A 53,009-nucleotide genomic window follows, 5' to 3' on the forward strand; every position below is an offset into this window, starting at 1 on the left:
GGATTGTTGTAAATTTCATCAGGGAAATCGTATTGATCAATACGCCCTGAGTTCATCACCGCAATACGGTCGGCCAAACTCATCGCTTCCACTTGGTCATGGGTCACATACACAGTGGTGGTTTTAGACGCTTCTAATACCGATTTTAGCTCAGCACGCATTTGCAAACGCAACAAGGCATCCAAGTTGGACAAGGGTTCATCCATCAAGAGAACATCTGGTTCAACAGCCAGCGCACGGGCTACAGCCACACGTTGGCGTTGACCACCAGAGAGCTGACCAGAGTAACGCTTTAACAAATGATCAATGTGCATCAAGGCTGCGGTACGCTCTACATTCTCTTTGATCTTTTTCTCTGGGGCTTTTTTCATGCGCAAGCCAAAAGCAATGTTTTCAAACACCGTCATATGTGGGAAAACAGCGTAGTTTTGAAACACCATGGCCACATTACGCTCTCTTGGCGGTAAATGTGACACAACACGATCACCAATTTTAATCGTACCGCTGTCTTGTGTTTCTAACCCAGCAATGATGCGCAACAAAGTGGACTTACCACACCCTGAAGGCCCCAATAGAACAGTAAATTCTTGGTCTTTAATATCGAGTGACACAGATTTAAGTATGTCTGCATCACCAAAGGATTTTTTAATGTTTTCTACGGTAATAGTGGTCATAACAAGTTCCTAAAAATAAATATCAATGTGAAGAAAAAACCTCGGACTTAACGGTTCGCAATCCCCCACATACTGAATAGATATTTTCTAACAACGAATAAAAATAGGATGGCTGGCAATATCAAAATCAAGCCACCAGCAAACTTCACTTCTACCGGAGAAGTAGAAAGGCTTTGCACCAAAAAGGCCGTCAATGTTTGGTTGTTTACGGTGAGCACCGCGGCAGCAAACACTTCGTTCCACGAAATAACAAAGGCAAACACAGCAGACGCAGTAAGACCTGGCAAGGCTAATGGCATCACAACTTTCATGAACGCCTGCCAGCGATTACAACCAAGTACCCAGGCTGCTTCTTCTAACTCAACAGGAATACCAAGGAACAAGCTGGAGGTAATCAACACAGAGAAAGGCAAAGCCAAGGCCGTGTGCACCAAAGACAAGCCAAACAAAGAATCGTCCAGACCAACATTGATGAAAATCACCGCCAATGGCAGCGCCAACAACGGCATTGGAAACGCTCGTGTTAACAAGATCAACATTCTGAAGGTTTCTTTGCCTCGAAAATCAAAGCGCGCTAACGCGTAGCCTGCTGGCGTCCCTAGACCAATCGCTATCACCATGGTGAACAAGGCCGCGATTAAAGAGTTTTTCAACGCCCCTAGCACACCGTAGTAATTCACGAAAAAGTGCAGGCTTTCCATGTCAAATGCAGGCCAGAAGTTCTTAGGAAAGCCATTAATGACGTCCGCTGAACTCAAGGAGTTGACCACTAATAAATAGATGGGGAACAGAATCCAAGACACAAGAAACGCCACACTGCTCAAAAATAACCAGCGCCACATTTTCTTCTTTCTGTTCACCTCTCGGACTTCTTTTTCCAAGATTTCATCGTAACTTAAATCGCTCATATTCTAGCCCCTTTAGGAACACGCAACACTCTTAGATAAAACAGCGTAAAGACAATAGAAAGGGCTAGGATAACCACGGCATAGGCAGACGCTGCGCCGGCATCTTGGTAATTAAAGGCCCAATTAAAGGTTTCTCCCATTAATACAGGCATATTGGAGCCCCCTAACAGCATGACAACAGCAAACACTTCGAACGCCAATAAGGTTCGTAGGATCAGTGCTGTTTGCAAACTTGGACGTAACAAAGGCAATGTCACCTTCCACAAACGAACCCACGAATTCGCGCCAAAAATTTCAGCGGCTTCGTAGTATTCTTTCGGAATAAGACCGATACCGGACACCAAAATAACCAAAAGAATCGCCGTCGCACGCCAGATTTCGGCCACCACAACAGCGGTGAAAATAATGATAGGGTTTTGATAGTTCAACCAACTTTCTGGCTGATCAATGACACCAATCGAGAACAAGAAACTGTTTAAGAAACCGTTTTGATCCAAAATCGCCAACCAGATAATACCGGCAGCAAGATCCGACACACCCAAAGGAATGGTCAAAATATACAAAACAGTGTCACGACCTTTCTTCATTTTCGAAATCATCAATGACATACCGACCGCCATGCACAACTGCACAGGGACAACCACCAAGGCAAGCAGCAAGGTGTTTTTCAAAGAGGGAAGAAAATTATAGTCAGTAAAGATATTTTCAAAGTTGCTTAAACCAACATGACCATCTGACGAAGTGAAGGCCTGAACGAACACTTCAATGAATGGATATACGAAAAAAATCAATAAAAACAATACGCTTGGCGCAATTAAAACATAAGGGTAATATTTTTTATTCATAACAAATCCTGATTTCTTTTAAATAATTTCATAGCTGGTCTGCAACAGCCTAGAGGCAGACCAGAAAGCGAGAAATCAGTTAATTGGACAAGGGCCATCACTCGCTTTATCGGGCGCCCAGCAAGGTGCTTTGGCTCGATTAATCAGCGTTCTCAGCCTTTTTGCCTGACGATTAAGTACTTTGTCGATGTCCGCATTACGCAGAATGATTTGCTGGAAGGTGTCTTGGTAAACTTTATTGAATTGCCCACTCAAGTTCCCAAGTCCTACCGGTAAAATCGACGGCAATGCATCTGGCGCATTAGCTTGAAGCGCAATGGCTTTGCCCGCGATACGAACATTGGCAGGAAGATCCTCTGGCAGAGCCACATCTACAACCGGATAAAAGCCTGTGGCTTTCAAGGTTTTTACTTGAATATCAGGACGAGACAAGTATTTGATTAAGCTGACAGACGCCGCTCGGTCTGGCGTGTTCTTAGGAATGGCTAGGCCTGCAATAACCGGCATAAAACCTCGACCGTATTTTCCTGCAGGTGCGGGAAACGCAACAAAGTCATTTGGTTTTTGATCAAATGCCCCTTTAAGACGAGCCGTATGATCAAAAGCAACCCATACTTCGCCAGTTAACAAAGGCTCTTGCATCAAGTTATACGCGGTGGAACGAGGGTTAACATTCTTCCAAAGGCTACGAAAATAAGCCCACATTTCTTGCGCGTCTTTACCACGAAAATCAGTCACCACGGAGTGGGTGAACGAAGGGTAAAGGTAACCTTGAATAAAGCGGTGCATTAGGCCTTTCTCACCAGCTGGGAAACCAAGCTTCGGACTGCCTGTCGCTTTGGTAAGGTTGATGGCCCATTGCGCCAGTTGGTCATAGGTTAAAGCATTGATGTTGGCGCCTTTAGGCAAATAAGGCAGTGCCTTTTTGTTCGCCGCCATAATGTAGGTAGCTTGCATCCAAGGGATGTATTTTTGATGGTCTGTACCCAGCTTACCCAGCTTGGTAATGGCCGTGTTGGCGCTGACCTTAGGCAGTTGAGCCAGTACATCATCAACAGGGTCTAACGCGTCCTGAATCTGAGGGAACTGACCATGCAATGCCCCTAATACACCCAGTGTCACTGAGTTGGTACGAGACTCTGCTTGTATCCGAGAAAAAAACGGGCCAGCTTCTTGTGGAAGAAATTTAACATTTCCATCATAGTCGATTAACACGTCATTTCGCATTGCGTCCGCTTCTTTGAGCGGGTTCGCTTGAGTTGAATAAAAGACAACCTCACTCGCCGAAGCGATAGAGGACCCTAATAATATTGGTAATATTATTTTTTTTAACATACATTTTTCCTCTTTTTTATTCTTATATTAAGTCTAGTTTCTTTATCAAAAACTTAGCTAATATTTTTATTTTCACTCGTTTGACGCTCTATCAGCTCATAGTTAATTAGCTTATTTCTGGGCACGGTGAGATGGCCATTCATCTCAGCTTGTAAGATAGAAATAATGGCATTGCTATGATCTTCAAAAGACGACTTTAGCGTTGAAATAGTTGGATCACCCAAAGTGGATACCGGCAGGTCATCGCAACCAATTACATTGATGTCTGCACATGGGTCGATGCCTAGCTCTTTGGCGGCTTTCACGACTTCATGGGCAATAACATCGGAAGCACAGATAAAGCCAGTTGGTGCGTTCTGGCTTTTCAGTAATTCCAAGGAGAGGCGGTGCGGAATGTTATCGGACACCTCCGTCACGAACACATCAGGCGTTAAACCTGCTTTGTTCATGGCGTTCATATAACCTTCCAGACGCAGATCAGAGGTGTACATCCGTTCTGGAAGGTTCATTAAAACAATCTTTTTATGGCCTTTATCAATCAAGCTCTGAGTCGCAAACTCAAACCCTGAAATGGCATCTGTATCTATCCAATTATGCTTTTCAGAGCTTAAGGTCCGTCCGTGAGTCACAAACGGCACCTTGTTCTCCAACAACAAGTTCACCCGTGCATCGTCTTTTCTGGTACGCATCACAACAAAAGCGTCCACCCGTTGGCTATCAATAAATCGCTGATAGGTTGACAGCTCTTCTTCACCTTCTGGGGCATAAGAAACGATTAAGTCTAAGTTGGGATTGTGGGTATGCAGGGAACGACCGAAATGCAGTAGGAAGTGACTTAAGAAGTGATCTCTCATGTCGCCGTAGGAAACGGGCAACAAGATGCCAATAGCATCACTTTTCCCCGTCACGAGCCGACGAGCCGCTAGGTTGGGAACATAGCCAAGGGTAGCCACCGCCTCTTCAACTTGACGGCGAGTATTCGGACTTACATCGTCATAGCCAGACAAAGCTCGGGATACTGTGGTCACCGATATATTCAAATATTCTGCTATGGATTTCAGTGTCGGTTTTTTTTTCATCAATTTATTCGTTTTTATTATGCGCATGTGAAGGCCTATCAATGATGACCCGAAACGATTTGGATAAATATAAACCAAAACGTTTCGGGTCTTCAATTGTTTTTTCTTTTTATTGACTATAGAAGGCCAAAAAGCGCGATGTCCTCTGGGTTTTAAGCAACAGAACAGGAAGAAAACAAGAGGATAAACAGGGGGGATCATTCAGAAGCGGCCTGCACAGCCAGCAGAAACAAGATCGCACTATGTGCCAGTTATGACCCATAGTGCGATGCAAAAACACAACTCAATAGAAGAACAATCGTGCGAAGGCGAAGCTACAACATTTTGCCCGCTGCTTTGATTTTAATGTGCACCATATTGCCTTTGAGATAACTCAACGGAATCTCACTTCTCTCTATGATAGAGACGCTTTGTGGGCATGAGCCGGCCTCTATCGCAATCGCCTTGGCTTCTTCTTCCAATCGTGCAATCTCAGTGGCGCGCTTCGTAGGCTCGATAGAAACAATTCGGTCGAGCTGCCCTGAAATTTCACCGAGCGCCACGCCAATCGCATTTGCGACTTCAAAATGCTCAGGCCGCACCACTCGGCTCGCCCCCTCAAAATGATCAGGGAGCAAAGCGCTGCCACCACCCACCAAGATAACCGGCACCTTTTCCGCTGAGGTTTTCATTTTATCAATGGCGTCTTCCACCGTTACCAGCATTTTTGCGTAAATTTTGCGTGCTTTTTGCGGGTCCAGATCAATCGATCCTTGCTGCTGCGCACCTGACCAAGTCATGACATCAAGCGCCAGCGCCACGTCTGTCAAAGTCAGTACTTCACCGCCAAAACTCAGAGCCTTTTCGGTAATTTGGTGGCCCACACTTTCTGGTCCAAGTACCGGTTCACCCTCTTCAAAATTCACTCGAGTACCCCCACCGATGGCAATAGCAAGAATGTCAGGCATGCGAAAATTCGTTCTCACCTCCCCCAACGACACAGAAAGGCTCGACTCTCTTGGATAGCCGTGCATTAACACACCGATATCAGACGTAGTACCGCCCACATCCACCACAATAGCGTCTGTCAGCTTGGTTAAATGGCTGGCACCACGAATCGAATTCGTCGGCCCACAGGCTACGGTTAATATTGGGTATTTAAGCGCAAATTCTTTGGACATCAAGGTGCCATCATTCTGACCAAAATACGGCGTAACCTGGATTCCATGCTTATCGAGCGCTTGGCAAAAACCATTTACAAAGCGTTTTGCCGTGCCTTGCAATGCCGCATTTAAGATGGTCGCGTTTTCGCGCTCTAAGATCCCCAAACTGCCTACTTTATGGGAAAGAGAAATGTCCATATCCGGCATTTCTTCTGACACCCAGTTGGCCACGGTCAACTCCTGCTCACCATTGACTGGCGAGAAAACGCCGCACACCGCGATAGCGTCGACATGTCCTCTCATTTTGGCGCAAATATCTCGAATTTCGGCTTCGTTTATTTCAGCAATCTTCTGGCCATCGTACTCATAACCGCCATGGGCTTCGTAAAAATGTTCACCCAATAAATCCTTCCAAGATTGGCTCCAGCCGCTAAGGGGTGGAATCGCGCTACCGCTGGGCAAGGCCAAGCGAATCATGCCCACCCTGTCCAGACCGCGTTTTTCAACAATGGCATTCGTACACTGTGTGGTTCCCAGCATCGCGTGCTTAATTTGCGCGCCCGTTATGCCAGCACCTGTTAGCAAGGCCGCTACGGCATTATCAATGCCAGTGGAGATATCAAGCGTGGTAGAGACTTTTACTTTCGCCACACAATTAAGCGAATTATCCAGCAGAACGCCATCCGTATTGGTGCCGCCAACGTCTATGCCTAGTCGGTAATTAATGGTCATTTTTGTGCTCCTTCAAGGCGAATTTTTTGTGCAAGAACATCAATAGGTGTATAGCTGACGTGGTAACCAAAGTAACCAGGACCGACCACTTCAATGCCTTTTGGCGTGCGCCACTTTTCATCACAAGGGTAAGCAATCAAATCGACTCGTTGACCATAACGAAGTTGATCTGTGGTAATCGGATGGCCTGTTTCATAATCCAATATGGAGATCAAATCTGGCGTGCTGGCCAATAAATTTTCATCGTTAATATCCGCAGCAGATCTGCCTTTGTGCGCCAATAGCAATTCGTTTTGAAAGTGCACACAAACACTGCCGGCTTCCTGAGTTGATGGACTTTTTAGCGGTTCAATGACCACATTCCCAGTCACAAAACCACCGCCAGTATTACGCTCAATATCGGTGATTTTTCCACTAATAACCCGATGACCGCCCACAATATCAAGCACAGCTTGCGTTGCATTTTGGCCGGTTTCATTGGCTTCTCGAATTGCTTTACCAATCTTGATCGATTTGGTTAAAGTGCCACCCAACGCACTTTGCTTTAAATTAACGCCCAACATGGGGTAATCGCATATGGCCGCAGAGCCGCCCATTTTTTCAGTAATGGCACGAGCAAAATGCTCAGCCCAAAGTCCATCGATAGGCTGTAATGTCACCACATTGCCTTTCTCATCGGCCAATGTGTTTGGCGCAGAAGGCAAATCATCCAAGTAAAAAGTGACCATTTGTGACTCAGGGAAAGCCCGCCCCATGGCATCACAGTCAATCACAGGAATGCCTTTGCTGGCCGCCACTAAAATAGGGATCAATGAATTGCCACCCCCAATTTCAATAGGAAAAGTCGCCGCTATGCTGCCTCCCATTTCTTTTTCCATCGCCTCGAAGGCCACTAACATTTGATTTTGTGAGTTTAATTTCTCAATCGCTACCGTTGGCGCGCCAATCATAGACGAAGGCACTACAACCCAATCGTCTTCAACACTGTCTAACGAAATCAATTCAACCGGCTGGGCCGCATTAGCAATCGCCACTTTGGCCATTAATGAACCACTGTAAGGGTCCCCGCCACCACCGGTACCCAATACGGTAGCGCCAATCGCGATGTCATCAATCATTTGATCATTAATAATCATGGACGGTTTTCCTTTCTTAATTCAGTTGGTTGTCTTAGTTCTGCGGGTTTTCTTAAATTAGAAAATGTCATTAACACTATGTAAGCGACAAGAGAGGCCAAGATGCCATCAACAGCAGAAATGCTAGTAATAGAGAAAAGACCTAAAAACTCAGTGGCGGTGCAGGCGCTAACCACACACCCAAAAAACCATGAGATAAGCCCTTTTAGTAACCAATTAGGCGCAGTTTGCGTGCGTTCAAAGCTCATCACGCTACGGTCTAAAAAGTAATATTGCGCGAGATACACACCCGCCGAAGGTGCAATCACGACGCCTAACAAGGTTAAAAATGAAGTGAAATACTCAATCATGCCCAATTGCGCTATCACCACGCCAATGGCCGTCATTACCACCACAAGAATCGGACGTGGAACATTCGGAAAGACCACGGATAACCCGAGGGAGCCAGACACCAGATTGCTGCTGTTGGTGGTCCATTGCGCAAACACAATAATAAAAATAGCGGCAACACCCAGACCCAAGCCAAAGAACACATCCACCAAGCTGGTTGAGCCTGTCATGCGCAAAAGCAAGATTGCCACCACCAAGGTGGCACTGTTACCAAACAAGAAGCCAAAGCCTGCGCCTAAGATGGCGTCTTTACGGGTTTTGGCATAACGAGAAATATCAGGGGCGGCAACCGCGGCAAGAATCCAAATGGACATAACATAAGAAATCGCCTGCCCCATAGAAAGCGGAGAACGGATAGGTTCTTCAACAACGCTGCTGTGACTCGACGCCATATAAAGGCCGACGGTAATCAGGGTCACCATTAAAGGCACTGAATATGCACTCAGTTTACCCAATGCACGAACGCCATAAATCGCGGTGATCATCATGAGCAAGGCGCCAAAGATCAACGCACTTAAGTTCGAAATAACAATGCCGTATTTATCCAGAGAAGCGACTAATATGTGTGCAAAAAAATCCGTCTGAAACGCAAACCAGCCAACCAAAGAAATACCATTAATGGCCCCCAGCGCCTTACCACCATAACGCCCAAACACAGTACTGCTCATTAACGAGGTCGACACCGACGATTGAAAACCAATGTTGGCACACAGCATGGCAAGGAGCGCCAGAATCGAAGAGCCAATAAAGGTCGCCAGAAGTGCGTTGTAGACACTCAGCCCCTGACTCAATAGCGCACCAAGAAACAGCCCTGACACATCAATGCCGATGGCCAGCCAGATCAAACTAATGACATACCATGACCTCTTGGCATTCAGAGGAACGGGCTCTAATTCAAAATCGTCAATTTTCTGTTTATTGTGTGTATTTTTCATCTTACGCCCCTGAATTGTTCATAAATAAAGCAAATAAAAACTAACAGCTTGTCACATTTGAATAAATGAATATTATTGAATGCAAACATTTGAAAAAAGAGATGTAAATTCGAGATGATCAATAATGCTGGCAAACTGGACAAACGAGATTTACGTCGACTCGAGCTATTCTGCGAAATTGTCGAACAAAATGGCATCAGTAATGCCACCCATAGCACAGGGCTTAGCCAACCGGTTTTAAGCAATCAATTAATAGAACTAGAAAAGAGCCTAGGAATAAAACTGTGTCAGCGTGGACGAAGTGGTTTTGAGTTAACCAGTGAAGGACACACGGTGTACCGTTATGCGAATGAGCTTAGTTCAGTATTGAGCGACTTCTCTTTCAAACTGAAAGGTGTTCGATCCACCCTAACCGGCCATGTTCGAGTGGGTGTATTGGACAATACCATCACCCTTGAAGACAACATCATTCCGCAAGCAATCGAGAATTTTTACCAACTAAGCGACAGCGTCGACATCTCATTAGAAGTCGGTGATTATACTTTTTTAAACGAAAAACTCTCTAAAAACCAATTAGATATGATGATAGTTGTACTAAGCGATTACAACACTAGCCATTTTGCCCATGTCGAACCTTTGTTTTATGAGCAAAGCCAGCTATTCGCCAGAAAGGACGTGGCGGCCAAAATCATCCGTAATCACTATTCACTGGCAGGGCAACGTATAAACATCGGCGGCTATTCGGCCAAAATAATGAAAGAAATATTGCAGGTGGATCAATATGACGACATGAAATTAATCGACGGTTGGAATGTGGAATCGGGCGTAATATTAACCATGGCGGGGACGCATCTTAGCTTTTTACCTACTCACTTGATCGACAATAACCGCCATCAAAAAGACTTAGTTGCTCTGAACCCAAGCCAATGGCAATTTAGCAGTGAATTTTCATTGGTGCTCAAAAGTCATCAGGACACACTCACACCAGCGGCGCAGGCTTTTTACCAGTGCTTACTGGCACTTTCGCCGTTACGGTGATAAATACGGCGCCTGTGCCGTCCAAAAATAACCAAGCCAAATACGTCATTCAACTTGGTTATCCTAGGATCACGGCTATTCCGTAAGCGCCCTTTATTTCATCAGCATCTTACCCATTTGCCAATGTCTTAAAGGCTTGATATTGCGATAGAAACACCTTGCCACTTAGATGCTGTAAAAAACCACTAAATTCTAGACTGTCCATTACCGGTCCTTTCACTTCAGACAAAGACAATGAAATATTAGCCGCCTGCAGCTCTGTGTTTAGCGATTCCAGCATTTCTAATGCACTAAAATCAATATCATTGACCGCACTGCACTGGATCACCACATGAGTGATGGCAGGACGCTGGTTAATCGACTCTAAAATCGAGTCTTCAAGAAACGCGGCATTGACAAAAAATAAGCTCTCATCAGGCCGTAAACAAAGTAAATTAGCGGCGGTTTTGACGTCATAGCGTTTTACGTTGCGAAAATGTTCAGAGCCTTCAATCAAGCCCACTTCCGCCACATGCGGCCGAGAAGTCCGCGATAAATGCAACAAGACAGATAAACCAACGCCAGAAGCCACGCCCACTTCCACACCAAATAAAAGGGTAATCACGACAGTGGCCAACACCGCATAAAAATCACTGCGTGAAAAAAACCACGTCTTTTTCAATATAGAAAAATCGATTAAAGTCATCACCGCCACAATAATAGTGGCGGCAAGCGTCGCCTTAGGCAAAAAGAACAACACAGGAGTCAGCACCAAAGAGGCGATCATGATGCCAATGGCCGTCATCACTCCTGCCAACTGAGTCACGGCGCCCGCATCAAAATTCACCACTGAACGAGAGAAGCCCCCTGTCACAGGAAAACCGCCCGACAAACCGGAGGCAATATTGGCCGCGCCTAAACCAATCAGCTCTTGGTTCGGTTGTACCTTTTCTCGTCGCTTTGCGCCTAAGGTTTTGCCCACAGAAATGGATTCCACATAGCCAATAACAGAAATCATCAACGCTGGTAACGCCAAACTTTTCACCAACTCTATAGACGGCAGCGACAACCCGAAGTGCGGTAAGCCCGCTGGAATGTCTCCTGTAATGGCCACGCCATAAGCCTGTAAGTCGAACACATAAACCAATGCCAAACTGGCCAACACGCCTAGGATGGGCGCGGTTTTTGCTAAAGATGCCGCGTTGCTTTCTGGCACTTTAATCAGCATCAAACTGCGCTTTGCATAACGCCTCGCCAGCAACAAAAATGCCACAACCGAGACGCCCACCGCACACGTCATGGCATTAAACTGGCCAATATTGCCTGCCATGCTCAGCAATTGTGTCACCACATTGTCGCCATGAGCCTGAACACCAAAGATATGCTTGAGCTGGCTCAAGGCAATGATGATCCCTGAGGCTGAAATAAAGCCAGAGATCACCGAATGGGAAAGCAAATTGGTGATCATGCCTAGTTTCATCACCCCCATCGCCAGCAAGATGACGCCTGATAACAAAGCCAAGGTAATGGCGCCAGTCAAATAACTTGCCGTCCCCTGCTCTGCTATCGCAGCCAATGAGGTGGCTGTCATCAAAGACGCCACCGCCACCGGCCCTACGGATAACGACGTACTGGTGCCAAAGAGCGCGTAAAGCACCAAGGGCAAAATACTCGAATACAAACCAACTTCCGGCGGCACGCCAGCCAACATGGCATAAGCCAAAGACTGAGGAATCAACAACATGGTCACAATAAAGGCCGCCGTAGCATCTTGGCCAAATTGCACTCGATTGTAGCTTTTCAACCAAGAAACGGCGGGGAAAACGCGTTCAACTATCATGCTGAGCTCTCATTATTTGCGCATTGTTGGCTTAACGAACCATTCATACCCTTTCAACATGCCGTGCCAATAAAACGGCGGCAATAGGTCTTCTTTTAATATCCAGGCTAACCGTGTCGGCTTGGTGCCCTTGTTAAGCCAGCTTGGAAAGGTTGGCATGACCACACCACCATAACCAAATTCTGCCAATACAATTTTGCCGCGCTCAACGGTTAATGGACACGAACCATAACCGTCGTAAATTGCCTTAATCGGGCGACCTTCGAGCACATCAAAAATATTTTGGGCGACAACCGGCGCTTGTTTGCGAGCAGCCGCCATGGTTTTCGCATTTGGTGTATTGGCCACATCGCCCAATGACCACACATTGTCAAAGGTCGTATGCTGCAATGTTTCTTTGTCCACATCGACCCAACCGGCATCATCAACCAATGCACTGCTGCGAATGAAATCTGGCGCGCATTGCGGTGGGCAAACATGCAGCATATCAAACTCTTTTTCGATCATAACAGGTTGATCGTTTTCATCTTTTGCGGAAAAATACGCCACTTGATTCGGTCCATCCACCTTCACCAAGTTATGAGTGAAATGCGTATTTACCTGATATTTTTCCAGATACGCATTCAACGCTGGTACGTAATCTGGAACACCAAATATGACGCCTCCTGCGTTATAAAAGGACACTTCTATCTCATCCAGTGCCCCTTGTTTTAACCAATGATCGCAAGACAAATACATGGCTTTTTGTGGCGCACCGGCACACTTAATTGGCATTGGTGGTTGAGTAAAAATCGCCTTGCCTCCTTTTAGCGTCTTAGCCAGCTCCCAAGTGTAAGGCGCCAGATCATATCGGTAGTTAGACGTCACGCCATTGCGCCCTAGCGCTTCTGGCAAGCCTTCGATCGCCGCCCAATCTAATTTTAGACCCGAGGCCACCACCAATTGCTGATAAGCAATCACTTGACCGTCTTCAAGCGTGACTTGGTTATCACTAGGTTGAAAAGTTTTGACTGACGTTTTCATCCATGCAACACCTTTGGGCATCACATCCGCCATGTTTCTACGGGTCTTTTCCGCTTTAAACACGCCGCCGCCCACTAATGTCCAACCCGGTTGATAAAAGTGGTCTGTCGCAGGATCAATCAAACAAATACGCACGCTGGGTTTACGCTTTAATAAGCTTGCCGCGGTTGAGATTCCGGCCGTCCCCGCACCAACAATCACCACATCGAATTCTTTGACTTTGTCATGGGCTTTTGAAATCACTTCGCTTTGATTGGCCGCTTCCCAAATTAGGGTAGAACGGTTCCCTGTGCGGCAAAAAGCATGAACGTTATCCGCTTCTTTAAGCGCGGCCTTGAACGCCGCCACATCGGTGGCCTGCATTTGGCCACCAGCAAATGGAATATGCAGCGCTTTGATGTGGTTTTTTTCTGCTCGTGCGGCTATCTCAGCAAAGGCTAACTGCCCTTCTTCTTCATTATCTGGTCGGTTGCCAATGATCAGGGTGACGCCGGATTCGGCCAAGCGATCCACATCCTCTAAGCTGATTTGCTCAGACATTGAGTAATGGCGAGTTATTTGTTTGCGTATCATAGTGATCTCTCGATATTTCTATTAAGTCATTGTTATTAAAATATTTTTTATAATCATGTTGTGAATAAGTGAGCTACTTAAAGGCATTCAATGGGATTTTTAGATAGGCCAAACCATTATCCTCAGGCTCTGGCATGTGCCCAGCGCGCATATTAATTTGCAATGAAGGTAGAATAAGTCGCGGCATATCGAGGGTTTTATCTCGTGTTTCACGCAAATCAACAAAAACCGATTTGCTGATGTCTTTGCGCACATGAATATTGCTTTCACGCTGAGCTTTAACCGTCGTTTGGTACTCTAACTCTCGACCGTTTGGGCAATAGTCATGGCACATAAAAATGCGATAATCGTCAGGCAAGGCCAATATTTTTTGGATGGAGTCGAACAAGGTCGCCGCATCGCCGCCAGGAAAATCGGCACGCGCCGTACCAGCATCAGGCATAAACAAGGTGTCACCAACGAAAACAGCGTCTCCTAAGGCATGAGTAAAGCATGCTGGGGTATGACCCGGTGTGTGCATTGCCACACAAGGCATGGCGCCTACTTGATAGTGCTCACCATCTTGAAATAAATAATCAAATTGTGAGCCATCATGCTTAAAACCAGCGCCTTCATTAAAGACAGTGGCAAAGGTGTCTTGCACTGTGGTGATCTGTTGGCCAATACCAATTTTCCCACCCAGTTTGTCTTGTAAATACGGTGCGGCTGAAAGGTGATCGGCATGAACATGGGTTTCAATAAGCCATTCAACGCTCAGCTTATGCCCTTTGACATACTCTATAATTTCATCCGCACCGCTATAAGAGGTACTACCGGAGGCGTAATCAAAATCTAAAACACTATCAATAATGGCGCAGCTTACTGAGCTAGGGTCCTTAACGACATACGAAAATGTATTGGAGTTTTTGTCAAAAAAAGCAGCGACCTTGGGCGTTATCACGGAATGAGTCATGATCTGTTTCCCCTATTTAATCAATTGGTAACCGAAAGTCGGTTGATTATTTATATAGAGCAGAAACCGTGCCAACATCAAAAACAAACCTAACCAACTGATTTATATCAATAAAATACAATTCTGATTCGGCTTTCTTTGACTAATCTCACCCGCTTTGCCATATTTGACGCTAACCTTGCCAAATATGACACTGCCTTTATGACTATCATTGCTTCTGACCGTTTGCCTTATGGCGCTCTTTCAAACATGTTGGAGGGCTACGACTGCCCCGCCATTCTTGTCTCTGTGGATTATCAGATCCTTGCGACTAACGAGTACTATCGACAAGAATTTGGAGAAGTCTCATTTGCGAAAAAACCTCGTTGCTTTGAAGTGTCCCACGGCTACTCAGTTCCCTGCGATGAAGCGGGAGAAGATTGCCCTCTATCCGCCGTACAACAAACGGGGCACAAAGAGCGAGTGCTTCACATCCACCAAACGCCTCGAGGAAAAGAACATGTGGATGTCGAGATGCTGCCAATACATGACCACCAAGGTGAGCTGCTTTTCTTTGTTGAATTATTACGCGCTGTCGCCGTTGCTAGCGCAGAAAACATCACAAGCGCCCTGGTTGGCTCCAGTAAAAAATTCAATCAAATGCTTGAGAAGATTACCCGTGTAAGTCACAGCGAAGCCTCTGTTTTGCTGCTGGGTGAATCAGGCAGCGGTAAAGAACTGGTTGCCCACGCCATTCATCAAGGCAGTCAACGCTCCAACAATCCTTTGGTTACACTGGAGTGCGCAGGACTGACCGACTCCTTATTTGAAAGCGAGCTATTTGGTCATGTAAAAGGCGCCTTTACCGGTGCCAACAACCATCGTACTGGCTTAGTAGAACAGGCAAATGGTGGCACCTTGTTCCTTGATGAAATAGGGGATGTTCCGCTCTCTATGCAAGTGAAATTATTGCGGCTAATTGAAACGGGCTCCTTTCGGCCAGTTGGCTCATCAACCGTTAAGCACAGCCATTTTAGGCTCGTCTGCGCAACACATAAAAACCTGATAAACATGGTCAAAACAGGTGAATTCCGCCAAGACCTCTATTACCGAATTAATGTGTTCCCCGTTTATGTGCCGTCATTGCGTGAACGACAAGACGATTTGCCCTTGCTCATATCGACGTTATTGGCCCGTATTAGCGAAGGAAAGGAATATCACCTAACGGACTCGGCACTGCAAACTCTGAAACGATATAATTTTCCTGGCAATATTCGAGAGCTAAGAAACATACTTAACCGCGCCATCATTTTGACCGACACCAACCTCATCGAACGGCGCACAATTGAAGAGTGCTTAAACATAGACCACGAGCTTCACCAGCACAGCGAGCATTTGCTGTTGCCTCACCCATCCCCCCAAGCCAGCATAATGTCTGCAACGAAAGCAGAATGGCCAGACTTAAAAACAGCGGAAAAACATTACTTGGCAGAGTTAATGGTTCGCCATCATCATGACAAAGAAAAGGTGGCGGCGGTGGCAGGCATTAGTCTACGCTCACTCTATCGAAAACTTGAGTCGTGATAGTTTTCTTAAATAAAGCCAATAGTTCGATAGTGGTTGCAAGCAATATTAGAAAGATCTAATGTTATTTCATCAAGTCACGCACTTGACGGCAAAGAATTAAATTGCATAACGCAATAGGCCAAACCTCAGTCACCTGAATAGGCTGCTGAATAAACGAGACTCAAAGGAGAATAGTGATGTCCTTACGCATTAACGATACCGTTCCAAATTTAGAACTCGAAACAGATCAAGGCACCTTTAAGCTTCACGATTGGATTGGTGACAGCTGGGCCATTTTATTCAGCCACCCAAAAGATTTTACGCCTGTGTGTACGACAGAGTTTGGCGCCGTGTCTCAATTGTCTGCTGAATGGGAAAAACGCGGTACTAAAGTAATTGGCTTGTCTGTTGATGGCGTGGCAGAACACAAAGAATGGAAAAAAGACATTGAGTCTTTTTCTGGTGCCAAAGCCAGCTTTCCGATCATCGCAGATGAATCCTTAACGGTGTCAAAAGCGCTTGATATGCTACCAGCCGATGCTTACTTGCCCGATGGTCGCACCGCGGCAAACTCAGCCAGCGTACGCGTGGTGTTTATCATTAGTCCAGATAAAAAGTTGCAATTATCCATGACTTACCCAATGTCTGTGGGTCGTAATTTTGCCGAAGTGTTGCGTGCACTGGATGCTCTACAAGCGAGCTATGGCGTACCGATTGCCATGCCAGCCAACTGGACCGTTGGAGAAGATGTTATCGTGGCTCTGTCCTTAAATGACGAACAGGCCAAAGAAAAATTCGGCGAAGTAAACGCGGTACTGCCTTACCTTCGTATGGCGAAAATGCCCTCTTAGTCTCAAAAACTAAGACGCAATTCACCAAACGCTACGAAAACCAGATCAGTTGCCTGCTCTGGTTTTTTTATTCTCAACACCCCTCTTTGAAATTTAATGTCTCTCACTAAAGCGCACAATAACAAAACAAAACCCAACACCAAAATGGGGCAAGCCCCCCTCTCACAGCAAACGCACCCTGCCTCTGGCCTAGCGCGGCTACCTAAAAACTCTATTTTAGTGCAGCGACGTAAAATACAAATGGTATTAATCAAATTTATGCGCATCATTAAATATAAAAAATTGTAGATTCACAAAATTTAAGCAATTGTGTAGTTGACATAACAAATATTACACAAAGGGTAAATTATGAGAAACTCCATCAAAAGTTCACTACTCACTTTCAGTGCAATTTCTATCGCACTGGCCGCAAACCAAACCTTAGCATTGGAAATCAAACTGGCGGACGTATTGCCAGAGTCCCATAGCTGGAATGTGGCAGCAAAAGGATTTGCCGAAGACGTTAAAAATCAAACCAACAGCCGCGTTACTATCAAGCTCTACCCGAGTGGCCAATTAGGCAATGAAAACACCCTAGTTGAAGGCCTGCAAATTGGCAGCATTCAAGCCGGTATCATTGGCTGTGGTTCATTCCAGCCGGTTGAACCAAAATTTGGTATTTCAGAACTCCCTTATGCTTGGCCGGATCGTCAAGCCGCTTATGCTGCCTATGACGGCAAGCTTGGTGATCGCTTAGAAAACCTTGCTCTCAAGCACAATATTAAAATCGTGTCTTGGTGGGAAAATGGCTTTCGTCATATCACCAATAATCGAGCACCGATTAACACGCCTAACGACCTAGATGGCTTAAAAATCCGCGTTACCCCAGACAAGATGCGACTCGATGCCTTTATTGGCTTAGGCGCCAGCCCTGCACCTCTTGCATTTGGTGAGCTGTATTCCGCTCTTCAACAGGGCGTATTCGATGCTCAAGAAAATCCACTGGCTATTATTTACTCCTCCTCTTTCTATGAAGTCCAAAAGTACGTTTCATTAACTGGCCACGTTTGGTCTCCTGCTTGTTTGGCTTTTTCCCAATACACTTGGAAGCGTATGTCTGATGAAGATCAGGTAACGGTGCAGAAACTAGCCGATAAATGGCGTGATAAACAGCGAGTTATGACCCAGAACGACGACTCCAAATTGATTAAGAAACTAGAAGATCAAGGCATGGTTATTAATACGGTAAATACTGCGCCTTTTGCCGCCGCGGTTGCCCCTGTTTGGAAGAAATACGAACCCATTCTAGGCAAGGACATGATCGACTTAGTCAAACAATACGCCGCAGCAGAACAAACATCTGGAGAGTAAAAAATGCTGCGCCTTTTAATCAAACTTAACCTTTATCTTTCCGCTGTCGGGGTGGCCATTATGGCCTCCCTGATCGCCTGGATCGTTTTTATGCGCTTCTTTGCTGGCGTCACACCGCACTGGGCAGAGGAGCTTCCTCAGTTCCTATTAATTTGGGTCGCTATGACGGGGGCTGTTTGGTGCAGTAAAAACAACTCTCACCTGTCGGCTGGCATTTTGGCTCTGTGGCTAAAAAACCAAAAAATAACCCGACTACTTCACCGTCTGGTAGATGTGCTGATTATTGCGGCGATGGTCTTATTAACCAAATCGGGCTGGGATCTTACCTTGCTGACGATAAATCAACACACCCCTGCAATGCAGTGGCCAGTCGGACTGCTGTATCTCAGTGTGCCTGTGAGCTGTACTTTTATTGGCCTTGTTCACATTGCAACCTTATGTGCAAGTTGGAGATCTTCCCATGAGTAGTGGCGCTTTATCACTATTAGCAATTTTTGCTGTCTGTTTAATTATTGACGTACCTATCCTATTTAGCCTGCTCATTGCGGCTTTAGGGTACTTATTATTTTTTGATGCGGCGCCCATGATGGTCGCAGCACAACAATATGTGGCTGGCATGCATAGCTTCACATTGCTGGCGATTCCTCTGTTTGTTTTTGCTGCCCAGCTGATGAACCGAGCAGGGCTCACGGTCCGCATTATTAATTTATGCATGGCGATCGTTGGGAACAAACCAGGTGGCTTAGCCGTGGTTGCCGTGCTGGCTTGTATGCTCTTTGGCGCCTTATCAGGCTCTGGAGTGGCGGACGTTGTCGCCATCGGCAGTATGCTATTACCTGCGATGAAAAAAGAAGGCTACGCCCCTGGTTTCAGCGCGGCCTTGGTCGGCACGTCAAGTTCGTTAGGGACGGTTATTCCCCCTAGTATCGTGATGATCATTTATGGCACCACGGCCAATGCGTCCATCGGCAAACTTTTTATGGGCGGTATTATTCCTGGAATACTATTGGCAACAGGGCTCATTATTGTTGCTGTGTATTTATCCAAGAAAAACGGCTGGTCTGGCGGTAAACGCTTTTCCAGAATGGAGCAACTGATCGCATTACGTGATGCTATTCCAGCGCTTATCGTGCCGGTATTGATAATCGGTGGTATTAGACTGGGGATTTTCACACCAACCGAAGCCGCCATTTCTGCCATTGTTTATGCATTGATTTTGGGCTTTTTCATTTACCGTTGCTTGGATCTAAACGCGCTATGGGATTCACTAAAGGAAACCGCAGAAACCAGCGCGGCCATTTTGTTGATTATCGCTGCGGCGGGGTTATTCGCTTGGTGTTTAAGTTATGAAGCGGTTCCTCAAGCGGTTGCTGCATTAATAGCGGATCTAACAAGCAGTAAATACAGTGTTTTACTTTTATTGATGGCTGTCATATTAGTTCTTGGTACTTTCATGGAAAGTATTGCCATCATTATTATTATCACACCGATTGTTTTACCTTTATTACAAACCTACAACATCGATCTAATACATTTTGGTGTTTTATTAACCATAAACCTCGCCATTGGGGCAAACACACCACCGCTTGGTATTGATCTAATGGCCTCTTGTCGCATTGCAGGAATAAAAACATCTGAGGCATTCCGTCCATTATTATTAATGCTAGCGTCTATGGTCATGGTACTTATATTATTAATCTTTGTGCCTGAAATTGTTCTCTACCTACCGAATTTAATGGAGTAACGCATGACTATTTCAAGCTCAAACACCATTGATTCTTGGCTGTTTATTGCAGGGGATGACCTTGATGCGATTGAAAAGGCGGCCAAAGCGTCGCCAACCGTCATCGTCATCGATTTGGAAGAGTTCACCGCAAAAGAAAACAAAATTCTTGCTTGTGAGCAATTCCAACAAGCGGTGACTCTCTGCCAACAAAACGAGGTCGCTTGTGCCATTCGCATCGACGCGTTATCAAATGGAGGGGCCGAACAACTCTTGTTGCTCGGCCACACCAAGCCTTATGCTCTCTTTCTTCCACAAGTAGAAACATCCGAACAATTGTTGCTACTCACTGACGCAATGACGCAGTGCGGCTTGGCAAATACTCCTATTGTGCCCACCATCGAAAGCCATGCTGGGATAACAAATCTCGAGGCGATCATGTCTTGCCCTGCGAACATCTTGGCAGCTTTGCTAGGCACTGGGGATTTATCGACATCCTTGGGGTTATCAAAAGAGCCAATGAGAATGGAAATGATGAGACCTCAGCGCGAAACCTTTCTAGCGACTTGTTTACAACATTCTATTATCGCCATTGATGGGCCTTGGCCTGATTTAACCGAAAGTCAAAAAAACAAATCTGACTATGAAAAAGATTTGGCTTTCTCTTATCAATCAGGTTTTCGCTCAAAGTGCATAATAGACAGAAAGCAAATACCTAAATTAGAAACTTAGAAAGACTTCTAAAAAGACACAAAACAAAACACCAATACATTTTCACTCTTTAAATTCAATTAATGAGAGAAGGGACTCGTGCGTTTTAAATTCACATAAAATCGAATTATACGCCCTATTAAATTTGCAAAATTGACGAACAGGCAAGTAAAGATAAATATGATGCAGATGATTTTTATCACGCCTTATTCATTATTTAAATGCTGATTTTACAACGATGACCTTTATCTCTGTGTTTGGACTCAAGCACGAATTAAAAAATTCTGGAGAAAGCCATGTCTCATGCAACACAAGATAAACAAACACAAGTACGCAACGGCGGACAAATTCTAGTTGAGCAACTTAAAATGCAAGGTGCACGACGCATTTTTATGGTCGCTGGCGAAAGCTACCTACCCTGCATCGATGCATTTAATGAGCACACAGACAGCATCCAAGCCGTCACTTGTCGTCAAGAAAGTGGCGCAGCTTATATGGCAGAAGCCTACGGCAAGCTTACCGGTGAACCTGGAATCTGCTTTGTTACCCGTGGTCCAGGGGCAACAAATGCATCGGTTGGTGTGCATACCGCGTATCAAGATTCTACGCCATTAATTTTATTTGTTGGCCAAGTAGGCAATGACTTTGTCGAACGCGAAGCCTTCCAAGAAATCGACTACCGCCGCATGTTCGGCGAAATGACTAAGTGGGTGGCGCAAATCGACTCTATCGACCGCATCCCAGAATACGTTACTCGTGCTTGGAATGTAGCCACCAGCGGCAGACCTGGCCCTGTTGTTTTAGCCCTACCTGAAGACGTCTTGTGGGATCAATCTGTTGTGGCCAATGTCGCCCCGATGGCGCCACTACAAAGCTATGTAAATTCACAGCAAATGCAGGATTTACAAACACGCTTAGAGGCGGCTGAACGTCCTTTTCTTTTGATTGGCGGCAGCGGTTGGAGCACCACAGCCACAGCACAAGTGGCTGAGTTTGCGAAACGATTCGACCTACCCGTTGGCGTCGCATGGCGCCGCTTAGAATGTTATGACCAGCACGACGAGCAATTTGTCGGCCATGTTGGCTGGTCGATGACAGAAGAATTGCGTCAACAATTGAAAAACAGCGACCTCATCCTTGCCGTTGGAACCCGCATTGGCGAAGCCAGCAGTGAAGGCTATTCATGGATCGAATCGCCTCAACCAAAGCAAACCTTTATTCATGTTTACCCTGACCCTGAAGAATTGGGCCGAGTGTATCGCCCAGACCTTGCTATTAATGCCAGTGTGTGCGGTTTTGCCTCTATGCTCGCGGAGCTAACACCCACTCAAGCTGCTCGTTGGGCAAGTCTACGTCAGCAAGCACGCCAAGCCTATCTGGCGTCGTTAACCCCGCTTAGTTCCCCTGGTTCGTTAAGCCTCGACAAGGTTTCTTGCACAGTCAATGAAGTATTAGGCGGGCGTGGCTGTGTGACGGTGGGTGCCGGTAACTATGCACTTTATCCCCATCGTTACATGCAATTCTCTGGTCATGGTAGCTCTCTAGCCTCCACTGTCGGCACCATGGGCTACGGTTTGCCTGCCGCCATCAGTTATAAATTTGAATACCCAAATGAGCCGTCTATCTGCTACGCCGGTGATGGTTGCTTTCAAATGAATTTACAAGAGTTGGCTGTGGCGATGCAGTACAAGTTGGGCATTGTCATCTTGGTGTTCAACAACGGTATGTGGGGGACGATTCGTGCCCACCAAGAAAGAGAGTTCCCTGGTCGTGAAATTGCCCTCACTTTCGCCAACCCTGAGTTTTCTCATCTGATTGAAGCCTACGGAGGCAAAGGTGCCATAGTCACGAAAGACACTGAGTTTGAACAGGCTTTCCGTGATGCGCTGTCTTTTGCTGAAACAGAAAAGCTGCCCGCCATTATTGAGCTCAGATACGACTCAAATGGCATTGCACCAGGCCAATTGCTTAGCTCAATACGTGAGCAAGCGCTGAGCGATCAAGCTAAGTCAACTAACGCTTAACCCTAATTTAACGATTGAAAGAGAGAACAACGATGACGCAATCTCCTATGAAAGTGAATGGCTCTCGCCTATGGCAATCTTTAATGGATCTCGCAAAAATTGGCGCAACACCTCTAGGTGGCAACTGTCGACTGGCGCTAACTGACGAAGACAAAGCTGGGCGCGACTTAGTAATCCGCTGGTTCCGTGACGAAGGCATGAGCATTCGAATTGATCAAATTGGCAATATTTTTGCCCGTCGCGAAGGTCGCCAAGCGGACTTAGCCCCTGTTATGTGTGGCAGCCACATTGACACCCAACCGACTGGGGGGCGATTTGATGGTAACTATGGTGTCTTAGCGGGATTAGAAGTCATTCGAACCCTTAACGAGCAAAAAATCACCACAGATCACCCTATTGATGTCGCCATCTGGACAAACGAAGAAGGGTCACGTTTCGTCCCTGTGATGATGGGTTCTGGTGTATTTTCCAACACCTTAACACTCGAAGAAGCCTTATCGGCTCAAGACAAAGCCGGCATGAGTGTACGCGACGAGCTAAAACGCATTAATTACGCGGGCAGTGAAGCGGTTGGCGGTTACGATGTAAAAGCCTATTTTGAAGCTCACATTGAACAAGGCCCTGTACTCGACACCGAAAACCTACCGGTTGGCGTGGTGACAGGTGCCCTCGGCCTGTATTGGTATGACGTTGTTGTGACAGGCCAAGAGTGTCATGCAGGTCCAAGCCCGATGTCTTACCGCCGAGATGCATTAAAAACCGCCTCACAACTTATTAATCGCATTCTCACCATTGCTGACTCTCGTCAGCCAGATGGCCGCGTGACAGTGGGTGAGTTAGACATGCACCCTAACTCGCGTAATGTGGTGCCTGGTCGCGTGAAATTTACCGTAGACCTACGCCACAGTGACAAAGCAGAACTCGATAAAATGCACGACGAGTTTGCAGCCTTATTGCTCGAAGAGAAAAAGGAAGGCATCGAGATCGCGTTAAAAGTGGTTCAAAAGATGCCACCCACTCATTTTAATGAAGACTGTATTAACCGTGTTCGTGACGCGGTCAATTCTCTAGCGCTGCCGCACATAGAAATGATCAGTGGCGCGGGCCATGATGCGGTTTATTTAAGTCGCACCATCCCAACGGCCATGATTTTTGTCCCTTGCATTGGGGGGATTAGCCATAACGAAATAGAAGACGCACGACCCGATGAATTAGAAGCTGGCGCCCATGTGTTGTTAAACGCTATGTTAGCGGAAGCTGGGGGCGCACTATGAGCAAATTAACTCACCAAGATTGGCTAAAACGGCAAGACGCGCTCTCTTTTGAAGGGCGCGCTTGGATCAATGGCCACTACTGTGATGCGCAAGATCAACGCACTTTGCCATGCATCAACCCAGCGAATAAACAGACACTGACGCACATTGCCGATTGCAGTGAAAATGATGTAAACCGTGCCGTTTCAGGCGCCCGCGCGGCATTTAATCAAGGTGATTGGGCGCGCATATCGCCAAGCCAACGTCGTGTTGTACTTGAAAAGCTTGCAGATCTGATGGCCGAGCATGCGGAAGAATTGGCCTTACTGGAAAGCTTGGACATGGGCAAGACGGCAGCCGACGCGCTCGCCTTTGATGTTCCCGAAGCAATTCGCTGCTTTCGCTTCTACGCCGGTGCCATCGAGACCATTAATGATGAAGTACTGCCTACCGCTGAAAACGTCTTGGCCACGGTAACGCGAGAGCCGTTAGGCGTGATTGCGGCGGTTGTGCCTTGGAACTTTCCCTTAATGATTACCAGCTGGAAAATTGCCCCCGCTCTTGCCACAGGCAACAGTGTGATCGTCAAACCTGCTGAACAATCGAGTTTAACGGCGATTCGTCTTGCTGCGCTGGCAGCAGAAGCTGGCCTGCCTGATGGCGTGTTACAAATCGTGCCAGGCCAAGGCAAGGTAGCAGGACAAACCTTAGGCCTACACCCTGATGTAGACTGTTTGACCTTCACCGGGTCCACGCTGACTGGTAAACGCTTTATGGAGTATTCGGCACACTCTAACCTGAAACGAGTTTGGCTAGAGTGTGGTGGTAAATCGCCACAAATTATCTTTGATGATTATGAGAACCTAGAGCGCGCCGCCGCCACCGCAGCAGCGGCCATCTTTATTAATCAAGGTGAGGTCTGCATTGCCGCTTCGCGCCTGTATGTGCAAGATTCTATTTATGACCGCTTTTTGCCCTTACTGCTCGCAGAAGCAAAGAAATATCAACCTGGCAATCCCCTTAACCCTGACAATTTAGCAGGGGCAATCGTCGACCAATTGCAGTTTGAACGTATTATTGCAGGCGTCGAAGAAGCCATTGCTGGCGGTGCGAAAGAGCTTACCCCTGCCCTGCGCTCAGAACTTCAAGAAGGCTGGTTCTTAAATCCCACCATTCTTGAATGCAGCGATAATAGCAATTTGGTTATGCAAGAAGAACTGTTTGGGCCGGTACTCGGATTATGTCGATTTACCACAGAGGCGGAAGTCATTGCCCTTGCCAATGATTCTGACTATGGCTTAGGCGCAGGACTTTGGACCAACAACCTTGGCCGAGCCCATCGTGTTTCTCGAAAGCTTCAAGCAGGAATGATCTGGGTGAACAGCTATGCTGATGGGGCTATCACAGTTCCTTTTGGGGGTAGAAAACAATCCGGTTTTGGTCGCGATAAGTCCATCCATGCTCTGGAAAAATACACGGATCTAAAATCAACTTGGATTGATCTAAACGAATAAGTTTGGTTTGAAGCAACACCCAAAATAGAGCATTACTGGCCATTGTCGCAGCACTTTCTGTACTTAAAGAAGGTGCTGCGCAGGTAAAAAGGAGATGAAGAAAGCTCACTATAGTGCCCTACGCCACTAAACAGCACAAAATTTTCATCGCATGAAATACCTTTCAAAAGAAATTAACTGTACTATGATCAGTTAATTTTTCAGCTCCATAGGCGGATAAACTATGTCTGGCATTCATGACAGGCTCGACTGGAATCTATTAAGAACCTTTATTGCCATTGTACAAGAAGGCAGTATAAGCCGCGCCGCAGATCGCTTGCACCTCACTCAACCTGCCATCAGCTTAGCCCTTAAACGCCTTGAAGAGAGATTGGACGAGCGTTTAATTATTCGCAACGGAACCACCTTCGAATTAAGCAAAGCAGGCGAACTCGTTTATCGTGAAGCCATTGTGATTTACGGCAGTATCGCCCGCCTGACCACCGCAGTACGCGCAACGCCCCATGACTTAAGCGGCATTGTCAGAATCGCCTTAGTCACTGGAATAAACAGCGATGTTTTTGACCATGTCTTGGGAGAATTTCACAAAAATAACCCAAGGGTCACTTTCGAAATTTTGTCTGGTTCCAGTGAGTATGTGAAACAAAACTTGCTTAATTACACCGCCAGCATTGGTATTTGCCTCAAATACAGAAAACACGCCGAATTGTCTGACACGCTTTTGTTAAGTCAAAAATACAATCTATATTGCGGAAAAGATCATCATTTATACCAGCAAGAAAACATCAGTATCAGAGCCTTAAGAGACGAATTCTTTGTGTCATTCGCTAGCGAGCAACTCGATGGTGTATTGGCCCCACTGGCCATTTACAGAGCACAAGAAAGGCTCGAAGGTCGCATTGTTGGCACCAGTGATAACTTAGAAGAAGTAAGAAGAATGATTAAAGCAGGCCTTGGTATTGGTGCCTTACCAGAAAATGTCGTGCAGCAAGATGTACTTTCTGGAAACCTTTGGCAGCTTCCTCCCTACGATGGTTTGGCTCGCATCAGCTTGTATTTAATGTGGAACAAAATGCCGAAATTCAGCGAGGCGGAAGAGGTTTTCTTTAGCGCCCTGATGGCAGCATTACAGAATAAATAGTGCGATCAAAATAGAAAACCTAAGAGACTAAATGCAAGGTTTTAAAAGTAGTCTCTAGAAACACCGCAAAACCGCTTAAGCTAAAGGGAAAGAAAGCTTAAGCGGTTTCTTATCAACTTACACAACCAGATTAGTAACGTAAATTAACACCCATTGCGACGTTATTCGCGGCTTTATCATAGACTGCACCTTCCACCCAGACTTGCTCCTTCCACCCAGAATAGTCGCTATCTTTACAGACAAAATAGCCAGTTTCTGCAGACGCTTGTGGTGATGCTGGGAAGCGGCCTATTGTTGTGTTGTCTATTGTTAAGCCTTCCTGTCAGGCGAAAAGTGGCTCTTGCCCAAGAAACTCAGTCATAACAGCATTCGCAGAAAACAAGTTGACAAGATCAATCAAATTGACATATGGTTGTCTTTATCAACTAAATATCTGTCCCTTGATCTACGACAGAAACCCACCCTTTTCATTAGGAGCAACAAGAATGCCGATTATCCAGACTGATGACCAAGAGATAAAATCCATGACAGGCCTGCACATTTATCATGCTGGTATCTCCAATTGCTCAATGCGCGTAAGAATCATGGCCGAAGAAAAAAACATCCCTTGGAAGAGTCATAAGGTCAACCTAAGCAAAAAAGAAAATCTAGAAGACTGGTACTTGAAAATCAACCCAAAAGGCTTAGTACCTGCGATTGTTTATAATGGTGAGATAGTCACAGAATCCAACGATATTTTATTGTATCTAGAAGAGAAGTTTCCTGAACCAGCGCTCATTCCAACTGACAGCCAAGCACTCGCAGCAGACGTAAAGTACTGGGTGAATTTCGCCTCTGAAATACACGTTAATACCATTAAAACTTTTGTTTACGGCACCCTAGGAGGCGGAACAAAAGCAGAAAGTGATATGGAGCGCTATCGTCAAATTCAACCAGATAAAACGCTATTAGCGTTCCACGAACAGTCTTTAAAAGGGTTTCCTGAAGGACGAGTAAAAGAAGCCGCGGAACAAATACACGAGGTGTTTTCAGAAATTGATAGCAAACTGGCACAACATGCTTGGATTGTTGGAGAACAACTCTCTCTTGCCGATATTGCTTGGATTCCCCAATACGTACTATTAAGCGGTTTGGGCTTTCCTGTGGATCAATACAGTCACGTCAAACGCTGGGCAAAAGCATTTGAAAAACGAGACTCTTACAAAAACGGCATTAAAAAGTGGATGCCACCAGTACCCTTGTCTTTCCTGCGCCTGATTTTGAAAATCAAAAGGATGTTTTCTAACTAACTAACTATCATGCACTCAACAAGGCCTATCCTTTAGCGGCAGGCCTTTTGAATAATCGCTGCGAGTTTCTGAATCCCTGGCTCAATACGATCAGTGGAAATAGAGGAAAAACCTAAGCGGAAATAATGCTTGGGGCTATTCTCTTGAGAGAAATGCACATTGCCAGGCTCAATTAGAATACTCTCTTTCTGGGCCAATTTTTGCAGTACCAGCGCATCAAGCTCTTTAGGACCCTTTACCCAGTAACAAGAGCCGCCAAAGGTGGGCACTTCGTAACTTCCTGGTAGGTATTTGTTTAGTGCGCGGTTCATGGCATTCCAGCGGGCTTGGTAATTTCGAGAGATGTTCATCATCAGCGCATCATAATAACCCCGTTCTAAAAAGAACGCGGTCGCGCGCTGATTATTACTTGCTGGGTGGCGGATCATCAAGCGCCGTAACGCTCTGGCTTCTTGGATCAAGCGCTCTGACGCCACCACATACCCCAGTCGTAAACCCGGCGCTAAGGTTTTCGACAAACTGCCAATGTAAATCACTCGATCACTGGTGTCTAAGCTCTTTAACGCAGGGCTGGGTTTGCCATTGAAGTTGGTTTCACTTTCATAATCGTCTTCAATGATTAAAAAATCCTCGCTGTTTGCGCGATTCAACAATTCATAACGTCGTTCAATGGGCATGGTGACGGCCGTAGGACATTGATGGCTGGGCGTGGTGTAAATGAGATCACAACCTTTAAGCTGATCGTCTACGATCAGACCTTCAGCGTCGATCGCCAGCGACTTAATCTGACATTTATGCAAACTGGCAATATTGCGCACATCTACATAACCCGGCTCTTCAAGGCCCAATACAGAATGTTGGTCCAATAACAGTTGCACCAACATAAACAGAGACTGCTGTGAACCGACCGTAATGAGTATTTGCTCTGGGGATGCCCATACGCCTCTTCTTGGTAATAAACGCGTGCGGATTTGTTCAATCAGACGTGGGTCATCATTGTCTAAATTATCAGAGGCCCAATCGTTTAATGCCGTGTCGCTGGCGGCATCTCGGCAGCATTCTCGCCAGTTAACACTCGGGAAGATCTTTTCGTCAAATTGCCCATAAATAAATGGGTATTCATAAGATTGCCAATCGGCCACTTTGACAATATTCGTCTGGCCAGTGGGCTGAACTTTAAAGCGACGCTCCCAGTCTGGGCGTTTATATTCTTCCTCGGTGGGTCTTAGCGACGCGCTCACTTGGCCGCCTAAAATATCAGGGTTAACAAAATAGCCACGCCTTTCTCGGGCGACAATATAGCCATCGTCCAATAAATGCTCATAGGCCAACACCACTGTATTGCGTCCAATGTTCAATTGTTCAGCGAGCTTGCGGCTGGATGGCAGTGGAATGTCCAATGGGATACTGCCTTTCATAATGGCGAGCGCAATTTGTTCGCGTAATTGCTTTTGTAAACTGCTGTCTTTGCTTTGAGAAAGGTGGAAAAGTTGCATCATAGAAAAACACCTTAAAATGAAGCGTGACTGGACATTTTCTAACGAGAAAAGCGTCGTCTCGACACACAAATACCCACTGTAGACGTGAACACTGGCGCGATAAGACTTAGAAGGTCAAAGCTCAGCACGCCATGCTGAGCTTTGACACTAAGACAAAGCCTCGAAATGCGACATAACACCGCGCCTCTTTTAGGGCTTATTCTCACATTCAACACAAAGCATTACATTTTGCTGGTCACGTCTGCAATAGCGTCATCTAATGCCGCAACCAATTGGTCCATGTCTTCTTTAGTCGAGATCAAAGCAGGCGCCAAACAAATGGTATTATTAAACGCTTTGAAAGAACGATTAGTACGCCCAATAATGACACCATTAGCCATACAATGACCCGCAATGGCCATGACGGTTTCTTCTTCTACGGGTTCTTTCGTCGCACGATTTTTCACCAATTCGATGCCCACTAATAACCCTTTGCCGCGCACTTCTCCAATGAGTGGGTGTTTTGACATCAAATCGCTTAAACGACCACGCAAGTATTCACCTTGGTGTGTGGCGTTTTCCAATAGTTTCTCGTTTTCAATGATTTCCATGTTAACCAGCGCCGCCGCTGGGCCTGCTGTACAGCCACCAAAGGTCGAAATGTCACGGAAGTAACCCATGCGTGGGTCTTCGTCTTCCTTAAACATTTCAAACACCGCCTCTGTTGTAACCGTACAAGAAATCGCGGCATAACCCGATGCGACACCTTTAGCCATGGTCACAATATCAGGCTTCACACCATAATGCTGATAACCAAACCAAGTCCCTGTACGACCCAAACCACACACAACTTCATCAATATGCAGCAAGATATCGTACTGTTTGCAAATCTCTTGGACACGAGGCCAATAACCCGCAGGCGCCTCAATCACACCACCGCCTGCGGTGATGGGTTCAAGACACAAGGCGCCAATGGTGTCTGCGCCTTCCGCCAAGATCACTTTCTCGATTTGGTTCGCGGCCCAAACACCATAGTTACTTTTATCTGCATCATCTTGCGCTCGATATTCGCAGCAATGAGGTACTTCGACGAAATCAGGTACAAATGGACCGTATTGATTACGGCGCTCGTATTGGCCTGATGCACTTAATGTCGCAATGGTTGTACCGTGGTAATCGCGGTCACGATATAGAATCTTGGTTTTTTTGCCGCCGTATTTCTTATGAGCAATTTGACGCACGATTTTAAAGGCTTTTTCATTGGCTTCTGAACCTGAGTTTGAGAAATATACTCGATTCATACCTGGCATTTTATCAATCAGCTTTTTGGAGAACTTCGCCGCAGGAACGTTACCCGCGGTTTGTGCAAAGTAGTTCATTTCGACTAATTGGTCGCGCACTGCGTCCGCAATCTCAGTACGGCCATAGCCTACGTTTACCGTCCAAACCGCGCCAGAAACCGCGTCTAGGTATTCATTTCCTTTTGAATCCCACACTCTCATGCCCTCACCCTTTACGATCACCATTGGGCCTGTTTTTTCAAATGGCTTATGCTGAGCAAGATGATGCCAAACATGATCACGATCGTTGTTTACCACATCCAAAGAGTCAAAATCATTTACATCGTACGTCATAGTAACCACTCCAATTCTTGCTGAATTTACCAACTTAACGAGGTTCTTTTGTTTTCTTCTCTCGAAAACAAAGATCAACCAAGCCACCTATTTATTTCCGATAGAGTAAAATTACGCTTCTCCTAGAGAAACTGTTAGAACCAGAAGCAACGCAATGATAAGACCAGATCAACAGCATCTAGAACTCATCAAGAAATCAAATTAAAACTATAAAAATCAGATAGATAGAAATATAAAAAAAGCGACTCTAGGCCGCTTTTCACACACAACTAAATGAAATAGGTTAAATAACCAATGTTTTGGTATGACTCATTTCACGTATCGCGTATTTAATTCCTTCACGTCCTACGCCACTTTCTTTTACGCCGCCAAAAGGAAAGTGCTCGGTGCGAAAACCTGGGCCATCATTGGTCGCTAACGTCCCCACATCCAGCTCTTCAAACAGATAACGAATTACGGATAAGTTGTTACTGAAAATACCTGCCTGCAAGCCATAAGCGGTGTTATTGATAATCGGAATAATCTCTTCCACATCATCAAATTTGTACAATGGCATCACAGGGCCAAAGGTTTCTTCGATCATCACTTCGCTGTCCGCGCTGACATTTTCAAGAATCGTTGGGTACACAAATGCCCCCTCGTATTGATTACCTAATGCCACCGTCGCCCCATCATTAATCGCACCTTCAATGCGTTTACGAATTTCGTCTGCGGCCGCCTGATGAATCACAGGCCCAACAAAAGTATCGTCTTTCATAGGATCGCCAATGACCAAGGCCGCGCTCTTTTCAACCAAAATATCTCTAAATTTGTCGTACACAGCAGCGTGAATGAAAAGACGCTTCGCCGCCGTACAGCGTTGTCCTGCCGTCGCAAAACGATGGTTGATTGCCGATTTGGCCGCGGCTTCTAGATCCGCATCCTCCATAATAATAAGAGGGTCATTACCACCCAGTTCAAGCAACAGCTTTTTATAACCCGCCGCCGCTGAAATAGCGTTCGCCGCCGCCGTACCACCGGTAAAGTTAATCGCGTTAATCGCAGGGTGTGCATTCAAACGGTCTAAGTCAGACAATGGCGGCATACAGAACTGCAGCACATTTTGTGGAATGCCCGCTTCATAACATAAGTCGACTAACAACTGAGAAGACGCGGTATTTTGTGGGCCTGGTTTGAATAGGATCGAGTTGCCTGCCGCATACGCAGGGCCAATTTTGTGCATCGCTATGTTGATTGGAAAGTTAAACGGCGTGATGCAAAATATAGTGCCAAGCGGACGCCAACACACCACACCAATTTTTCCGCCTGCCGCCGCATAGGCATCAGAATCTAAGGCTTCACCGCTGATTTGGCGCGCTTCTTCTGCACTGGCGATGGTGGCATTCACCGCACGGACCATTTCCACACGAGAATCTGAAATCGTTTTTCCGGTTTCTAACGTGATGAGCTTAGCCATCTTTTCAGCATTGTCTTTTAATAAAGACGCCAACGTCATTAATATATTGGCACGCTCAAAAGCCGCCGTCTTACGCTGCGTTTTCTGACCTTGTTTTAATAGCGCCAGCTTTTCTTCGATTTGCGCCCAAGATGAGTATTCATACTCACCCAATAGTTCATTGTTATACGGATTAACTAAAGAATACGTTTGGCTCATAGCGGAACTCCCATCTGAATCAATTGATAAATAATACGGCCTGCTGCGATGAACAAAGCCAGCTTCATTAGTGCAAAGAAAAACTTGGTATTGATATAACGCAGCACAATCACACCCAGCTTGGCACCGACCACCGCCGCTATGCTCAACACCAGAATGAGGTATGCGTTATCCAGAAACGAAAAACCTAAGAATAAAAACGCAGGGATTTTGGTTAAGTGAGCAAACATTTGCATCAACGACTTATTGGCAACCACTTCCTCTTTGGTTAAATCGTCGCGAATAAAAAACACCGCTAACAAGGGGTCAATAGCCCCAACCACAATCCCCATAGCCCCTGTTGCAATGCCCACCCAGAAGAAATTTTTCTCTTGGATTTTCACTTGTGGCATGTGTTTTGGCTTAAACAAGGTGTATAAAATCAAACAAACGAGCAGCAGCAATGGAAAAAACTCACCAACGTACTGAACGATAAACAATGTGGTTATCAAGGCGCCTAAGACTGCCCCGATACCAAACAAGGAACACATTCTCCAGCGAATACTGGTACGCAAAAACCAACTGCGTGCTGCATTGTTAAACACCTGAACCACACCATGAATCGCAATCAGAGGTTTTACTGGCATAAAGACGCTCATGGCGGAAAACATCAATACACCACCTGCCATGCCAGTAATTGACGTGATCGCCGAGGCAAAAACAATCGCCAGAGACAGCCATATAAGACTTTCATTCGACAAAGAGACTACATCCATCTTTAACCCTTAATAGCACCCAGTTGTGTTTAGTGTTCACAGTCTATTGAGAAGAAAAAACACTTCATAGGTCCAGTTTGAGAATAACGTCAGACCGCATTGGCTTCTTACATTTGGCGTTGGCCACAAGATGTCAGGGAAGAATTTGGTGTAGTAATAGAAAAGAGGTTTCTTTGAAAGGATTAGAATGATAAGCCATGAGAGGATCTACATGGCTTATCATTCCATTAAGCATGGCTGTTTTTAAGTCTTTATTATAAACACTATAACGCGCTTATCGATAAACCATGCTCTAGCGGATTGTTCTATTCGCTGCTATTTTACTTGCCCGTCTAGGGTGTTGATCACGCCATAATGCTCTGGTCGACGGTCACGGAATAAGCCCCATGCTTTACGTTGTTTACGCACATGATCAAGGTCAAAGGTATGCAGTAAAATGGACTCACTGTTACGATCCGCTTGCGCAACAAGCTCCCCACTTTCATCACAGATAAAGGAGGAACCAAAGAAAGTCAGTGATAAATCACGGTATTGCGCGGTTTCTGTCCCGATACGATTCGAAGCAATCACAGGCGTTTGATTTGCTGCGGCATGCCCTCGCATTACATTCGTCCAATGCGGTTGTGTGTCCATCTCCGGCTGGCTCGGCTCTGAGCCAATGGCGGTTGGGAAGAACAATAAATCAGCGCCCATCAAGGCCATTGATCGCGCGGTTTCTGGAAACCATTGATCCCAACAAATACCCACACCGATACGACCAAAGCGAGTGTCCCACACCTTAAACCCAGTATCTCCAGGGCTAAAGTAATATTTTTCTAAGTAACCGTCACTGTCTGGAATGTGCGTTTTACGATACACACCTAATAGCTCACCGCCTGCATCAATCATCGCCAACGAATTAAAACGCGCGACGCCGGCTTTTTCAAACCAACTAAATGGCAACACAACATTCAACTCAGCAGCCAACGCCTTAAATCGTTGAAAGGCCGCGTTTTCTTCTAGTGTGGTTGCAAGATCATGATAAGACTCATGGATTTCAATACAGAAATAAGGCGCTTCAAAAAGCTCTTGAATTAGAATAATTTGCGCACCACCGGCGGCAGCTTCTCTAATCAGTTTTTCAGCACGATCTACATTTTCTTGTTGGTTCCATGTGCAATGCATTTGCGTTGCCGCTACCGTTACCTTCGACATAGTCAACTTCTCCAATCTGCAACCCTAGGTGGGGTAATAATAAAGTGTTTTGTCTAAGCGAATACCTTCCGCTTATCCTGCACTACATCTTAAAGAGCCACAAAAGAAACGATATACCACCTCGGGGATATGGTGTTAATGACAACATCTCAGTTAGTTTAGCTCTATAGCAAATTACACCGAGCAATACTGCAAAACGTTTTAGGAAAGGATAAGCTGAAAAAATATCGAAGAAGCAATATTTTGCTCAACGACGATTTATCCTTATAAACCAGAAAATAACTTTTGAAGTACAAAAGGCCCTCGGCCTAGCAAATGTGTAAAGCACGATTAATAAAATGAAAGAGCAGAAACCTGCTCTTATGTATGTCACATTATTAGCGTATCGACACGGTTGTCTACGCGTATTAGGAGAGGCTATTTATGTCACCCCCTACTCATGCAAATTCGTACTATGCTGCGTCTGCCAATGATAAGGTTATCCGCCCACAACTTACAGGTGAGCATCGTTGTGATGTCTGTGTTGTTGGCGCTGGTTTTACCGGTATTTCAACGGCGTTAAGCCTTGCTGAAAAAGGTAAAAAAGTCATCGTTTTAGAAGGGACTCGTATCGGCTTTGGTGCATCCGGCCGTAATGGCGGTCAGATAGTAAATAGCTTTAATCGCGATATTGATTACATCACCAGCAATTATGGCGACGTGATCGGTAAGAAAATGGCGAAAATGGCGTTTGCTGGTTCCGAATTAATCCGCAACCGTATTGAAAAATACAACATCGACTGCGACCTTAAACACGGCAATGTGTTCGCCGCTTGTAACAACAAACAATTTGAAGAACTAAAAGCCAAAAAAGAACTTTGGGAAGCCCATGGTCACAACGAACTTGAGCTGTTAACCGCGTCTTCTATCCAAGATCACATCGGTAGCGAACGCTACGTGGGCGGGTTACTTGACCGCAAAGGCGGCCATATCCAACCATTAAACTTGGTGCTAGGGCAGGCAAAAGCGTTTGAAAGCCTCGGTGGTGAAATCTTCGAAGATTCTGAAGTGGTTCGCCTTGAGCAAGGCAAACCTGGCAAGGTCGTCACCAAACAAGGGACTGTGATTGCCGACACGATTGTGGTTGCTGGTAACGCTTACATCTTTGGCCTTCTACCAGATATTGAGAAGAAAGCCATGCCATGTGGTACTCAAGTTATTACCACTGAGCCATTATCAGAAGCGGTACAAAAGCAGCTACTGCCAACCGATCGTTGTGTGGAAGACTGTAACTATTTGCTTGATTACTATCGTTTATCCGGCGATGGACGCCTTATTTACGGCGGTGGCACAACCTATGGCGCTCGTGAACCGGGCAAAATTGAATCCATTATTACACCAAAAATGTTGAAAACATTCCCTTCTTTAAAAGGGGTAAAAGTGGATTACGCTTGGACAGGTAACTTCTTGCTAACCATGATGCGCATGCCACAAGTCGGTAAGATTGGCGACAATCTGTATTACGCACAAGGCTATTCAGGCCATGGGGTGACTAACTCACACCTGATGGGGGAAATTCTGTCTGATGCCATTGATGGTGAAACCGAACGCTTTGATGTGTTCGCCAGTATGCCGCAATACCAATTCCCTGGTGGACGCATGCTTCGTGTACCTTACACGGCCATTGGCGCAACCTACTACAACATGCGAGATAAGTTAGGGATTTAACCCTACTAACCGCGTTAGTCATGTCTCCATTAAGCCCTTCAGAGCAATGCCCTGAAGGGCTTAATTTTATCTAACATGGCCATGCTATTTATCATGGCGCTCATTGCAAAAATGACATCTAACGACATTAAAAATGTTAGCCAAGTACCGATATAAAAAAATAATAAACCGAATATTTGATCAACTTTCTTCGCCCCCTTTTCAACCCGTTATTACGCAAAAAAGCTTGTCATTTTAATACTTCCCGCTTCAGAAAACCGATCTGAAATAATTTTAAATATTCTTTTATTGCATATAAATCAATAATTTAAATACAAAATAAAGAAAATCACCAAAAACCAGAGCGAGATATCACACCGATTCTTGACTCGTCAAAATACCTTTTTTAAAAGCCATCTCGATTTTCGCGTATACCCACTCGGAGATAGTTACTCTCATTGTTAGCTCGGGTTAAGGTAAATGCCATAAGAGAACGTTGAACAAACAAAAGAAACATAGATTTCACATTTATTCTTTCTAGCCTTTGATCAAACTACCCTCACGCCAACACTAACCTCATGAGAGAAATTTGTATGTCGGATATGTATGAAGGAAACCACGAATTCGATCTGTTCATCACAGACCTAAATGGAAACTTGCGTGGTAAGCGCATCCCTGCAAGCGGTTTAAAAAGCGTTATGACTCAAGGGGTCAAATTACCACAGTCCGTCATTGGTTTTGACCATTGGGGTGATGACGTTTTAGAAAACGGACTGGTGTTTGAAACAGGCGACAGCGATGGCATTTGTAAAGCCGTCCACCCTGAACCTATTCCTGTGCCATGGGCAGAATCTGAACGAGATCAAATTTTGGCCATGATGTACAACGCAGACGGCTCTCCTTTCTACCCAGACCCGCGACAATTACTGACGCGCATTGTCGAGCGCTTCAAAGCACTGGGTTACACGCCTGTTGTTGCGACCGAATTAGAATTTTACCTATTGGATGGCGAATCAGAAGCCAAACGTGTTCCTTCTCCTCCGGTTATCACCGAGGGCAATGGGGTTCGCCTAAACAAGACCGACTGTTATTCCATTGAAGAAATGGACGGTTTAGAAAGCTTCTTCACAGAAGTACGTAGAGCCTGCGAAATACAAGGCGTGCCAGCCGATACGATTATTTCAGAATTAGGCCCCGGTCAGTTCGAAATCAACATGAAGCACACAGACGATGCCGTCCAAGCGGCTGATCATGCCATTATGTTTAAGCGTCTAGTGAAGGGCGTGGCTCGTCAGTATGATTTTGGCACCAGCTTCATGGCTAAGCCTTATGCAGACAAAAGCGGCAATGGTCTTCATGTTCACTTTAGTTTACTGGATGAGCAAGGCAATAACGTCTTCAACAACGGCACAGAAGAAGGCTCACCTCTGCTGCAACACGCAGTAGCAGGGTTATTAAACAACATGGCCGAATCCATGCTGGTGTTTGCGCCGCATCTAAATTCGTATCGCCGTTTTCAAAATGGTGCCCATGCGCCAACGTTCGCAAGCTGGGGCTATGAAAACCGCACCGTTGCGGTACGCATCCCAGAAAGCGAAAACATCGCACGACGTATTGAGCACCGAGTATCAGGCGCTGACGCGAACCCATACCTTGTGTTGGCCGCTGTTTTAGGCGCTGCCCTTAATGGCATCGAAGGCAAGATGACACCTCCAAAACCAATTGAAGGCGACGCTTACACCACATCTAACGAGTTAGATTTACTACCGAACCGTTGGGATCTGGCGACAACCAGCTTCCAGAAAAGCGATTTTATGCGCGATTATTTAGGTGAAGAGTTTGTGCGTGTTTACGGAGCCGCAAAAGAACAAGAGCAAGAAAAGATGCACAGCCGTATCTCCAATGTAGAATACGAAGCGTATTTATAATAGATTAGCAAACGCCCCTTATCAGGCTTTCTACATCAAGTCTGATAAAGGGAACTGCAAGAGGCTATTATCGAGCGGCGGGGCAAAATACAGAGTGAATTGCCTGCATAAATATACACAGCTAGCCCCCGCACTTTAACTAGGTCAATAGACTCTATTTCTACCCCATTTTTGAGGATTTAACCAAATGAAAATCGGTATTCTTGCGGCGGGCATTACACCCGATGTACTTCAAGCTAATTATCCAACCTATGCTGAAATGTTCGCGCAACAACTGACGGACATCGAGTCAAGATTAGAATTTGAAATATACGATGTGCGCTTGGATGAATTCCCACAAAGCACCACCTCTTGCGATGGCTGGTTAATTACCGGCTCCAAATGTAACTCTTACGATGACGACCCTTGGATCTTGCGCCTATGTGAATTTATCCGTGAGGTAGACAACAACCAACAAGTACTCGTGGGCATTTGTTTTGGCCATCAAATCATAGCTCGTGCACTCGGCGGCACTGTCACCAAATCGACTGCGGGCTGGGGTGTTGGGGTTCATCACTATCAGGTAACAAGTGAAATTCCTACTCTACCTGGCGCCACTGACATTGCCTTTTGCGCATTTCATCAAGATCAGGTGATAGACAAACCAGCAAAGCTAGATGTTTTCCTGACATCGGATTTCTGTGAATTTGCAGGATTCATTTATAAAGATCGTATTCTTACCTTCCAAGGACACCCAGAGTTCTCCAAAGAGTATGAAAGTGAACTGGTCGAGCTATACGATGGCGTAACATTAACGCCAGACGTAGCGAACAAAGCACGTCACACGATAAAAGAAGAAAGCATTCAGAATAAACAACTTATGTCTTGGATTGCGCAATTCCTTAAGCCATAAGAAAGCACCATCCTTTATTCGTTAATAAAGGATGGTTCATCACAGACACCGCCAGCCTCACCTCTCCCCAATCAATCAAATGCATTCCACGCTATACACCTCTTAGCTAATTAGCGATACAACCGCTATGGAGCGCATCTGACACCTTTCTTTGATGACAAACTCTCCCTCTTTATCTTTATCGACATTTCATAACAACCAAACACACTTCAGTTGCACACTGACCGATGCCGACCGCCAGACAGTGGCTTGTCATTACTCACTCTTATTAGGCCGGGATGAGGCACTGAATTGGCGTGCCGCATCACATAGCCTAGCGTTTTTATTCTGGTGGCGTTACTTAGTGACGTTACTGTGCTCCCACACACTCTATTCCAGTCGATTGCGTACCGTGAGCGCTATTGTGTTATCGAACAATCTGATTGGCTGAATGATTCATGAAAGAGAACAAGATCAATGAGTTAGTGGAGAGTATGAGAGGGATGATTTAGCACTAAGAAGTCGTTCGTAGAGGACAGTATGATCAAGATTACTTGGTCATTGTATCGACCGAATGTTAACGCCGACAATGACTCTCTTGATAATAACGGATACTTGAAATTAGTAAGGGCTGTTCTGGGTAGGTTTGGATCTATGAGCTGTATGGTTAGGGGCAGTGCAGATTCACTGCCCCCAACGCCTATGCTTTTAATACTTACATCGTATAACCCAGTACCATAAAGACCCCGAAGCTTACTACAGCTCCGATGGCCGTATAAGGTAGCTGAGTAAGTGCGTGAGACATCGGCGAGCACCCTGCACCTTGAGCGGCCAACACGGTGGAATCACTGAAGAAACAGGCATGACTACCAAATGAAGACGCGGATAAAAGTGCACCAATCACAAGCGCCATATTAGCATCAACACCCAGTGCAATAGGAACAACGATTGGAATCGCAATAATGAAAGAACCCCAGCTAGACGCAGTACCAAACACAACAGCCGCCATGACTAAGAACACCATCGCAGGCATTAACTCTGCGGTCATCAAGGGTGAAACCACTTCTACAAGGTACTGTGTCATTCCTAATTGGTCATTGATGGATTTCAACATAAATCCAGCAATAACAGTAGACAGCGGATAAAGCATGACTTTGAAACCTTCAAAGATCCCTTTAAACTGCTCTTCTAATGTTAAAAGCCCTTGCACATAATACAAAGCAACTGTGATCGCCAGCGTCACAATCACGCCTCTTAACAAATCCACATCATAATACACAGTAGAAGCAACCAAGATCACCATAGGCAGTAGAAAGTTCATCATGCCAACAAAACTACTGGTTTGCTTTCGGTTGATGGAAGGAGCGGCTTCCATACTATCACCGTCGTAATCATCGGGTAATGGTTGTCCCGCCATCGCTCTGGCTTCTGCTTTCTTCATTGGTCCGAAATTGCCTACGACACCAAGCGCCACTAAGAACACCAATAAAAGCGCAACCCAACCATAAACCATGAAGGGAATAGCAGAAATGTAAACACTCAGGCCGCCACCGCCACCATCAGGCGCCAAATGGTTCTCTTCTAATAGTCCAGAGAAAAACACTGCCCAAGTCGACACAGGCACCAAAATACACATAGGTGCGGCGGTTGAGTCAATAATGTAAGCCAGTTTCTCACGCGACACATTATAATGATCGGTTACTTTTTTAACGGAAGAGGAAACCGCTAAACAATTAAGGTAATCATCAATAAAAACCACCAAACCAATAAAGAAAGTCGTTAGCAGTGATTGACGGCGAGAGCGAATTTTACCCTTGAGCCAATCGCTAAAACTCCCCAGACAACCGCTCCGCTCTAACAAGACAATCAAACCACCCATCAAGCCACAAACCAAAACAATCCAAATAATGGTTTCGTTGCCCATGACGGTCGACAAAATATCTGACAGTGGTGAAACGACACTGGTATTGTCAATCATGATCAAACCAGCAATCACGCCTGCGAGCAGTGACTCAAAAGGCGCTCGTGAAATCAATGCGATGGTTAAAACAAATAAGGTAGGGAAAAGTGCTTTCGCCCCCCAGCTCTCACCAGGGACATGGGTAGCTGAGAGATACCAGAAAAAACCAATGGTAGCTAACGTCACCATGACCGACAAAAACAACGACCGCTTCGGTCGAATCGTCGTCAACACCCGAATAACTTGTTCCATATCAAAGTTCCTAACGTTTAGTATTTTTTTATAAGAACTCGAAAATATCTCTAAACGAAGGGTCCTGGCTATATCCCCTAGGGGTTACACACGAAAAAAACACCCATGCGAGTAAAATGCCGACTGAAGCAAGCCATTAGCATCACCAAAAACAGCTCAGGCCTTGCTAGCATTGATGAAAATAGGCTGTTAAACGAACTTAACGAAGGTTTATGAATAGAACTTTATCGTCTTGAAAAAGGTGGCTACAGCCATTCGCATGGCATTTACCTGGGGAAAAGTATCACATAGACCAAATATTATTATATTGGTCAAAGATTCGCACCACGAGCGATTTTTGTGTGTTTTTTGAACAAATTGAAATTCACTTTGATACGAACCAAAATAATTTTTAGGCAGACACAACCAACAAAAATTCATTTAAAATCATTAACATAAAGAGTACATAGGAAGGTTTTTTTATAAAAAGAAGTGCAGAAATGGTTGCGGGAGCAGCTTTTCTTAACTAAACAGAAACCTACGACCGTTTTTTATGAAATGATTGCGGGAGCAGCTTTTCTTACTAAAGAGAAACCTACGACCGTTTTTTTGAAATGGTTACGTAGATGATTTGTTATGAATTAAATAATTTTTTGAAATGGTTGCGAGAGCAGCTTTTCTTACTAAAGAGAAACCTACGACCGTTTTTTATGAAATGATTGCGGGAGCAGCTTTTCTTACTAAAGAGAAACCTACGACCGTTTTTTGAAATGGTTGCGGGAGCAGCTTTTCTTACTAAAGAGAAACCTACGACCGTTTTTTTGAAAACGTTACGGGAGCAACTTTTCTTACTAAAGAGAAACCTACGACCGTTCTTTTGAAATGGTTGCGAGAGCAGCTTTTCTTACTAAAGAGAAACCTACGACCGTTCTTTTGAAATGGTTACGTAGATGATTTGTTATGAATTAAATAATTTTTTTAAATGGTTGCGGGAGCAGCTTTTCTTAACTAAAGAGAAACCTACGACCGTTTTTTGAAGTGGTTACGTAGATGATTTGTTATGAATTAAATAATTTTTTGAAATGGTTGCGGGAGCAGCTTTTCTTACTAAAGAGAAACCTACGACCGTTCTTTTGAAATGGTTGCGGGAGAAGCTTTTCTTAACTAAACAGAAACCTACGACCGTTTTTTATGAAATGATTGCGGGAGCAGCTTTTCTTACTAAAGAGAAACCTACGACCGTTCTTTTGAAATGGTTACGTAGATGATTTGTTATGAATTAAATAATTTTTTGAAATGGTTGCGAGAGCAGCTTTTCTTACTAAAGAGAAACCTACGACCGTTCTTTTGAAATGGTTGCGGGAGCAGCTTTTCTTACTAAAGATAAATCTACGACCGTTTTTTGAAATGGTTACAGGAGCAGCTTTTCTTAACTAAAGAGAAACCTACGACCGTTTTTTGAAATGGTTGCGGGAGCAGCTTTTCTTACTAAAGAGAAACCTACGACCGTTTTTTTGAAAACGTTACGGGAGCAACTTTTCTTACTAAAGAGAAACCTACGACCGTTCTTTTGAAATGGTTACGTAGATGATTTGTTATGAATTAAATAATTTTTTTAAATGGTTGCGGGAGCAGGATTCGAACCTACGACCTTCGGGTTATGAGCCCGACGAGCTACCAGACTGCTCCATCCCGCGACAAGTTAAACTATTGATATAGTTTACTTTTTAATGATATTTAACTGATATGTACTGTGAACCAATTCTGACGATTCAACGAATTGGTTGCAGGAGCCGCTTTTCTTACTAAAGAGAAACCTACGACCGTTTTTGAAATGGTTGCGGGAGCCGGATTCGAACCAACGACCTTCGGGTTATGAGCCCGACGAGCTACCAGACTGCTCCATCCCGCGACAGATTAACCTATTGATTTATATAGGTTATTTAGCGCTATTACGATAAAATTCTATGCGTCATTTTAACGACTACCTAAATAATCGCTGTAGTAGCTTTTCTTACTAAAAAGAAACCTACAACTATGACTTAAAGTGGTTGCGGGAGCCGGATTCGAACCAACGACCTTCGGGTTATGAGCCCGACGAGCTACCAGACTGCTCCATCCCGCGCCAAACTAAACTATTGATATAGAATAGATTTTATCTTTTAACACTGAAATTGCTAGATGACCAAATCAAAAAACAATGTAGGAAACAGCTATTCTCAATGAGAACAAAATAACTTCCATCACTTAAAATGGTTGCGGGAGCCGGATTCGAACCAACGACCTTCGGGTTATGAGCCCGACGAGCTACCAGACTGCTCCATCCCGCGACAAATTATTTTCTGAATCGCTAACAATTTCTTTTTTCGTTGACTGGTTGCGGGAGCTGGATTCGAACCAACGACCTTCGGGTTATGAGCCCGACGAGCTACCAAACTGCTCCATCCCGCGTCAACGAGGTGCGTATTATAGGGAAGCTACTGTAGGAGTCAAGGGATTGATTGTATTTTGTTTTTTATAGATCGTTGGGAAGGCGTTAAGCCTAAAATATGACAAAAATAGTGTAAGCCTGAATGGTAGGATTGATAGGATCTCGCATGGTAAGAAAGCACTTTTCTGGCTTCATTACCCATCGTTCTCCAGTTTTTTAAACACTTTATTAATCGCCGCTCATTTGTGGACTCGACCAGCCAACCATTCACTCCATCATGCACACCTCTTCCTGAGTCACTCATACACAATGTAAATAAGCCATTGGCATTGGCTATGTCGATCAACAATTCGTAGTTTTCCATTTTCTCAGAAATCAGCAACAAGCCAGACTCTTTAGATGCAAACTCACAACGAAAATCTTCTTGCTCCGAAGATATTTTAAGCATTTCGAATTGAGACTCTTCTGACACTCTATGAAAATCAGGGACCATGGGGTCTTCATCAAAAACCAACACCCTATTTGCCACAATATTTGACGTGCTCATACCAAAATAAATAAAGTCGCTATCAAGCTCTTCATGATCCCAGCTTTTATAATCCATAAAACGTCTAACCCAAAAACCTATTCGACTCATTTTTGAGGATACGTCTTCTAGGTGATGAGGGAGCCGATTAAAAACTGTTTCACACTTAAGCGCTGGCTTTAACAGCCTAGCCAATACATTTGCCTCACTGCCAAAGCACATGAGAAGATGAGGTTTATAACGATGAACGTATTCAAGCAATGCTTTCATACTTGGTTTAATTCTGCCAGCTTGAGGTGCGTGCTCATGATCTATTTGCAGAAACATAGGCTCTATTTGATAGAGGCATAAGGTCTCATCCAGTTCATTCATGAAATGGATAAGTGAGCTGCTAGCCTCTCTTGAGTCCCAGAAAACCAAGATACGAAACATATAAATCAATCTCATTTAAACATCTCTTAAGCGTAAACAGCGAATGCCAATATTTCCACACGCTTGTACGTTGCATTTTGTAATTTAGTTACTATTGACTGTAGTCATATGTTGCTCACGCAGCCCTATTTTCCCACCACAGTTTTCGACTCGGAGCCAAATCATGTTTAGAAACAGTGAAGAACAGTTAAAAAAATCCACTATGCCGACAAAAGAGACGGCTTTAGTCGGCCGCTCAGAAGCGCTTTCTATTAGTGGCAAACATGCGGTTAACCATGCATCCTTTTTAAGTCCTATGAAAAGCAATGAAGCAGAAGTCATTTTGGCAATGGGTTGCTTTTGGGGCGCAGAAAGAAAGTTTTGGAATACGCCAGGGGTACTGGTGACTTCTGTAGGCTACATAGGAGGCTTCACAGAAAACCCTACTTACGAAGAGGTGTGTTCAGGGCAAACAGGACATACAGAGGCGGTGGCGGTTCGTTTCGATACAAAACAAACTACACTCGAAGCCATTCTTAAAGTATTTTGGGAAAATCACGATCCTACTCAAGGCATGAGACAGGGTAACGACATTGGCAGCCAATATCGTTCCGCCATTTTTCTAAAAACCCCAGAGGACTTAGCGATAGCGGAAGCGACTAAGGCGTCTTATCAAAAACAACTCTTAGCCTCCGGTCATGGCATGATCACCACTGAAATAGAGCCATTAAGCACCTACTATTTTGCCGAAGAATACCATCAACAGTATCTGCATAAGAACCCAAATGGTTACTGTGGATTAGGTGGTACAGGCATCAGTTGTCCTATTGGCCTCGGCGCTTAATAAAATCTAGCCACTACCATTTTCCCTTCTCACCTTCGAGACATAAAAAAACCGAATTAGAAATCTAATTCGGTTTTTTTCACTCAACTAATAATAATTAACCATCAACATTAATAGTGTATTCAGTATCATTATAAATAACGCTCACTGCATCACCACTGGTGACATTTGACTCATCACCAAATGTTGCAACCGTCTTAGAATCATTTTCATTATTATTAATTACCGCTGTAACAGACTCAGATGTTATTGATAAATTTTGATCTAGGTATGCTTGAATATCGTCCTCTCCATCAGGCACATTTAATAGATCAGAAACATCTAAAACATCTTCCTCAGCATTAAAGTCAGTTAATACATCTGTGGCACTCCACTCATAATTAAGAGCAAATATATCAGAACCCTCACCTCCTGTGAGAGTATCAACGCCGCCCCCACCTACAAGGTAGTCATTGCCTTCTCCACCATCAACCTTATCTACGCCGTCACCACTATCTAGATAATCATTACCTGAACCACCGATGAGCGTGTCGTTATCCCCTCCTCCATAAAGAACATCATCACCGGCACCACCATCTAAGTAGTCATTTTGGTAACCAGCATCTAAATAGTCATTACCTTCGCCACCATACAGATTATCATTCCCTGATTGACCTACGAGTAGATCATCTCCTGAATCTCCATATAAAGTATCGTTCTGAGAGCCACCATCTAAATAGTCATTACCTTCGCCACCATGTAAGGTGTCATCACTTGATTCACCTTGTAACCAATCATCTCCGGCATCGCCATATAGAGTGTCACTGTCGCTACCACCTAATACTTTATCATTACCCTTTCCACCATATAATGTGTCATCGCCCGATTGACCTTCAATGAGATCATTCCCATCTAGTCCATCAACAACATCATTCTTATTACCACTTCTTATAGTATCGTTACTCTCAGTACCTTTAATTGTATTAGGATCATTTAGATCTATACCGTTAGTTGCTTCAGTGTTCTCTCCACCACGAATATTTTTACCGTACTGGTTTACTTCATCAGTATGAGCTGCTTTTAGTTCTTCCTCAGAAGACCAAGACCCTGAAGTACTGGTTCCACTCGAAGCATCCGTGCCGGTATCAGACCCATCATCCCCTCCCACCACATCATCAGTCGTGTCTGTGATAATATCTGACACATCGGTTACAACAGCAGTCGTTGGGTAAGCATCACTGCCTAAAACTTGATACTCCCCTAATAATCCTCCTACTTCTTTTGCTAGAGACACACTCAACTGATAAGCGCCTCCTTGATCCCAGTAGACTATTTCAATAGGTAGCTCGCCACTTTCTGTCACTGTAAAGGTAAAGGTATCTGTGGCAACGGCTTGAATATGATCGACCGCCGCGACACTCTCTCCGTTGATTTTGATTTGATAACCATCATCTGCCGATACTTTAATACTGTATGCGCCAGCTGCTAATGACACACTGCCTGTTAATTTCACTACAGAATCTTCTGTACTTTTCTGATCGACATAAGTTAAAGAGGACGAATCGCTTCCTAACCAAGAATCCAAATTAGAACCGCTACCTAGATTATTATAAGCCTGTTCATAATCCACATTGGTAGAAATGAAAGTAGCATTGGCCGATTGATTCGCAATGATACTTTCCGCTTGTGCGATTGTGGTTAAATTACCGTCTGTCGAATCATCGTAGTTATAGAAGCTTCCACTCAGCCCAGACACTGTTGTTGTGGCTCCTGTATCAGCATCAGGGCCGCTCACCGTAATAGACAAGGTATTCTCAACCGAGTCACCATCACCATCTACTACGCTATAACTGTATTCAACAACCTGTGAACCGGTATCTCCCAAAGCGCTTACAAGAGCATCGCTTGGCGTGAAGCTATATGAGCCGTTTTCATTGACGACCAATGTGCCGTTATCATCACTCGTATTGCTAGCAACCACTGAGTCCAACCCATCCGCACCAGCGTCTGTATTAAGAGTACCGGTTAACACATATTCTTCCGCTGAACTTGAGTCTGTCAGTTCAACATGGGCAGCGACTGAATAACTTACCGTTGCTTCTTCTGGTGTAGTCACGGTATTCACTACTACGCCGTTCACTAAGAAACCATCAAGATAAACAGTGTAACTTGTACCGTTAACCTCAACAGTGGTACTTGATGAAGCAAGCGTTAAAGTGTCACCAGAAGCAATATCAACAGTGTTGCTAGTTTCATTTTCAGTAAATAAAGATGAAAGAGACACTGTTTTCTCTTCTCCATCAATCATCATGGTCACGTCTACATTGAAGTAAGCTGAGTCAAAGCTATCTGCAATCGTCTGAGATCCATAAGAACCGATAAGACCATCATTTTTGTGAGTAATATTTGCAACAACAACGCTATCATCGAAACTAATATTCGAAGAAAAGTCAACGACTTCAGTTGCATCAAGGGAGCTTTCACCTGCACCAAATACCTGAACATTATTTAGGTCACCTACACTATTGCCCCAAGAAACCTTTTCATCATATGTATCTAAATCAGTACTTTCAGCATTAGAAGTCCCAATGCGATTATGACCATCTGTAAACACAACATCAGAGAACCCTGATGCAATCTTAGAGATAGAAAAAGTACTAGCGCTCAGCAGCAGCTCTGCTTCAGTCGTAACCGAAGTAGGAGCGTCATCTTCAATGACGGCGGTTACCATGCTAGTCGTTGTTGACGTGCCATCATTAACCGCCACGCCAAATTGAATAGAAAGCGAATCATCTGCTGTCGTATTAGGCTGATCAACAGGTCCATTCAATGTGACCGTGTAAGAGCCTTCGCCACTGCTATTCACATCACCAAGCGTAACAGTAACAATATCGTCACCATTCGCAGAGCCGATCAAATCTCCACTGTCCGTTAGAGCCCAGACCAACGCAACACCACCAGAGGTATAAGTCTCTGTCGGCGCAGCCAATGATACGGATAGATCATCTCCGTCTGCATCACTGACGGTAAAGGTTCCTGTCGAACTAGTTATACCTGTTGTTGAGTCCTCTAAACCTTTTTCAGATACGGTCACAGACTCATCATTAAGGGTAATCACTGGCGCATCATCCACGCTATTAACCGTTAAGCTGACCGTTGCTGGATTTGAAACTAGGCCATTATTGTCTTCAACAGTATATTCGAAGCTGTCATTGCCATTGTAATGCTCATTTGGCGTATAGGTGACTTTGCCCGTTTCCGAATTAACAGACACTGTGCCATGCTCGGGTTGAGTAGTAATCACAACACTTGTTGGATCTATAGTACCGTCTACATCGGTATCGTTAGCAAGAACATCTATAGTGATTGAGGCATCTTCATCAGTCGCAATAGCACCTTCTGTTAAATCGCTATCAAGGAGGTCAGCAAACTTGCTTGTCAAACTGACTGTACCATCTTCAGATACATCACTAGGATCAAAGATCACACCAGTTGTCGTTTCACTTCCATCCGCTTGCAAAGTAGTTAAAGTAACTTCATCTGATACGGCTTGAGAGACTGTCATATTCTGAACAACATAAGTGCCAGTCCCACCCGTTGTCGTGAGAACAAAGTAATCTACCGCTTGATCCGTTATGAATGTATAAGTTTCCTCATAGTTACCATTCTGTCTATAACCACCGTCGGTACTTATCTCCTCACCATCTGATGTATAAGCCGTTATAGAAACTTTGGTTGAATTAGAGTGCCCTCCATCAAAATATCCGCCCAGTCCATCTAATGTGAAAGAGATTTTATTGATAGCAATATTGGATGAGTCAATATCAACTCTAAGGAATTCATCTCCACTTAATCCGCTGTGATTATCATTGCCGATACCATGTCCTTGATGACTTTTACCATTCACAGCCGTTAAATCACCACTAGAAACAGATGTTGTTACCGTTAACTCAGGCGTGCCATCTTCATTTGAATCAAATGACTTAACCGCTTTGCCATCTACAAGGTCGCCCCAATCACTCACCGATGCAGTACCGTCAAAACTACTTGTCGATGGGTTAGAATCAATTGAACCTACAGTAAACTCAATAGAATCATCGATATTGTCATCCGGAATAAAACGCACTTCAGAATCAGAACCGTAGGTAACACCCACAGTCATCTCAACCCAATTGCCGTCAGTATTTTGCACCTGCATTGTTCCGTACTCAGGTAATTCATCAAGACGAATCCCTGTATCGTAAGTCATAGTAGAGTCATCAGTCGCCACTGGCGCGTCGTTTGTGCCTGTCACGGTAATCGTCAAGGTCGTTTCAGTTGTTGCACCTTTATCATCCGTTACCGTCACTGGCACTTCGACTAGTTGTTTCTCTCCAGCTGCCAAACTATCGTAAGATGACGCATCAAAACTGTAAGATCCATCCGATTTCAACGTCAAGCCTGCAACATCGGATGTCGTGCTGAACGACAACGCTGCTCCATCCGCTAGATCCACATCGTTGGCACTGATGGTGCCTGTGATAGTGTGATTTTCCGTTACAGAGTCCACTTTCGCGGTAGCCGTCGGCACATCGTTTGTACCAGTAACCGTGATGGTTAAAGTAGTTGTGTCAGTCGCACCTTTATCATCAGTAACAGTGATAGGAATTTCTAGTTCAAGCTCTTCACCATCCTTAAGGCTGTCATAAGAAGAAGCATCAAACGCATAAGTACCATTTGAATTAAGCATCAAACCAGCCACGATGGCCGTCGTACTAAACGTCAAGTTTGCAGTACTAGGAAGATCTGCATCATTTGCTGTAATAGAACCTGTAATTCTTGAATCTTCATCGACGGAATCATTTTTGGCCTCTGCGACTGGGGCTTCATTAGCCGCCAATGCTGTCGCCGTGGCTTCTGAAGAAGTGTTACCCGCTGCATCCGTGATCGTCGCTTTGATCGTCGCTTCTGGTTCGAGTTCAACCGTCACTTCACCTGCGGCGATTTCGCCGGCAGACAAGCTATACGTTTCACCGTTGATGGTTAAGGTATCGGTTTCGGAATCGAAGTCGTCTGGCAAGCTCACTGTTGCTGTGACTGTGCCATTTTCTCCAAGTTCTTCCGCGTTATAAACGCCATCTTCATTCGTATCGCCTGCGATCGAAATAGCTGGAGAGCCGACAGAATTGTCTATTGTCACGTCTTGCATGATTTTGGTTTCGTTGCCCGCCACATCTACCGCTTTAACTGTCAGATCGTTCGAACCTTCGTCCAATGCCGCTGGAATCGTGATGCTGTAATTTCCATCCGTATCCGCCGTCACCGCATCGGTTGTCTGCTCTGTACCTGATGCATCTGTGTACGTGATCGTAACAGTCGCACCCGCTTCAGTCTGACCCGCTATTGTTGGTGTGGCGTTATTTGTAATCGAGTCATCATTCGAACCACTGTTAGTCGCGTCCGTGATGTCAGCAGTTAAGCTACTCACTGACGTATCAACAGTTACGTTTTGCGTTATCGTCGTTTCGTTGCCCGCCACATCTACCGCTTTAACTGTCAGATCGTTCGAACCTTCGTCCAATGCCGCTGGAATCGTGATGCTGTAATTTCCATCCGCATCCGCCGTCACCGCATCGGTTGTCTGCTCTGTACCTGATGCATCTGTGTACGTGATCGTAACAGTCGCACCCGCTTCCGTTTGACCCGCTATTGTTGGTGTGGCGTTATTAGTAATAGAGTCATCGTTCGAGCCACTGTTAGTCGCGTCCGTGATGTCCGACGTCAAGGTACTCACCGACGTATCTACTAGAGCACTGTCTGTGCCTACGCCACCTCCAGTAGAAAGCGATGCGCTCACTTCTAATGTTTCGCCTTCCGTAACAGCAATGTCAGATACAAAAACAGAACCATTAGCTATATCGTCCGAGTTAAGTGTAATCACCTGATCGGCTTCACCATTATTGCTAGTAACATTGATCGTATCGCCAACCTTCGCACCTATTGGTAAGTCGATAGAGACTGTCACACTGCCATCAGCCTCACCAGAATTTAACAATCCATCATTATTAGTATCGTTAGTAATCGCGACCGTTGGAGTGAAGAGCTCATCAATGGTGTATGTCATTCCATCAATTTTGACGTTTTCTACATCAATCAACAGAACCACGTCACCCGTATCACCACGAGTAATTTGTAGGTTTCCATTATCATCCACAACAAACGTCGCCTGACTCGCATCAAAGTTCTGGAAAATAACCGTATCAACACCAGCCCCACCATCAATAGTCAAACCATCATTGGTATCATCTCCAGTAATCGTAATTTGATCATTACCAGAACCAGACAATACATAATCGTCACCTACTTCTGTGGCTACTGCAGCCGACGTTCCATGCCAATAATGTGCCGTATTGGAATCCGCACTTACATTTCCAGCCGCATCTGTTTGAGTAGCCTTAAAGAACTCATTGTCATTGGCCTGAACATCAGTCAAGTTCGATACATCAGCAGTCCAATTACCATTCTCATCAACAACTATTGAAAGGCCTTCAACCTCGACATATTCACCCGTTTGAGTGTTGTTACCATTACTAGATGATCCAGAGATAACGTGTAAAGTGATCGACGTACCAGGCTCTCCAGTGCCATGTAAAGTCACGGTTGAGTAATCAGAATTGGCTGAGTCATCAGTGATGTTCGTGATAACAGGAGCATCGATTAATGTATCTACGGTTACGTCTTGCGTGGTCGTGCTTTCATTACCCGCCACATCGACCGCTTTAATGCTCAGGGTGTTTGGGCCCTCCGCCAACGCACTCTCAATCGCGATAGTGTAATTACCATCCGCATCCGCTGTCACCGCATCGGTCGTATACTCTGTGCCTGACGCATCCGTGTACGTGATCGTCACGCTTGCACCCGCTTCCGTCACGCCACTGATCGCTGGAGTAGTATCATTAGTGATCGTGTCGTCGTTCGATCCACTATTAGTTTCATCCGTAATGTCCGACGTCAAGTCGCCGATTTGTGTATCAACCACGATATCTTGAGTCGCTTCCTGGCTGTTGCCTGCAACGTCCGTCACCGTCGCTGTCACGCTGTAATCGCCGTCAGCAAGCTCAGTACCCGTCACATCCAACGTCCACGTGCCATCTTCTGCGATGGTCAACGCCGCGTCGTCTGCGGTGTAGTCTGTGTCATTGAAGCTCACGGTTAGGCTGTCGCCATCCGCCAACTCAACGCTACCTGTGATCGTCAAGGTGTTGTCGGTGGTGATGAAGTCACCCGCGGTGCCTGTGTCATCACTGATGCTGTCGATCGTCACCGCGGCGGTTGTGTCATCGCCGTCGCCGATTTGTGTATCAACCACGATATCTTGAGTCGCTTCCTGGCTGTTGCCTGCAACGTCCGTCACCGTCGCTGTCACGCTGTAATCGCCGTCAGCAAGCTCAGTACCCGTCACATCC

36 protein-coding genes and 5 tRNA genes (1 of these 41 running past the window's edge) are annotated in these 53,009 nt (G+C 45.2%); 17 read left to right on the forward strand and 24 right to left on the reverse strand.

Annotation, left to right across the window (positions count from 1 at the left end):
- The 8 genes from E0D71_RS13510 to E0D71_RS13545 all read right to left on the reverse strand — a co-directional run.
- Positions 1–674: the 5' portion of an ABC transporter ATP-binding protein gene (locus E0D71_RS13510; RefSeq protein WP_133003841.1), read on the reverse strand. Its footprint begins 340 nt before the window's first position; the window shows 674 of its 1,014 coding nt (coding positions 1–674); its start codon is at positions 672–674; the stop codon falls past the left edge of the window.
- A 47-nt stretch (positions 675–721) separates the two neighbouring features.
- On the reverse strand, positions 722–1,582 hold the full coding sequence (locus E0D71_RS13515) for a carbohydrate ABC transporter permease (protein WP_207923408.1): 861 nt from the start codon (positions 1,580–1,582) through the stop codon (positions 722–724).
- Positions 1,579–2,427 (reverse strand): sugar ABC transporter permease, encoded by an 849-nt coding sequence (locus E0D71_RS13520; RefSeq protein WP_133003842.1) that lies wholly within the window; start codon positions 2,425–2,427, stop codon positions 1,579–1,581. The genes E0D71_RS13515 and E0D71_RS13520 overlap by 4 nt, the downstream gene beginning before the upstream one ends.
- Positions 2,428–2,502: 75 nt before the next feature.
- Positions 2,503–3,762 carry an ABC transporter substrate-binding protein gene (locus E0D71_RS13525; RefSeq protein WP_133003843.1) on the reverse strand — a complete coding sequence of 420 codons (1,260 nt, stop codon included), beginning with the start codon at positions 3,760–3,762 and terminating at the stop codon, positions 2,503–2,505.
- Between the two features lie 53 nt (positions 3,763–3,815).
- Positions 3,816–4,841, reverse strand: coding sequence for a LacI family DNA-binding transcriptional regulator (locus E0D71_RS13530; RefSeq protein WP_165943005.1), 1,026 nt, complete (start codon positions 4,839–4,841; stop codon positions 3,816–3,818).
- Positions 4,842–5,155: 314 nt separating this feature from the next.
- Positions 5,156–6,715, reverse strand: coding sequence for a hydantoinase/oxoprolinase family protein (locus E0D71_RS13535; protein WP_133003845.1), 1,560 nt, complete (start codon positions 6,713–6,715; stop codon positions 5,156–5,158).
- Positions 6,712–7,851 carry a DUF917 domain-containing protein gene (locus E0D71_RS13540; RefSeq protein WP_133003846.1) on the reverse strand — a complete coding sequence of 380 codons (1,140 nt, stop codon included), beginning with the start codon at positions 7,849–7,851 and terminating at the stop codon, positions 6,712–6,714. Before E0D71_RS13540 ends, E0D71_RS13535 begins: the two co-directional genes overlap by 4 nt.
- Entirely contained in the window at positions 7,848–9,176 is a 1,329-nt protein-coding gene (locus tag E0D71_RS13545; protein WP_133003847.1) for a cytosine permease, read from the reverse strand. The genes E0D71_RS13540 and E0D71_RS13545 overlap by 4 nt, the downstream gene beginning before the upstream one ends.
- A gap of 114 nt (positions 9,177–9,290) precedes the next feature.
- Between E0D71_RS13545 and E0D71_RS13550 the strand changes: the two genes are divergently transcribed.
- On the forward strand, positions 9,291–10,214 hold the full coding sequence (locus E0D71_RS13550; RefSeq protein ID WP_133003848.1) for a LysR family transcriptional regulator: 924 nt from the start codon (positions 9,291–9,293) through the stop codon (positions 10,212–10,214).
- A 109-nt stretch (positions 10,215–10,323) separates the two neighbouring features.
- Here the strand turns inward: E0D71_RS13550 and sulP are convergent, their stop codons facing one another.
- The 3 genes from sulP to E0D71_RS13565 all read right to left on the reverse strand — a co-directional run bounded on the left by sulP (position 10,324) and on the right by E0D71_RS13565 (position 14,581).
- Positions 10,324–12,033 carry a sulfate permease gene (gene sulP / locus E0D71_RS13555; RefSeq protein ID WP_133003849.1) on the reverse strand — a complete coding sequence of 570 codons (1,710 nt, stop codon included), beginning with the start codon at positions 12,031–12,033 and terminating at the stop codon, positions 10,324–10,326.
- Positions 12,034–12,045: 12 nt separating this feature from the next.
- Positions 12,046–13,629 (reverse strand): bifunctional protein tyrosine phosphatase family protein/NAD(P)/FAD-dependent oxidoreductase, encoded by a 1,584-nt coding sequence (locus E0D71_RS13560; protein ID WP_133003850.1) that lies wholly within the window; start codon positions 13,627–13,629, stop codon positions 12,046–12,048.
- Positions 13,630–13,702: 73 nt separating this feature from the next.
- Positions 13,703–14,581: an MBL fold metallo-hydrolase gene (locus E0D71_RS13565; RefSeq protein WP_133003851.1), complete on the reverse strand. Its 879-nt coding sequence runs from the start codon at positions 14,579–14,581 to the stop codon at positions 13,703–13,705.
- A 201-nt stretch (positions 14,582–14,782) separates the two neighbouring features.
- Between E0D71_RS13565 and E0D71_RS13570 the strand changes: the two genes are divergently transcribed.
- The 11 genes from E0D71_RS13570 (at position 14,783) to E0D71_RS13620 (ending at position 27,982) form a co-directional block, all read left to right on the forward strand.
- Entirely contained in the window at positions 14,783–16,144 is a 1,362-nt protein-coding gene (locus tag E0D71_RS13570) for a sigma 54-interacting transcriptional regulator (protein WP_165943006.1), read from the forward strand.
- 179 nt (positions 16,145–16,323) lie between these two features.
- Entirely contained in the window at positions 16,324–16,977 is a 654-nt protein-coding gene (locus E0D71_RS13575) for a peroxiredoxin (RefSeq protein WP_133003853.1), read from the forward strand.
- A gap of 348 nt (positions 16,978–17,325) precedes the next feature.
- Positions 17,326–18,327 carry a DctP family TRAP transporter solute-binding subunit gene (locus tag E0D71_RS13580; RefSeq protein WP_133003854.1) on the forward strand — a complete coding sequence of 334 codons (1,002 nt, stop codon included), beginning with the start codon at positions 17,326–17,328 and terminating at the stop codon, positions 18,325–18,327.
- A 3-nt stretch (positions 18,328–18,330) separates the two neighbouring features.
- Complete coding sequence (locus tag E0D71_RS13585; RefSeq protein WP_133003855.1) at positions 18,331–18,795, forward strand: TRAP transporter small permease; 465 nt, start codon at positions 18,331–18,333, stop codon at positions 18,793–18,795.
- On the forward strand, positions 18,788–20,071 hold the full coding sequence (locus E0D71_RS13590) for a TRAP transporter large permease (RefSeq protein WP_133003856.1): 1,284 nt from the start codon (positions 18,788–18,790) through the stop codon (positions 20,069–20,071). The genes E0D71_RS13585 and E0D71_RS13590 overlap by 8 nt, the downstream gene beginning before the upstream one ends.
- Before the next feature lie 3 nt (positions 20,072–20,074).
- Positions 20,075–20,782: an aldolase/citrate lyase family protein gene (locus E0D71_RS13595; RefSeq protein ID WP_133003857.1), complete on the forward strand. Its 708-nt coding sequence runs from the start codon at positions 20,075–20,077 to the stop codon at positions 20,780–20,782.
- 275 nt (positions 20,783–21,057) lie between these two features.
- The gene (locus tag E0D71_RS13600) at positions 21,058–22,785 is read left to right on the forward strand and encodes a thiamine pyrophosphate-binding protein (protein WP_133003858.1); all 1,728 of its coding nucleotides are present in this window, start codon (positions 21,058–21,060) and stop codon (positions 22,783–22,785) included.
- Positions 22,786–22,817: 32 nt separating this feature from the next.
- Entirely contained in the window at positions 22,818–24,059 is a 1,242-nt protein-coding gene (locus E0D71_RS13605) for a Zn-dependent hydrolase (protein WP_133003859.1), read from the forward strand.
- Positions 24,056–25,552, forward strand: a complete 1,497-nt coding sequence (locus E0D71_RS13610) for an aldehyde dehydrogenase (protein WP_133003860.1) — start codon at positions 24,056–24,058, stop codon at positions 25,550–25,552. Before E0D71_RS13605 ends, E0D71_RS13610 begins: the two co-directional genes overlap by 4 nt.
- Positions 25,553–25,775: 223 nt before the next feature.
- On the forward strand, positions 25,776–26,693 hold the full coding sequence (locus E0D71_RS13615; RefSeq protein WP_133003861.1) for a LysR family transcriptional regulator: 918 nt from the start codon (positions 25,776–25,778) through the stop codon (positions 26,691–26,693).
- Between the two features lie 485 nt (positions 26,694–27,178).
- On the forward strand, positions 27,179–27,982 hold the full coding sequence (locus E0D71_RS13620) for a glutathione S-transferase family protein (protein ID WP_133003862.1): 804 nt from the start codon (positions 27,179–27,181) through the stop codon (positions 27,980–27,982).
- Positions 27,983–28,014: 32 nt separating this feature from the next.
- On the opposite strand, the gene E0D71_RS13625 is transcribed toward E0D71_RS13620, so the two are convergent.
- From E0D71_RS13625 to aguB, 5 genes are all read right to left on the reverse strand, one after another.
- Positions 28,015–29,481: a PLP-dependent aminotransferase family protein gene (locus tag E0D71_RS13625; RefSeq protein ID WP_133003863.1), complete on the reverse strand. Its 1,467-nt coding sequence runs from the start codon at positions 29,479–29,481 to the stop codon at positions 28,015–28,017.
- Between the two features lie 221 nt (positions 29,482–29,702).
- Positions 29,703–31,094: an aminotransferase class III-fold pyridoxal phosphate-dependent enzyme gene (locus E0D71_RS13630; protein ID WP_133003864.1), complete on the reverse strand. Its 1,392-nt coding sequence runs from the start codon at positions 31,092–31,094 to the stop codon at positions 29,703–29,705.
- A 283-nt stretch (positions 31,095–31,377) separates the two neighbouring features.
- A complete protein-coding gene (locus tag E0D71_RS13635) occupies positions 31,378–32,748 on the reverse strand; it encodes an aldehyde dehydrogenase family protein (protein WP_133003865.1) in 1,371 nt (456 codons plus the stop codon).
- A complete protein-coding gene (locus tag E0D71_RS13640; protein WP_133003866.1) occupies positions 32,745–33,503 on the reverse strand; it encodes a sulfite exporter TauE/SafE family protein in 759 nt (252 codons plus the stop codon). Before E0D71_RS13640 ends, E0D71_RS13635 begins: the two co-directional genes overlap by 4 nt.
- Positions 33,504–33,818: 315 nt before the next feature.
- Complete coding sequence (gene aguB, locus E0D71_RS13645) at positions 33,819–34,697, reverse strand: N-carbamoylputrescine amidase (RefSeq protein WP_133003867.1); 879 nt, start codon at positions 34,695–34,697, stop codon at positions 33,819–33,821.
- A 423-nt stretch (positions 34,698–35,120) separates the two neighbouring features.
- On the opposite strand from aguB, the gene E0D71_RS13650 reads away from it, so the two are divergent.
- From E0D71_RS13650 to E0D71_RS13665, 4 genes are all read left to right on the forward strand, one after another.
- Positions 35,121–36,404, forward strand: coding sequence for an FAD-binding oxidoreductase (locus E0D71_RS13650; protein WP_133003868.1), 1,284 nt, complete (start codon positions 35,121–35,123; stop codon positions 36,402–36,404).
- A 572-nt stretch (positions 36,405–36,976) separates the two neighbouring features.
- Positions 36,977–38,311 carry a glutamine synthetase family protein gene (locus tag E0D71_RS13655; RefSeq protein WP_133003869.1) on the forward strand — a complete coding sequence of 445 codons (1,335 nt, stop codon included), beginning with the start codon at positions 36,977–36,979 and terminating at the stop codon, positions 38,309–38,311.
- A 187-nt stretch (positions 38,312–38,498) separates the two neighbouring features.
- On the forward strand, positions 38,499–39,203 hold the full coding sequence (locus tag E0D71_RS13660) for a glutamine amidotransferase (RefSeq protein ID WP_133003870.1): 705 nt from the start codon (positions 38,499–38,501) through the stop codon (positions 39,201–39,203).
- 154 nt (positions 39,204–39,357) lie between these two features.
- On the forward strand, positions 39,358–39,633 hold the full coding sequence (locus E0D71_RS13665; protein ID WP_133003871.1) for a hypothetical protein: 276 nt from the start codon (positions 39,358–39,360) through the stop codon (positions 39,631–39,633).
- A 264-nt stretch (positions 39,634–39,897) separates the two neighbouring features.
- Here E0D71_RS13665 and E0D71_RS13670 read toward each other — a convergent pair whose 3' ends face one another.
- From E0D71_RS13670 to E0D71_RS13700, 7 genes are all read right to left on the reverse strand, one after another.
- Entirely contained in the window at positions 39,898–41,394 is a 1,497-nt protein-coding gene (locus E0D71_RS13670; RefSeq protein ID WP_133003872.1) for a Na+/H+ antiporter NhaC family protein, read from the reverse strand.
- A gap of 1,599 nt (positions 41,395–42,993) precedes the next feature.
- Positions 42,994–43,070, reverse strand: a tRNA-Met gene (locus E0D71_RS13675).
- A gap of 138 nt (positions 43,071–43,208) precedes the next feature.
- A tRNA-Met gene (locus E0D71_RS13680) sits at positions 43,209–43,285 on the reverse strand.
- A gap of 136 nt (positions 43,286–43,421) precedes the next feature.
- Positions 43,422–43,498, reverse strand: a tRNA-Met gene (locus tag E0D71_RS13685).
- A gap of 128 nt (positions 43,499–43,626) precedes the next feature.
- Positions 43,627–43,703: transfer RNA gene (locus E0D71_RS13690), tRNA-Met, on the reverse strand.
- A gap of 44 nt (positions 43,704–43,747) precedes the next feature.
- A tRNA-Met gene (locus E0D71_RS13695) sits at positions 43,748–43,824 on the reverse strand.
- A gap of 38 nt (positions 43,825–43,862) precedes the next feature.
- A complete protein-coding gene (locus tag E0D71_RS13700; protein ID WP_133003873.1) occupies positions 43,863–44,600 on the reverse strand; it encodes a hypothetical protein in 738 nt (245 codons plus the stop codon).
- Between the two features lie 325 nt (positions 44,601–44,925).
- Between E0D71_RS13700 and msrA the strand changes: the two genes are divergently transcribed.
- The gene (gene msrA, locus E0D71_RS13705; protein ID WP_133003874.1) at positions 44,926–45,585 is read left to right on the forward strand and encodes a peptide-methionine (S)-S-oxide reductase MsrA; all 660 of its coding nucleotides are present in this window, start codon (positions 44,926–44,928) and stop codon (positions 45,583–45,585) included.
- Between the two features lie 97 nt (positions 45,586–45,682).
- Here the strand turns inward: msrA and E0D71_RS13710 are convergent, their stop codons facing one another.
- Entirely contained in the window at positions 45,683–52,969 is a 7,287-nt protein-coding gene (locus E0D71_RS13710; protein ID WP_207923409.1) for an Ig-like domain-containing protein, read from the reverse strand.
- Between the last annotated feature and the right edge of the window lie 40 nt (positions 52,970–53,009).

It is taken from the genome of Marinomonas sp. KMM3893 (genome assembly GCF_004352855.1).
In the GTDB taxonomy this organism is placed as follows: domain Bacteria; phylum Pseudomonadota; class Gammaproteobacteria; order Pseudomonadales; family Marinomonadaceae; genus Marinomonas; species Marinomonas arenicola.

Bases quoted from the DNA above. Each gene is read 5' to 3' on its own strand.
- E0D71_RS13600 (WP_133003858.1), top strand. From the start codon at position 21,058: ATGTCTCATGCAACACAAGATAAACAAACACAAGTACGCAACGGCGGA.
- E0D71_RS13615 (WP_133003861.1), top strand. From the start codon at position 25,776: ATGTCTGGCATTCATGACAGGCTCGACTGGAATCTATTAAGAACCTTT.
- E0D71_RS13520 (WP_133003842.1), bottom strand. From the start codon at position 2,427: ATGAATAAAAAATATTACCCTTATGTTTTAATTGCGCCAAGCGTATTG.
- E0D71_RS13535 (WP_133003845.1), bottom strand. From the start codon at position 6,715: ATGACCATTAATTACCGACTAGGCATAGACGTTGGCGGCACCAATACG.
- aguB (WP_133003867.1), bottom strand. From the start codon at position 34,697: ATGTCGAAGGTAACGGTAGCGGCAACGCAAATGCATTGCACATGGAAC.
- E0D71_RS13540 (WP_133003846.1), bottom strand. From the start codon at position 7,851: ATGATTATTAATGATCAAATGATTGATGACATCGCGATTGGCGCTACC.
- E0D71_RS13595 (WP_133003857.1), top strand. From the start codon at position 20,075: ATGACTATTTCAAGCTCAAACACCATTGATTCTTGGCTGTTTATTGCA.
- E0D71_RS13560 (WP_133003850.1), bottom strand. From the start codon at position 13,629: ATGATACGCAAACAAATAACTCGCCATTACTCAATGTCTGAGCAAATC.
- E0D71_RS13660 (WP_133003870.1), top strand. From the start codon at position 38,499: ATGAAAATCGGTATTCTTGCGGCGGGCATTACACCCGATGTACTTCAA.
- E0D71_RS13530 (WP_165943005.1), bottom strand. From the start codon at position 4,841: ATGAAAAAAAAACCGACACTGAAATCCATAGCAGAATATTTGAATATA.
- E0D71_RS13640 (WP_133003866.1), bottom strand. From the start codon at position 33,503: ATGGATGTAGTCTCTTTGTCGAATGAAAGTCTTATATGGCTGTCTCTG.
- E0D71_RS13670 (WP_133003872.1), bottom strand. From the start codon at position 41,394: ATGGAACAAGTTATTCGGGTGTTGACGACGATTCGACCGAAGCGGTCG.
- E0D71_RS13610 (WP_133003860.1), top strand. From the start codon at position 24,056: ATGAGCAAATTAACTCACCAAGATTGGCTAAAACGGCAAGACGCGCTC.
- E0D71_RS13590 (WP_133003856.1), top strand. From the start codon at position 18,788: ATGAGTAGTGGCGCTTTATCACTATTAGCAATTTTTGCTGTCTGTTTA.
- E0D71_RS13650 (WP_133003868.1), top strand. From the start codon at position 35,121: ATGTCACCCCCTACTCATGCAAATTCGTACTATGCTGCGTCTGCCAAT.
- msrA (WP_133003874.1), top strand. From the start codon at position 44,926: ATGTTTAGAAACAGTGAAGAACAGTTAAAAAAATCCACTATGCCGACA.
- E0D71_RS13635 (WP_133003865.1), bottom strand. From the start codon at position 32,748: ATGAGCCAAACGTATTCTTTAGTTAATCCGTATAACAATGAACTATTG.
- E0D71_RS13575 (WP_133003853.1), top strand. From the start codon at position 16,324: ATGTCCTTACGCATTAACGATACCGTTCCAAATTTAGAACTCGAAACA.
- sulP (WP_133003849.1), bottom strand. From the start codon at position 12,033: ATGATAGTTGAACGCGTTTTCCCCGCCGTTTCTTGGTTGAAAAGCTAC.
- E0D71_RS13550 (WP_133003848.1), top strand. From the start codon at position 9,291: ATGATCAATAATGCTGGCAAACTGGACAAACGAGATTTACGTCGACTC.
- E0D71_RS13655 (WP_133003869.1), top strand. From the start codon at position 36,977: ATGTCGGATATGTATGAAGGAAACCACGAATTCGATCTGTTCATCACA.
- E0D71_RS13515 (WP_207923408.1), bottom strand. From the start codon at position 1,582: ATGAGCGATTTAAGTTACGATGAAATCTTGGAAAAAGAAGTCCGAGAG.
- E0D71_RS13565 (WP_133003851.1), bottom strand. From the start codon at position 14,581: ATGACTCATTCCGTGATAACGCCCAAGGTCGCTGCTTTTTTTGACAAA.
- E0D71_RS13580 (WP_133003854.1), top strand. From the start codon at position 17,326: ATGAGAAACTCCATCAAAAGTTCACTACTCACTTTCAGTGCAATTTCT.
- E0D71_RS13605 (WP_133003859.1), top strand. From the start codon at position 22,818: ATGACGCAATCTCCTATGAAAGTGAATGGCTCTCGCCTATGGCAATCT.
- E0D71_RS13525 (WP_133003843.1), bottom strand. From the start codon at position 3,762: ATGTTAAAAAAAATAATATTACCAATATTATTAGGGTCCTCTATCGCT.
- E0D71_RS13700 (WP_133003873.1), bottom strand. From the start codon at position 44,600: ATGAAAGCATTGCTTGAATACGTTCATCGTTATAAACCTCATCTTCTC.
- E0D71_RS13545 (WP_133003847.1), bottom strand. From the start codon at position 9,176: ATGAAAAATACACACAATAAACAGAAAATTGACGATTTTGAATTAGAG.
- E0D71_RS13630 (WP_133003864.1), bottom strand. From the start codon at position 31,094: ATGACGTACGATGTAAATGATTTTGACTCTTTGGATGTGGTAAACAAC.
- E0D71_RS13570 (WP_165943006.1), top strand. From the start codon at position 14,783: ATGACTATCATTGCTTCTGACCGTTTGCCTTATGGCGCTCTTTCAAAC.
- E0D71_RS13620 (WP_133003862.1), top strand. From the start codon at position 27,179: ATGCCGATTATCCAGACTGATGACCAAGAGATAAAATCCATGACAGGC.
- E0D71_RS13625 (WP_133003863.1), bottom strand. From the start codon at position 29,481: ATGATGCAACTTTTCCACCTTTCTCAAAGCAAAGACAGCAGTTTACAA.
- E0D71_RS13665 (WP_133003871.1), top strand. From the start codon at position 39,358: ATGACAAACTCTCCCTCTTTATCTTTATCGACATTTCATAACAACCAA.
- E0D71_RS13585 (WP_133003855.1), top strand. From the start codon at position 18,331: ATGCTGCGCCTTTTAATCAAACTTAACCTTTATCTTTCCGCTGTCGGG.